Source organism: Aminobacter ciceronei (assembly GCF_014138625.1).
GTDB classification, from domain to species: Bacteria; Pseudomonadota; Alphaproteobacteria; order Rhizobiales; family Rhizobiaceae; genus Aminobacter; species Aminobacter ciceronei.
In genome coordinates this window covers 1-57,671 of record NZ_JACJHY010000024.1, presented here as the reverse complement: position 1 = coordinate 57,671, position 57,671 = coordinate 1, and the positions used below count along the sequence as shown (strand labels likewise).

Annotated in this window: 49 protein-coding genes (1 of these 49 running past the window's edge); 25 read left to right on the top strand and 24 right to left on the bottom strand. The window is 65.5% G+C overall.

The genetic code is table 11. The annotated features are described in order from the left end of the window. The 4 genes in view from HNQ95_RS22475 to thrC are tightly spaced (at most 15 nt apart) and all read right to left on the bottom strand, a layout consistent with a single transcriptional unit that may run on beyond the window. Positions 1-160 carry the start of an EAL domain-containing protein gene (locus HNQ95_RS22475; RefSeq protein WP_067964562.1) on the bottom strand. Its footprint begins 2,729 nt before the window's first position, so 160 of the gene's 2,889 nt are visible here — the first part of the coding sequence; the start codon lies at positions 158-160; its stop codon lies beyond the left edge, outside the window. Positions 161-162: 2 nt separating this feature from the next. Beyond that, positions 163-759 (bottom strand): GNAT family N-acetyltransferase, encoded by a 597-nt coding sequence (locus tag HNQ95_RS22470; protein ID WP_067964560.1) that lies wholly within the window; start codon positions 757-759, stop codon positions 163-165. A 15-nt stretch (positions 760-774) separates the two neighbouring features. Continuing rightward, positions 775-2,067, bottom strand: a complete 1,293-nt coding sequence (locus HNQ95_RS22465; protein ID WP_067964558.1) for a M16 family metallopeptidase — start codon at positions 2,065-2,067, stop codon at positions 775-777. A 14-nt stretch (positions 2,068-2,081) separates the two neighbouring features. Next, entirely contained in the window at positions 2,082-3,479 is a 1,398-nt protein-coding gene (gene thrC, locus HNQ95_RS22460; RefSeq protein ID WP_182575266.1) for a threonine synthase, read from the bottom strand. A gap of 127 nt (positions 3,480-3,606) precedes the next feature. Here thrC and HNQ95_RS22455 point away from each other — a divergent pair, with 127 nt between their 5' ends. Next, positions 3,607-4,203, top strand: a complete 597-nt coding sequence (locus HNQ95_RS22455) for a hypothetical protein (RefSeq protein ID WP_067964554.1) — start codon at positions 3,607-3,609, stop codon at positions 4,201-4,203. A 100-nt stretch (positions 4,204-4,303) separates the two neighbouring features. Here HNQ95_RS22455 and HNQ95_RS22450 read toward each other — a convergent pair whose 3' ends face one another. Continuing rightward, on the bottom strand, positions 4,304-4,999 hold the full coding sequence (locus HNQ95_RS22450) for an FMN-dependent NADH-azoreductase (protein ID WP_182575267.1): 696 nt from the start codon (positions 4,997-4,999) through the stop codon (positions 4,304-4,306). A 140-nt stretch (positions 5,000-5,139) separates the two neighbouring features. Here HNQ95_RS22450 and HNQ95_RS22445 point away from each other — a divergent pair, with 140 nt between their 5' ends. Beyond that, complete coding sequence (locus HNQ95_RS22445; protein WP_182575268.1) at positions 5,140-6,021, top strand: LysR substrate-binding domain-containing protein; 882 nt, start codon at positions 5,140-5,142, stop codon at positions 6,019-6,021. A 4-nt stretch (positions 6,022-6,025) separates the two neighbouring features. Here the strand turns inward: HNQ95_RS22445 and HNQ95_RS22440 are convergent, their stop codons facing one another. Further along, on the bottom strand, positions 6,026-6,607 hold the full coding sequence (locus HNQ95_RS22440) for a CGNR zinc finger domain-containing protein (protein WP_182575269.1): 582 nt from the start codon (positions 6,605-6,607) through the stop codon (positions 6,026-6,028). A 107-nt stretch (positions 6,608-6,714) separates the two neighbouring features. Between HNQ95_RS22440 and HNQ95_RS22435 the strand changes: the two genes are divergently transcribed. After that, the gene (locus tag HNQ95_RS22435) at positions 6,715-7,596 is read left to right on the top strand and encodes an alpha/beta fold hydrolase (RefSeq protein ID WP_312874165.1); all 882 of its coding nucleotides are present in this window, start codon (positions 6,715-6,717) and stop codon (positions 7,594-7,596) included. Here HNQ95_RS22435 and HNQ95_RS22430 read toward each other — a convergent pair. Together HNQ95_RS22430 and HNQ95_RS22425 are read right to left on the bottom strand one after the other, a co-directional pair. Beyond that, positions 7,593-8,882, bottom strand: a complete 1,290-nt coding sequence (locus HNQ95_RS22430) for a glycosyltransferase family 4 protein (RefSeq protein ID WP_182575271.1) — start codon at positions 8,880-8,882, stop codon at positions 7,593-7,595. The genes HNQ95_RS22435 and HNQ95_RS22430 overlap by 4 nt on opposite strands. Positions 8,883-8,898: 16 nt before the next feature. Continuing rightward, complete coding sequence (locus HNQ95_RS22425; RefSeq protein ID WP_182575272.1) at positions 8,899-9,588, bottom strand: HAD family hydrolase; 690 nt, start codon at positions 9,586-9,588, stop codon at positions 8,899-8,901. Positions 9,589-9,760: 172 nt separating this feature from the next. Here HNQ95_RS22425 and HNQ95_RS22420 point away from each other — a divergent pair, with 172 nt between their 5' ends. After that, positions 9,761-10,894: a site-specific DNA-methyltransferase gene (locus tag HNQ95_RS22420; RefSeq protein WP_067964541.1), complete on the top strand. Its 1,134-nt coding sequence runs from the start codon at positions 9,761-9,763 to the stop codon at positions 10,892-10,894. A gap of 148 nt (positions 10,895-11,042) precedes the next feature. Here HNQ95_RS22420 and HNQ95_RS22415 read toward each other — a convergent pair whose 3' ends face one another. After that, positions 11,043-11,654: an HAD family hydrolase gene (locus HNQ95_RS22415; protein WP_182575273.1), complete on the bottom strand. Its 612-nt coding sequence runs from the start codon at positions 11,652-11,654 to the stop codon at positions 11,043-11,045. Further along, positions 11,651-12,775: an A/G-specific adenine glycosylase gene (gene mutY / locus HNQ95_RS22410; protein WP_182575274.1), complete on the bottom strand. Its 1,125-nt coding sequence runs from the start codon at positions 12,773-12,775 to the stop codon at positions 11,651-11,653. Before mutY ends, HNQ95_RS22415 begins: the two co-directional genes overlap by 4 nt. Positions 12,776-12,831: 56 nt before the next feature. Here mutY and HNQ95_RS22405 point away from each other — a divergent pair, with 56 nt between their 5' ends. From HNQ95_RS22405 to smc, 3 genes are all read left to right on the top strand, one after another. Continuing rightward, a complete protein-coding gene (locus HNQ95_RS22405) occupies positions 12,832-13,329 on the top strand; it encodes a DUF721 domain-containing protein (protein WP_067964536.1) in 498 nt (165 codons plus the stop codon). A gap of 143 nt (positions 13,330-13,472) precedes the next feature. After that, positions 13,473-14,216 (top strand): DsbA family protein, encoded by a 744-nt coding sequence (locus tag HNQ95_RS22400; RefSeq protein WP_182575275.1) that lies wholly within the window; start codon positions 13,473-13,475, stop codon positions 14,214-14,216. 60 nt (positions 14,217-14,276) lie between these two features. After that, entirely contained in the window at positions 14,277-17,735 is a 3,459-nt protein-coding gene (smc, locus tag HNQ95_RS22395; RefSeq protein ID WP_182575276.1) for a chromosome segregation protein SMC, read from the top strand. Positions 17,736-17,873: 138 nt separating this feature from the next. Here the strand turns inward: smc and HNQ95_RS22390 are convergent, their stop codons facing one another. Further along, positions 17,874-18,635 (bottom strand): glycosyltransferase family 25 protein, encoded by a 762-nt coding sequence (locus HNQ95_RS22390; RefSeq protein WP_157097150.1) that lies wholly within the window; start codon positions 18,633-18,635, stop codon positions 17,874-17,876. Between the two features lie 191 nt (positions 18,636-18,826). Continuing rightward, positions 18,827-19,510: a TetR/AcrR family transcriptional regulator gene (locus tag HNQ95_RS22385; RefSeq protein ID WP_312870962.1), complete on the bottom strand. Its 684-nt coding sequence runs from the start codon at positions 19,508-19,510 to the stop codon at positions 18,827-18,829. Between the two features lie 17 nt (positions 19,511-19,527). Between HNQ95_RS22385 and HNQ95_RS22380 the strand changes: the two genes are divergently transcribed. From HNQ95_RS22380 to HNQ95_RS22345, 8 genes are all read left to right on the top strand, one after another. Beyond that, positions 19,528-20,712: an efflux RND transporter periplasmic adaptor subunit gene (locus HNQ95_RS22380; RefSeq protein WP_067964524.1), complete on the top strand. Its 1,185-nt coding sequence runs from the start codon at positions 19,528-19,530 to the stop codon at positions 20,710-20,712. Further along, a complete protein-coding gene (locus HNQ95_RS22375) occupies positions 20,709-23,795 on the top strand; it encodes an efflux RND transporter permease subunit (RefSeq protein WP_182575277.1) in 3,087 nt (1,028 codons plus the stop codon). Before HNQ95_RS22380 ends, HNQ95_RS22375 begins: the two co-directional genes overlap by 4 nt. 118 nt (positions 23,796-23,913) lie before the next feature. After that, on the top strand, positions 23,914-24,510 hold the full coding sequence (locus tag HNQ95_RS22370) for an ANTAR domain-containing response regulator (RefSeq protein WP_067966949.1): 597 nt from the start codon (positions 23,914-23,916) through the stop codon (positions 24,508-24,510). Continuing rightward, on the top strand, positions 24,507-25,742 hold the full coding sequence (locus HNQ95_RS22365; protein ID WP_067964520.1) for a CmpA/NrtA family ABC transporter substrate-binding protein: 1,236 nt from the start codon (positions 24,507-24,509) through the stop codon (positions 25,740-25,742). The genes HNQ95_RS22370 and HNQ95_RS22365 overlap by 4 nt, the downstream gene beginning before the upstream one ends. A gap of 394 nt (positions 25,743-26,136) precedes the next feature. Then, a complete protein-coding gene (locus HNQ95_RS22360; protein WP_182575278.1) occupies positions 26,137-27,429 on the top strand; it encodes an MFS transporter in 1,293 nt (430 codons plus the stop codon). Positions 27,430-27,449: 20 nt separating this feature from the next. Beyond that, positions 27,450-29,900 carry a nitrite reductase large subunit NirB gene (nirB, locus tag HNQ95_RS22355; RefSeq protein ID WP_182575279.1) on the top strand — a complete coding sequence of 817 codons (2,451 nt, stop codon included), beginning with the start codon at positions 27,450-27,452 and terminating at the stop codon, positions 29,898-29,900. Between the two features lie 5 nt (positions 29,901-29,905). Continuing rightward, positions 29,906-30,235 carry a nitrite reductase small subunit NirD gene (nirD, locus tag HNQ95_RS22350; RefSeq protein ID WP_067966946.1) on the top strand — a complete coding sequence of 110 codons (330 nt, stop codon included), beginning with the start codon at positions 29,906-29,908 and terminating at the stop codon, positions 30,233-30,235. A 2-nt stretch (positions 30,236-30,237) separates the two neighbouring features. Next, positions 30,238-32,910 (top strand): nitrate reductase, encoded by a 2,673-nt coding sequence (locus tag HNQ95_RS22345; protein WP_182575280.1) that lies wholly within the window; start codon positions 30,238-30,240, stop codon positions 32,908-32,910. Between the two features lie 27 nt (positions 32,911-32,937). Here HNQ95_RS22345 and HNQ95_RS22340 read toward each other — a convergent pair whose 3' ends face one another. Continuing rightward, positions 32,938-33,789: a MurR/RpiR family transcriptional regulator gene (locus HNQ95_RS22340; protein WP_067964512.1), complete on the bottom strand. Its 852-nt coding sequence runs from the start codon at positions 33,787-33,789 to the stop codon at positions 32,938-32,940. Positions 33,790-33,926: 137 nt separating this feature from the next. Between HNQ95_RS22340 and murA the strand changes: the two genes are divergently transcribed. From murA to HNQ95_RS22295, 9 genes are all read left to right on the top strand, one after another. Continuing rightward, complete coding sequence (murA, locus tag HNQ95_RS22335; protein ID WP_154385984.1) at positions 33,927-35,183, top strand: UDP-N-acetylglucosamine 1-carboxyvinyltransferase; 1,257 nt, start codon at positions 33,927-33,929, stop codon at positions 35,181-35,183. Between the two features lie 5 nt (positions 35,184-35,188). Then, positions 35,189-36,079 (top strand): glucosamine kinase nucleotide-binding domain-containing protein, encoded by an 891-nt coding sequence (locus HNQ95_RS22330; RefSeq protein WP_376769267.1) that lies wholly within the window; start codon positions 35,189-35,191, stop codon positions 36,077-36,079. Positions 36,080-36,193: 114 nt separating this feature from the next. Next, entirely contained in the window at positions 36,194-37,126 is a 933-nt protein-coding gene (murQ, locus tag HNQ95_RS22325) for an N-acetylmuramic acid 6-phosphate etherase (protein WP_182575282.1), read from the top strand. A gap of 92 nt (positions 37,127-37,218) precedes the next feature. Then, positions 37,219-38,733: an ABC transporter substrate-binding protein gene (locus tag HNQ95_RS22320; RefSeq protein ID WP_182575283.1), complete on the top strand. Its 1,515-nt coding sequence runs from the start codon at positions 37,219-37,221 to the stop codon at positions 38,731-38,733. A 170-nt stretch (positions 38,734-38,903) separates the two neighbouring features. Beyond that, complete coding sequence (locus HNQ95_RS22315; protein WP_182575284.1) at positions 38,904-39,863, top strand: ABC transporter permease; 960 nt, start codon at positions 38,904-38,906, stop codon at positions 39,861-39,863. Next, positions 39,863-40,696, top strand: coding sequence for an ABC transporter permease (locus HNQ95_RS22310; RefSeq protein ID WP_182575285.1), 834 nt, complete (start codon positions 39,863-39,865; stop codon positions 40,694-40,696). The genes HNQ95_RS22315 and HNQ95_RS22310 overlap by 1 nt, the downstream gene beginning before the upstream one ends. Positions 40,697-40,710: 14 nt before the next feature. Next, positions 40,711-42,459 carry an ABC transporter ATP-binding protein gene (locus HNQ95_RS22305; RefSeq protein ID WP_182575290.1) on the top strand — a complete coding sequence of 583 codons (1,749 nt, stop codon included), beginning with the start codon at positions 40,711-40,713 and terminating at the stop codon, positions 42,457-42,459. 11 nt (positions 42,460-42,470) lie between these two features. Further along, positions 42,471-43,484, top strand: a complete 1,014-nt coding sequence (locus HNQ95_RS22300; protein ID WP_154385981.1) for a serine hydrolase domain-containing protein — start codon at positions 42,471-42,473, stop codon at positions 43,482-43,484. 2 nt (positions 43,485-43,486) lie between these two features. Then, positions 43,487-44,605 (top strand): anhydro-N-acetylmuramic acid kinase, encoded by a 1,119-nt coding sequence (locus HNQ95_RS22295; protein WP_067964497.1) that lies wholly within the window; start codon positions 43,487-43,489, stop codon positions 44,603-44,605. Between the two features lie 33 nt (positions 44,606-44,638). On the opposite strand, the gene HNQ95_RS22290 is transcribed toward HNQ95_RS22295, so the two are convergent. From HNQ95_RS22290 to HNQ95_RS22240, 11 genes are all read right to left on the bottom strand, one after another. Beyond that, on the bottom strand, positions 44,639-45,070 hold the full coding sequence (locus HNQ95_RS22290) for a GNAT family N-acetyltransferase (RefSeq protein ID WP_067964495.1): 432 nt from the start codon (positions 45,068-45,070) through the stop codon (positions 44,639-44,641). A gap of 168 nt (positions 45,071-45,238) precedes the next feature. Further along, positions 45,239-46,360, bottom strand: a complete 1,122-nt coding sequence (locus HNQ95_RS22285; RefSeq protein ID WP_067964493.1) for a branched-chain amino acid ABC transporter substrate-binding protein — start codon at positions 46,358-46,360, stop codon at positions 45,239-45,241. Between the two features lie 134 nt (positions 46,361-46,494). Further along, positions 46,495-47,685: an acetyl-CoA C-acyltransferase gene (locus HNQ95_RS22280; protein WP_067966940.1), complete on the bottom strand. Its 1,191-nt coding sequence runs from the start codon at positions 47,683-47,685 to the stop codon at positions 46,495-46,497. A 22-nt stretch (positions 47,686-47,707) separates the two neighbouring features. Then, positions 47,708-48,475 carry a 3-hydroxyacyl-CoA dehydrogenase gene (locus HNQ95_RS22275; protein WP_067964491.1) on the bottom strand — a complete coding sequence of 256 codons (768 nt, stop codon included), beginning with the start codon at positions 48,473-48,475 and terminating at the stop codon, positions 47,708-47,710. A 72-nt stretch (positions 48,476-48,547) separates the two neighbouring features. Further along, a complete protein-coding gene (locus tag HNQ95_RS22270) occupies positions 48,548-49,633 on the bottom strand; it encodes an AraC family transcriptional regulator (protein WP_083948645.1) in 1,086 nt (361 codons plus the stop codon). 16 nt (positions 49,634-49,649) lie between these two features. Continuing rightward, positions 49,650-51,275, bottom strand: a complete 1,626-nt coding sequence (locus HNQ95_RS22265; protein ID WP_067964489.1) for an AMP-binding protein — start codon at positions 51,273-51,275, stop codon at positions 49,650-49,652. A 7-nt stretch (positions 51,276-51,282) separates the two neighbouring features. Continuing rightward, the gene (locus HNQ95_RS22260) at positions 51,283-52,032 is read right to left on the bottom strand and encodes an enoyl-CoA hydratase/isomerase family protein (RefSeq protein WP_067964488.1); all 750 of its coding nucleotides are present in this window, start codon (positions 52,030-52,032) and stop codon (positions 51,283-51,285) included. Between the two features lie 10 nt (positions 52,033-52,042). Beyond that, the gene (locus HNQ95_RS22255) at positions 52,043-53,734 is read right to left on the bottom strand and encodes a methylmalonyl-CoA mutase family protein (RefSeq protein ID WP_067964486.1); all 1,692 of its coding nucleotides are present in this window, start codon (positions 53,732-53,734) and stop codon (positions 52,043-52,045) included. Then, positions 53,731-54,729 carry a methylmalonyl Co-A mutase-associated GTPase MeaB gene (meaB, locus tag HNQ95_RS22250; RefSeq protein ID WP_067964484.1) on the bottom strand — a complete coding sequence of 333 codons (999 nt, stop codon included), beginning with the start codon at positions 54,727-54,729 and terminating at the stop codon, positions 53,731-53,733. Before meaB ends, HNQ95_RS22255 begins: the two co-directional genes overlap by 4 nt. Next, positions 54,726-55,184, bottom strand: a complete 459-nt coding sequence (locus HNQ95_RS22245) for a cobalamin B12-binding domain-containing protein (protein WP_067966937.1) — start codon at positions 55,182-55,184, stop codon at positions 54,726-54,728. The genes meaB and HNQ95_RS22245 overlap by 4 nt, the downstream gene beginning before the upstream one ends. Before the next feature lie 23 nt (positions 55,185-55,207). Then, positions 55,208-56,545 carry an aspartate aminotransferase family protein gene (locus tag HNQ95_RS22240; protein WP_067964482.1) on the bottom strand — a complete coding sequence of 446 codons (1,338 nt, stop codon included), beginning with the start codon at positions 56,543-56,545 and terminating at the stop codon, positions 55,208-55,210. A gap of 97 nt (positions 56,546-56,642) precedes the next feature. Between HNQ95_RS22240 and HNQ95_RS22235 the strand changes: the two genes are divergently transcribed. Continuing rightward, positions 56,643-57,500: a LysR family transcriptional regulator gene (locus tag HNQ95_RS22235; RefSeq protein ID WP_067964480.1), complete on the top strand. Its 858-nt coding sequence runs from the start codon at positions 56,643-56,645 to the stop codon at positions 57,498-57,500. Positions 57,501-57,671: the final 171 nt, after the last annotated feature.

The following is a 57,671-nucleotide window of genomic DNA, read 5'->3' as shown; positions in this document are numbered from 1 at the left end:
GATTCCTGTAGATCTCGACCGCGCCCGTGAGGTTGAGCGCGACGTCGTCACGGGAGATCTTGATCGGCTCCACGGCCAAGGCCTGCGACACCGCACAGACGCTCGCGACAACGGAAACGATGAGCGCAAACAACGGCGCCAGCAGGAAATGCTTCGACAAGTTCAGGCCTTCATGGTGACAGCTTGCGGGTCGTCCGCAATCAGTGCGTAGAGGTAGTGGTCATGCCATTCGCCGTTGATCCTGAGGTAGGATCGCAAAAGTCCTTCGCGCCGGAATCCGGCTTTTTCAAGCACGCGTACGGAGCGTGCGTTGTCGGGGATACAGGCAGCCTCGATCCGGTGCAACCGAAGCGTATCGAAGGCATGCCGCACGACCAGCTTGAGGGCATCGACCATCAGGCCCCGGCCGGCATATCGCTCGCCGATCCAGTAGCCGATATGCCCTGTCTGGGCGACGCCGTAGCGTATGTTGCCGAGCGTGATGCCGCCGACGAGCTTGCCGCTCGCATTTTCATAGATGAAGAAAGCAGCCGCGGTGCCCTGGATGAATTCGTCCTGGTAGCGCGCAAGGCGAATGCGCCAGGCTGAACGGTCGAGTTCGTCGGGCGCCCAGCGCGGCTCCCACGGTTCTAGGAAAGAGCGGCTTTCCCCGCGCAGCGTGACCCATTCGTGATAGTCGCGCCAGTTTGGCAGGCGCAGATTGACGCGTTCGCCTCTCAGTGCCGGGGTATCGCGGCGAAAAAGCGAGAGCGAGAACATGCGTGCAAATGCTGCTCAGACGGCGAGCTTGCGGGCGGTTGCCTGTGCGCCCGGCAGCGAGTCCAGGATTGATTCGTAAGGCGCCAGCGTGCCGACGGGACCAACCGCGGTGATGGTCGGGCGGGTCGAGAACAGCCGCGACGACAGGTCGGTCAGGCGGTCGACGGTGAGTGCGCCGAGCCGTTCCATCAGCTCTTCCTTGGCGATCGGACGGCCGAACAGCAGGAGCTGGCGCGCGATCTGCGAGGCGCGGCTGGAGCAGCTCTCGGCCGACATGATCAGGCCGGCGCGATACTGCGCGCGGGCGCGGTCCAGCTCTTCGAGCAGGATGTTCTCGCCGGTCCGCTGCAGCTCGTTGATGATGACGGGAATCAGTTCGGCGATGTCGCTCTGGCCGGTGGCGGCATGGATGCCGAAGATGCCGGTGTCGGAAAAGCCCCAATGGAAGGCATAGACCGAGTAGCAGAGGCCGCGCTTCTCGCGCACTTCCTGGAACAGTCGCGAGGACATGCCGCCGCCGAGGATCATCGACAGCACCTGCGAGGCGTAGAAGTCGCGCACATGGTAGGCGCGGCCTTCGAAGCCGAGCACGATCTGCGCGTCCATCAGGTCGCGGTCTTCGCGGAAGTCGCCGCCGACATACTGCGCATACTGCGGAATGGCGCTTTCGGCTTTGGAGCGGAAGTTGCCGAGGCGCTTTTCGACGTGGCGGACGAACTCGTCATGCTTGACGTCGCCGGCAGCGACCACGACCATCCGCTCAGCGCCGTACTGGCGGGTCATGAAGTCGTGAAGATTGGCGGAGGTGAAGGATTTCACCGTCTCCGGCGTGCCGAGGATCGAACGGCCGATGGTCTGGTGACGGAAAGCGGTTTCGGTGAAGCGATCGAAGACGATGTCGTCCGGCGTGTCGTGCGCGGCACCGATTTCCTGCAGGATGACGTGCTGCTCGCGTTCGAGCTCGTCCGGGTCGAACTCCGAATCCTGGAGAATGTCGGACAGGATGTCGACGGCCAGTGGCACGTCGTCTGACAGCACGCGGGCGTAGAAGGAGGTCGTTTCGACCGATGTGGCGGCGTTGATTTCGCCGCCGACATTTTCGATCTGCGAGGCAATCTGGAAGGCGGTCCGGTTCTTGGTGCCTTTGAAAGCCATGTGCTCGAGCAGGTGGGCCATGCCATGTTCGTCGTCACGCTCGTTGCGCGCGCCGGACTTGACCCATGTGCCGAGAGCGACTGTCTCTACGCTTGGAAGTGTTTCAGTGGCCACTGTCAGGCCGTTCGACAGACGGCTTACCTCAACACCCATGTTACGCGTACTCCCTAATCCGCCACTCGTGTGCGGCGGCTAATGTAATCTTCCACCATTTTTATCTCTGATGGAAGTACCGTGAACTTTTCCTTACGTTCCATCAGCCCCGACAGCCATTTTGGCAAAGCAGGCTCGATGCCGCTGGCTGCAAGTACGGCGGCGGGGAACTTTGCCGGGTGCGCGGTGGCGAGTACGACCATTGGCACATCGCTTTTGGGCAGGCTGGACGCGACATGCACGGCGGTCGCTGTGTGGGGGTCGAGCAGGTAGCCGCTCTTGTCGAGCGTCGCGCGGATGGTCGCTGCGGTCTCGGTCATGTCGGCGCGCCCGGCACCGAACTCGCCGCGGATCGCAGCCAGCGCCGGGGCCTCGATGGTGAATGCACCGGACTGCTTGAGGCTGGCCATGTAGCGGCGCACCACCGCTGGATCGCGGTCGGAAGCCTCGAACAGCAGGCGCTCGAAGTTGGACGAAACCTGGATGTCCATCGATGGCGAGGTGGTGGCCACCACGCCGGTCTGGCGGTACTCGCCGCTCTTCAGCGTGCGGTCGAGAATGTCGTTGTCGTTGGTGGCGATGACCAGCTGGTCGATCGGCAGTCCCATCTTCTTGGCGGCATAGCCGGCGAAGATGTCGCCGAAATTGCCGGTCGGCACGGTGAACGACACCGGCCGGTCGGGGGCGCCGAGCGAGATGGCGGAGGAGAAATAATAGACGATCTGGGCCATGATGCGGGCCCAGTTGATCGAATTCACGCCCGACAGCTGAACACGGTCGCGGAAGCCGTGGTCGTTGAACATGTCCTTCACCAGGCCCTGGCAGTCGTCGAAGTTTCCTTCGATCGACAGCGCATGCACGTTGGCGGCGTCGGAGGTGGTCATCTGGCGCTGCTGCACCGGCGAGACGCGGCCATGCGGAAACAGGATGAAGATGTCGGTGCGTTCGCGCCCGGCAAAGGCCTCGATCGCAGCGCCGCCCGTATCGCCCGAGGTTGCCCCGACGATGGTCGCGCGCTGGCCACGTTCGGCAAGCACATGGTCCATCAGCCGCGCCAGGAGCTGCATGGCGACGTCCTTGAAGGCGAGGGTGGGACCATGGAACATCTCGAGCACGAAGCTGTTGGCGCCGGTCTGGACCAGTGGGCAGACCGCTTCGTGGCGGAACGTGCCATAGGCTTCGCGAACCAGGCGCTCGAAGACATCAGGCTTGATTTCGCCACCGAGGAACGGGGTCAGCAGTTTGATCGCGAGATCAGGATAGCTCAGGCCTCGCATCGCTCGGATTTCGGCGGGGCTGAAAGTCGGCCACTGCGCCGGGAGGTAAAGGCCGCCGTCGCGTGCCAGGCCGGCAAGTACAGCATCAGAAAATCCGAGCGTGGGCGCTTCCCCACGGGTGCTCACATAGTGCATATCTATCCAATCCAAGGCTATGCGACCTGCTGCCTGTCGGCAGGACGGGAAAACTGCGCTCCGTCAGTCGCATTTTTGCCGCGCGGTTGATATAGAACGACTGCTTTGCGAGAGGGAAGTGCAGTTCATGGTGTTTCGTTTGATCGACGGCCGTTTTCTGACGGCTTTGGCGACCGCCGGCTTTATGCTCGCCGTCACAGGCTGCCAATCAGGCGGCAGCGGCGGCTTTTTTAGCCCTCCCGCCCCGAAGGATCCCAAGGTGATCGCGGCCGAAGAGGGCAAGATCCTGGCCAGCGAACTGCTTGCCTACTGCCCCAACATCACCTTGCGTGACGGCACCGCCTTCTTCAACAGCTATGCCAAGGGCGGCCAGGACGACCCGGCAAAGCTCGTCCATCAGTCGGCGATCACCGACGTCACCCGCAGCTGCACGCGCGCCGATGGCACGATGACCATCAAGGTCGGCGTTGCCGGCAAGGTCGTTGTCGGTCCTGCCGGCGGTGCCGGTACGATCACCATGCCGATCCGCGTCGCGGTGACCCGTGGCGAGGAGGTGCTTTATTCCGAGCTGCACAAGAACGCCGTGCAGGTGACCGATCCGTCGGTGGCGACACAGTGGGTGTTCACCGTGCCGAACATCAACATCCCCAATCCGACGGCGCGCGACATCGTGATCTATGTCGGCTACGACGAAGGTCCGGCGAAGAAGCCCGCCCAGCAGTAACGTCTCGGCCAGACGATCCGGAGCGCCGCGAAGCACGCAGCACCGGTTCGCATGCCAGAAGCGCCCGCGTCCAAAGGAGGACGCAGGCGCCGGCAATGCCTCAAGCGGCGTTTCGCTGCTGTCGTTCCCTGACCAGTGTCTCGACAAGCGCGTCGACCTCGGCTTCGGCCTTTTCGATCGATGCCTTTAGTCTGGCGTCGGCGAATTCGTCGAACTCGATTGCCACCGACCTGATGTCGGTGATCCCGATGTAGTTGAAGGCGGTCGCGATGCTGGCCTCGACGTGGTTGAGCGCCTCGATCCTGCCGCCCTTGCCATAGCCGTGGTCGCCGCGCGAAGACAGGATGACGAGTGTCTTGCCGGCGCCGGCGAGCAGCGGCCAGTAGGGATCGCCTAGCCGCGACCGGTCGAAGCCGAAGGTGCGGCCGACCCGCACGATGTTGTCGATCCACGCCTTGAATTGTGCCGGCGGCGCGAAATTGTACATCGGCACGCCGGCAACGATGATGTCGGCCGCAAGCAACTCGTCGATCAAGCCATCACTTTCGGCAAGCGTCTCGCTCATCCAAGGCAGGCGTTGCTCCGGCTTGGTGAACGCGGCGTGGATCCAGGCGCCTGACACCGGCTGTGGCGGCTGCTGGCCGACGTCGCGATAGACGATGTTTTCATCGCTGCCATGGGCAGTGCGCCATGCCAGCGCAAAACGCGCACCTAGGCGCCGGCTGTGCGATCCGAACGGATTCTCGGCTGAAGAATGTGGTCGAGCGCTGGCGTCGATATGCAGGATCCGGGTCATTTCAAGGGTTCCTATAAGATAGAGAAATTCATGTGAGCGCGCGCGGTGCGGTGGCGTGCCGCTCACGTTCCATATGAAAATAATGGGTGATATGGTGCCTGGCGAAATCGAATTCGTCATGCAATGGATGAGTTGAAATCATGCATCGCCAACTGCCTCCGCTTGCGACGCTGCGTGCCTTCGAGGCCGCCGCCCGTCATGCGAGCTTCAAGCAGGCCGCTTGGGAACTGGGCGTTACGCCAACCGCCATCAGCCATCAGATCAGGCTGCTGGAGCAAACTCTGGCCTTGCGGCTGTTCGATCGCCGCACGCGGCAGGTGGTGCTGACGCGTGAGGGGCGTGAGCTTTACCCGGTATTGCGCGACGGTTTCGACGCGTTCGCCGAAGCGCTCGACCGTGTCTCGGAGCGCCGCCGCAGCGTGGTCACGCTTTCGGCCACGACCTCATTCACCGCGCGCTGGCTGGTGCCACGGGTGGCGTCGTTCCGTGAGCGATATCCAACTGTCGACCTCAGCCTGCATGCGTCGGACGATCCTGTCGATTTTCGCACCGGCATCGCCGACGCTGCCGTGCGGTATGGTCGCGGGCCCTTTCCGGATCTCAGTTCGACCTGGCTGATGGCCAATCGCTTCGCGCCGGTGTGCAGTGCCCGCCTGGGCTTGAAGACGCTTGACGACATGCGCCATGTCACGCTGCTCCATTCGCGATGGAGGCACCCGAATGCCGACACGCCGACATGGCGGCGCTGGTTCGACGCGGCTGCGGTTGACGGCGTCGACGCCGATGCCGGCATCAGCTTCAACGACGACGGCCATGCCGTGCAGGCGGCGGTGGCCGGGCAGGGCGTGGCGCTGCTCAGCCTCGTGCTCGTCGCCGACGATCTTGCGTCAGGCGTTCTGGTCCAGCCGTTCGGGCCGGCGATCGACGGCTATGATTTCCACCTCGTCCATCCCAGGACGCCGCGACCGGAGGTGCGCATGCTGAGCGAGTGGCTGCTCGATGCGCTGGGTTCAGGGCATTGAACGTTCAGCTGTCCTTGTGGCGCTGGTAGTAGCGCGCGACGCGCATGCGGTTGCCGCAGCGCGCCGCAGCACACCAGCGTCGGCGACTGCTCGCCGGCAGAAACAGCATGGTGCAATCCTCGGCTTCGCATTTGCGGATGGTGCCGACGCCGGGGTCGGTCAGCACAAGTGCCACTGCTTCGGCAAGATGCGCGGCGAGATCGGCGATGACCGAGCCGGTGCGCCTTGGCGCCACCACCAGTGACGACCCCGACCATCGCAGTTCGAGATGAACCGGCGCAGCAGACAGCGTCCGGTTGAGTTCGCGCAGGCTGGCGTCTGAAGGCGCCTTGCCGTGCCTGATATTGTCGACGAGCTGGCTCGCAGTTTTGCGCACCGCGTGAATGGCGGCGAGGTCGGCTTGCGACGCCTCTGCCAGAACATTCCCGCCATATTGTGCCAGCCGCTCGCCCTGCAGCGCCACCCAGGTCCGCAACCCGTCAGGCGTTGCCAGATGGTCGATGCTGTCGGTGCCGCTGCGTGCGCGCGTGTTGATCAGGTCCAGCCCGAGCAGCTCGCCGGTGAGAGGGGGAATGTCGGCGCTCATGCTAACTCCAAAAATTGCCATTGACACATTAGGTGATTCAGCCAAGATTGCTAATGCGTAATTCTACATTGAAGGCATGTGAAATGACAATCCTGGCTTTTCCTCGCGTGGCCCATCGTTATCTCGACGTCGATGGCATCCGCGTCTTCTACCGCGAGTCGATCCCGGCCCAGGCCGGCCTTGACGCGCCGGTACTGCTGTTGCTGCACGGCTTTCCCTCGGCTTCGCACCAGTTCCGCCGACTGATCGACGCCATTGGCAACAGCTACCGGGTCATCGCGCCCGATTATCCCGGGTTTGGCCACAGCGACGCGCCGCTCCCGACAAGCGCCGGCGGCACGTTCGGCTACAGCTTCGACCGCCTCGCCGACACGATGGAAGGCTTCGTCAAGGGACTGGGGCTGGACCGCTTCGTCGCTTATCTCTTCGACTTTGGCGCGCCGGTCGGTTTTCGCCTGGCGACGCGGCATCCTGAATGGTTTGCCGGCCTGATTGTCCAGAATGGTAATGCCTATGAAGAGGGCCTGTCGGACGGTGCCCGCGACTTCATCGCCTTGCGGCCGGATCAGCCCGACGCGGAGCAGAAGATCCGAGACCTGCTGACGCTTTCAGGCACGCGCTTCCAGTACGAGACCGGTGTCGGACAGTTGGAACTGCTGGCGCCGGACGGCTGGACGCTCGACCAGCATTTCCTCGACCAGCCCGGTCGCAAGCAGCCGCAGGTCGACCTGGCGTTCGACTACCACAGCAACGTCGCGCGTTACGGCGAATGGCAGGCCTGGCTGCGGCGCCACCAGCCGCCGACGCTGGTCGTCTGGGGCAAGGACGATCCGTTCTTCCCGGAGCCGGGCGCCCATGCCTTCCTTCGCGACGTGCCGGAGGCCGAACTGCATCTGTTTCAGACCGGGCATTTCGCCCTGGAGGAGAAGCTGCCCGAAATCGTGCCGCTGATCGCCGATTTTATCGATCGGACGTGGTCCGGCAGCTAGTTGCCCTGTCGCAAGGCGAGGAGTTTTGTCAGCCTCGCCGTTGCGGCCTCCACCCCATATCTGGCGACGCAGCGGTCACGCAGGGCTGCCGTCTGCTGCCCGAAACGGGCGGGGCTCGAGGCGACCTCGTCCAGCCGCCGGACGAGGTCTGCGACGCTGCGCGGATCGAAGAAGATCGCCAGATCGCCTGCTATCTCGCGGAAGACCGGCAGGTCCGAGCAGATGACCGGCAGGCCGAACAAGGCGCCTTCGACGATGGGAATGCCGAAGCCTTCACTCAGGCTTGGAAAGACAAGGGCCGAGGCCGAGCGCAGCAGCTCGGCCTTGTGGTCATCGGTAATCTGGCCGACGAAACGGACGTTTGTGCCGGCGCGTGGAAAATTGCTGGCCGGGACGTTGCCTATGATCACCAGCTCGGCACGGTCTGCCATGCCGGCGAAGGCTTCGACCAGAAGGGCGATGTTCTTGCGCGGTTCGTTGGAGAGGATCGAGACGAATCTCGGCCGCTCTGGTTTCGGTGTGGCGCTTGCAGTCTGTGCGGCCGACTGAAGATCGGGCCGAATGACCGGCGGGAAGAGCGACGCAGGCAGTCTTGCAGCGTGGTCGGGAAAGCGGCTGTTGAATTCGTCCCTGGTTGCTGCCGAGACGAAGATCAACTCGGTCGCCTGGTCGAGAGCCGTCCTGAATTTCTGGTCGAAAGTGAACCTGTAGCGTCCCGAGAGCTCGTCGAGCGGGATGAGGTCGTGGATCACCAGCACGACCTGCGCGCCTTGGTCCGTGACCGGTTGCACGTAGTGGAAGGCGTCCATCAGCACGATGTCGAAGCCGCGTGCGTCGACAGTCGGAGGCGGCAAGTCATAGGACGCCCGCAAGGTACTGTCGCTGTAGAAGCCGGCGACGGGCATGAAGGCATCGATCCAGGCGAGGTGCGGCGCTGCCTTGTCTATCTCCGTGGGGCCCGGCGTCGCGGCAGGGACCAGCTTGCGCACCGGCAGTCGAGAGAAGACCGCAGACCGGTCACGTTGGCGCCGCGACTGGACGTATTTTACGTAGAGATGTTTCCAATGCGGCCTGTGACGGATAGCGCCATCGACCGTGCCTTCGACGAGGAAGCGGATGATCTCGTCAGGCGACGACGGGGCCGCTTGCTGCGTCTCGACGAGCAGCGTCGTTTCGACACCGAGGCGCTTGCAGCAGGCGAGCAGGCCGGCGCTGTAGTTGAGAATGCCGCGCGCCGGCGTCGGCGTCCCCACGCTCTCGCTGATCAGCAGCAGCCGCTTGCTCATTGCGCGGCCGCGTTCGTCAGGCGTGTTCCGACCACATGCTGAGTGCCCGGATCACGCCGCCAAGGTCGGTCCAGCGGCGAATCACCGTCTCGGCGCCGGCTTCGGTCAGCGCGTCGGCATGGCCGGGATAGCTGTGGGCGCCGCCGGTGAAGCCGATGACACGCATGCCGGCCGCAACGGCGCCCGAAATGCCGTGCACCGAATCCTCGATGACAAAGGTCCTGGCCGGGTCGGCGCCATAGGTCATTGCGGCGTGCAGGAAGACATCGGGCGCGGGCTTCGGCTTCTTGCTCGGCGTTTCCAGCGCCGAAAAGATGCTGCCCTTGAACAGCGGCAGGATGCGGGTGCGCTCGAGCATCATCTCGATGCGTTCGCTGGTCGAGTTGGAGCAGATGCAGCGCGGCGCGGTGACGGCGGCAACGGCCTCGTGAACGCCGTCGATGGCGCGCACGTCGGTCTTCAGCTTGCGGTCGACAAGCTCCTCGGCCTGACTGATCAGCGAGGCCTGGAAGGGGATCGCCGCCTTCTCCTCGATCTTCAGCATGATGTCCTTGAAGGTCAGGCCGGCATAACTCTCGGCGATCTCTTCGGCAGATATCTCAAAACCGGCTGCGGTCAGCAGTTCCGCTTCGACGCGGGCGGCGATGATTTCGGAATCGACGAGCACGCCGTCGCAATCGAATATCACTAGGTCTGGCTGGGTCATGGCAGTCCGGGAAGCTGGGGCGCCGTCGGGGCGCGGACGGAAAAGTTCAAGGCGCGGCAACTACACCATTCCAGCCCGATCCGCAAATTAGAACGCTCGCTTCATCAATTGTTTACGCTGATCGGTAACCATAACGGCGAGTAAATAGTAACGCGTCATCCCGGGTATCAGAATGTCAGCAGTGCGTCCTCTCGACCAGCTTTCCCGCACGCCAAAGCCGTCCGAATGGCTCGACACCATCATCAAGGGCGACTGCGTGGCGGCGCTCGACAAATTGCCGGCGAACTCCGTCGACGTCATCTTCGCCGACCCGCCCTACAACCTGCAGCTCGACGGTGACCTGCATCGTCCGGACCAGTCGAAGGTCGACGCGGTCGACGATCACTGGGACCAGTTCGAGAGCTTCGGCGCCTACGACGCCTTCACCCGCGCCTGGCTGCTTGCCGCCCGCCGCGTGCTGAAGCCCAACGGCACGATCTGGGTCATCGGCTCCTATCACAACATCTTCCGCGTCGGCGCGACGATGCAGGATCTCGGCTTCTGGATCCTCAACGACGTCGTCTGGCGCAAGACCAACCCGATGCCGAACTTCCGCGGCCGCCGTTTCCAGAACGCCCATGAGACAATGATCTGGGCTTCGCGCGACCAGAAGGGCAAGAACTACACCTTCAACTACGACGCGCTGAAGGCCTCCAACGACGACGTCCAGATGCGCTCGGACTGGCTGTTTCCGATCTGCACCGGCGGCGAGCGCCTGAAGGACGACGACGGCAACAAGCTGCATCCGACGCAGAAGCCGGAAGCGCTTCTGGCCCGCATCATGATGGCCTCGACCAAGCCGGGCGACGTGGTGCTCGATCCATTCTTCGGCTCGGGAACGACGGGTGCGGTTGCCAAGCGTCTCGGCCGCCATTTCGTCGGCATCGAGCGCGAACAGGCCTATATCGACGCCGCCAACGAGCGCATCGCCTCGGTGCGTCCGCTCGACGGCCCGTCGCTGACGGTGCTGACCGGCAAGCGCGCCGAGCCGCGTGTCGCTTTCGGCAGCCTGCTCGACATGGGCCTGCTGGCACCTGGAGCGACGCTGTACGATGCCAAGAAACGCTGGGCGGCAAAGGTCCGCGCCGACGGCACGCTGGCGATCGGCGACACCGCCGGCTCGATCCACCGCGTCGGCGCTTCAGTGCAGGGGCTCGACGCCTGCAACGGCTGGACCTTCTGGCACTATGAGCGTGCCGGCGGACTGACCCAGATCGACGAACTGCGCCGCATCGTCCGTGTCGGCATGGAAAAGGCGGGAGCCTGAAGCTTCAGCCGCGCCGGACCGTCCGGCGCGCGCAGGCATCATCGGTCGCCGGTTCTGGACCTTCAGCGACCGCGCCGCGCCTGCCATAGCAATCGAATTCCGGCAGCCAAACTAGCCAGTCCGGGTTCGCCGATCGGCCGGTTTCCAGTCACCGTCCGATCCCGAGACGCTCGAGGTCCGCCTCGAGCGTTTTCGCATTTGTGAACAGCACCGCCTGCCAGCCGGCGTCGATGGCGGCATTCACGTTCTTCTGGCTGTCGTCGATGAACAGCGAAGCCTTTGGGTCGAGGCCGAAGGTCTCGACATGCAGGTCATAGATGCGGCGGTCCGGCTTGATCAGGCCGACATCGCCTGAAACCGTCACGCCGCGCGGCGTTTCGAGGAACGGGAAACGGCCGCGCGCCTCGCGGAACGTGTCCGAGGCCCAGTTGGTCAGCATGGTGACGTCGTGGCCGGCAGCGACGAGACCCTCCATCAGCGCGACGCTGTCTTCATAGTGATGCGGCACCATGTCGTGCCAGTGCAGGCGGAAGGCGCGAATGTTCTTTTCATGCTCGGGGAAGTCGGCGATCAGCAATGCCTCGGCTTCTTCCCAGCTTCGGCCGCGGTCCTGCTCGATATTCCACTCGCTGGTGCAGACATTGTCAAAGAACCAGCGCCGCTCGACTGCATCGGGAATGATACGGCTGAAAGGGATATCTGGGTCGTAATGGATCAGAACCTTGCCGATGTCGTAGACGATGTGGCGGATCTCGCTCATGACTTTCCCTGGTGTGCTCGTTTCATTGCGCCGGGTATGGCAGCTTCGATGACCTTTTTCATGACCGTTGGCAAGGCTTCGCCATTGAGCTCGTCTGCCGCCGACCAGAAATGGCCGTCGAGCGCGGTTCGCGAGGCGACGTCGGCGCGGAACACCTCGAGGTCGAGCGAAAAATGGGTGAAGACGTGGTTGATGCTGCCGGCGCGTCGCCATTGGGCGGGAAAAGGCGCGCTGTCTGTGTCCGTCGCGCCGTCGATGCGCGAGGTCCAGCCTGTCGTTGGCACTTCGGTCATGCCGCCGAGCAAGCCCTTGCCCAAGCGCTTGCGCAGCAACACGGAGCCATCAGGCGTGACGGCGACGAAGGCAGCGCCGCGTCGCATCGGCTTGTCGGCCTTGGGCGGCTTGACCGGATAGAGCTCGGGGTCGCCATTGACGATCGCGCTGCAATCGGCGCGCAGCGGACACAACATGCAGCGCGGCCGGCGCGGCGTGCAGATGGTGGCGCCGAGATCCATCATCGCCTGGGCGAAATCTCCGGGCCGTGCGACAGCCAGCATGCGTTCGACATGGGCACGGATTTCCGGCTTGGCCTCCGGCAGCGGCGTCGAGATCGAGAACAGCCGTGTGACCACGCGCTCGACATTGCCGTCGACCACTGCCGCAGGCCGCATGAAGGCGATGGAAGCGATGGCAGCCGCCGTGTACGGCCCGATGCCGGGCAGGGCGCGCAGACCATCCTCCGTTTCAGGAAACTGGCCGCCGGGCAGGGCGGCGACAGTCTCGGCGCAGAGCTTGAGGTTGCGGGCGCGGGAGTAATATCCGAGGCCGGCCCAGGCCTTCATGACGTCTTCGGTTTCGGCTGATGCAAGTGCCGACACGTCGGGCCATTTCTCCAGGAAGGCCCTGAAATAGGGTTTCACCGCCTCGACGGTCGTCTGCTGGAGCATGATTTCCGACAGCCAGACGCGGTAGGGATCGGGTCTCAGGCCCTTGGCGAGCTCACGCGGCGGCATCCGCCAGGGCAGTTCGCGATGGTTGGCATCGTACCAGCCGAGCAGATCGGCGGCGATCCTGTTGTCGGCGGCGTCGGCATGCTTGCGGGTCGGTGCTGGGGATGCCATTGGTGGTCGGAACTGCCTTCGGCTTTACATGTCGACAAGGTTACCTGGAGAACGACATGGCAGGGAAAAGATGGACGGGCAATCCCGTTCCGGTCAGCGATCTGGCAAGCGCCATCCTCGATCCCGTCCTGCGCAAGCGCACCGGCATCTCCGTCGGGCTTGTCCAGTCCTGGGAAGAGATCGTCGGCCCACGCCTGGCCCACAACACGCGGCCCGAGAAGATCCAGTGGCCGCGGCGCATGCATGAGGATGATCCGTTCGAGCCGGCGGTGCTGATCGTCGCCTGTTCGGGGCCGGCAGCACTCCATCTCCAGCATGAAACCGGCGAGATCATCAGCAGGGTCAATTCCTTTCTCGGCTTCAACGCCATCGGACGCATCCGCATCGTGCAGAAGCCGGTGGCGAACACGGGTGCCAAGCCGCGTCCACGCCTGCGCAAGCTGACCGATGCGGAGCAGGGCAAGCTTACCGGCGCAGTAAGGCTCATCGAGGATGAAGGACTGCGAGCGTCGCTGGAAAAGCTGGGCGCGAGCATCCTGGGCAGCCGAAAGTAGAAAATGCCGGCTTTCTCGCGCTTTCGTGATTGAAACTGCGGCAAATTGCGATTGGTTTGGGGACAGCCATGCCTTAATTCGCGCCAACTATCGCTTTCACGTAACCGCACATTGCAAAATCCAACCATCGTCAGGTGATTCGTATGCTTCGTTCGATTTCTCGCAGGACCGCACTTACCGGGCTCGCAGCCGTTTCGGCCGCGGCGCTGCTCTCCGCTTGCAGCGACTCCGGCGAGCAGGCCAACGCAGCAACGCCCAAGCCTGCCGAGCCGGCGACGCCGGCTGCCACGCCGGCCGCACCCGCAACGCCTGCCCAGGCGGTGAAGGTGCCCGAGGCACAGGGCTCGGTCGACATGGCCAAGCTGCTCGAAGCCGGCACCCTGCCTGACATGCAGCTCGGCAAGGCCGATGCACCCGTCACCATCGTCGAATACGCCTCGATGACCTGCCCGCATTGCGCGCATTTCCACGAGACGACGCTGCCGGCGCTGAAGACCAAGTACATCGACACCGGCAAGGCTCGCCTGATCTATCGCGAGTTCCCCTTCGACCCGCTGGCCGAGGCCGGCTTCATGCTGGCACGCTGCTCGAAGGACAACTACTTCCCGATGGTCGACGTGCTGTTCAAGCAGCAGCAGAGCTGGGCCGGGTCGCAGAACCCCAAGGATGCGCTGCTGCAGATCTCCAAGCTCGCCGGCTTTACACAGGAGTCGTTCGAGGCCTGCTTGACTGACCAGAAGCTTCTGGACGATATCAGAGCCGTGCGCGCCCGCGGCGAGAACGATTTCAAGGTCGACTCGACGCCGACCTTCTTCATCAACGGGAAAGTCTACAAGGGGGCAATGACGATTGAGGAAATGTCGGCGGTTATCGACGGCATGCTCTGACAGGCTCATGGCACCGAGGCAACACGGCTTCGGTGCACCCTTCCGTGCGGACTGGCGCGAATGAAGTTTTCGCGCCTCCGCCTTCTCGGTTTCAAATCCTTTGTCGAGCCCGGCGAGTTCGTCATCGAACGCGGGCTGACCGGCATCGTCGGGCCGAATGGCTGCGGCAAGTCCAATCTCGTCGAAGCGTTGCGCTGGGTGATGGGCGAGAGCTCATACAAGAACATGCGCGCTTCCGGCATGGACGACGTCATCTTTTCCGGTTCCGGCACGCGCCCGGCGCGGAACACTGCCGAAGTCACGCTGTTCCTCGACAATAGCGACCGCACCGCGCCCGCTTCCTTCAACGATGCCGACGAGCTGCAGGTGTCGCGTCGTATCGAGCGCGAGGCCGGCTCCGTCTATCGCATCAACGGCAAGGAAGCCCGCGCCAAGGACGTGCAGCTGCTGTTTGCCGACCAGTCGACCGGCGCGCGCTCGCCCTCGATGGTCGGGCAGGGCCGCATCGGCGAGCTGATCCAGGCAAAGCCGCAGGCACGCCGCGCGTTGCTCGAAGAGGCCGCCGGCATTTCCGGTCTGCACACCCGCCGCCACGAAGCCGAGCTTCGCCTGCGCGCCGCCGAACAGAATCTCGAGCGCCTCGACGATGTCGTCGGCGAGCTGGAAAGCCAGATCGAAAGCCTGAAGCGGCAGGCGCGCCAGGCATCACGCTTCAAGAACCTGTCGGCCGACATTCGCAAGGCGGAAGCGACGCTGCTGCATTTGCGCTGGACGCTGGCCAAGGCGCAGGAGGGCGAAGCGCAATCGGCGCTGGCCACCGCCACCGCTGTTGTCGGTGACCGCGCCGCCTCGCAGATGGCGGCGGCCAAGGACCAGGCCGTCGGCGCCCACAAACTGCCCGAGATGCGCGACGCCGCGGCTGCTGCCGCCGCAACCTTCCAACGCCTGTCCATTGCGCGCTCGCAGCTCGAGGAAGAAGCCGGCCGCATCAATTCGCGCCAGAGCGAGCTCGACCGCCGCCTGCAGCAGCTCGATGCCGACATCGCCCGCGAACAGCGCATGATCGGCGACAATGCGGCAATCCTGGCGCGTCTCGATGCCGAGGAGAAGGCGCTCAACGACGAGAATGCCGGCGCGACCGACCGCGAGACGCATACGCGTGCCGCCTTCGAGGAGGCGATGGCGACGCTGGCGCTGACCGAGGCCGAGCTTGGCCGCCTGACCGCCGAACGCGCCGAGGCGGCTGCCGGCCGCACCCAGGCCGAACGCGCCATGCGCGACGCTGCCGAACGCCGCGACCGCTTCGCCCGCCAGCTTGCCGAACTCGACCGCGAGGCCGGCGAGATTGCGGCGCGCATTTCGGCGCTGGCCGATCCGGCGGAAAAGCAGATGCTGGCCGAGGCGGCGCAGGAAGCGCTCGAGGAAGCAGAGTTCGCGGCAACCGAGGCCGAGCGCGCCGTCACCGAGGCACGCCAGGCCGAGGCTTCGTCGCGCACGCCGCTGCAGGAAGCCAAGGCCGAGCTGGCGCGGATCGAAACCGAAGCACGCACGCTGGCCAAGATCATCAACGCAGCGTCTGGTGATCTCTTTCCGGCGGTGCTGGAGCAGATCGGCGTCGAGCGCGGCTTCGAGACAGCCCTGGGTGCTGCCCTTGGCGACGATCTCGAAGCAGCGCTCGACCGCGCAGCACCCGTACACTGGGGTGATGCCAAGCTGGCTCCGACTGACCCGAAGCTGCCCGACGGCGTGCGCAGCCTCGCCGAGGTCGTCCGCGCGCCGCATCAGTTGGCGCGCCGTCTCGCCCAGATCGGCGTCGTCGATGCCGCCGATGCGACAAGGCTGCAGCCGCTGCTTGCGCCGGGCCAGAGGCTGGTGAGCAGGCAGGGCGCGCTGTGGCGCTGGGACGGGCTGACGGCCAGCGCCGACGCGCCGACCGCAGCAGCGCAGCGTCTCGCCCAGAAGAACCGGCTCGCCGAGCTCGACGCCGAAGCCGTCCAGGCGACGCTTGTCGTGCGCGCCGCCGAAGAGGCCCTGGCGCGGGCGGAAAACGCCGTTCGCGAAAACACCGAGGCCGAACGCCAGGCGCGGCAGGCATGGCGCGACGCCCAGCACCATGTCGGTGCGGCGCGCGACGCGCTTGCCCAGGCCGAAAAGGCCGCGGGCGAACTGACCAGCCGTCGCGCGGCGCTGGATGAAGCCCGCGCGCGCGTCGCCGATGCGCATGAGGAAGCGCAGGCCGGCTATGTCGAAGCCGAGGACATGCTGGGCTCGGCGCCTGATCTTGCCGACCTGCAGGCGCGGCTCGAACAGCTGTCCGGTGCGGTGGCGCGCGATCGCTCCGCGGTTGCCGATGCACGCGCCGTGCATGACGGCCTCAACCGTGAAGCCGAGGCGAGGGGGCGCCGTCTCAGCGCGATCGCCGCCGAGCGCCAGAGCTGGGTGCTGCGCGCCGAAAGTGCCGCCGAGCAGGTCGAGGCGCTGGCTGAGCGGCGCGAGGAAGCAGCCGCCGAACGCGAGACGCTGGCCGAGGCGCCCGACGAACTCGACGCCCGCCGCCGAACCTTGATGTCGGAGCTGACGCGCGCCGAGGCCACGCGCAAGGAAGTCTCCGACCGGCTGCAGGAGGCGGAGAACAAGCAGTCCGTTCTCGACAAGGCCGCAACCGCTGCCATCCAGGGATTGGCCGAGGCGCGCGAAGCAAGAGCCCGCGCCGAGGAGCGCCTGACCGCCGCCGACGAACGTCGGCGCGAGGTCGAGGCGCGGATCCAGGAAGTGCTGGCGACGCCGCCGCATCTGGTGATCAAGCATACGGGCCTCGAAGCCGACGATCAGATGCCCGATCCCGGCGAGGTCGAGCGGACGCTGGAGCGGCTGAAGATCGAGCGCGAGCGGCTGGGCGCGGTCAATTTGCGCGCCGAAGAAGAGCAGAAGGAGCTGTCCGACCGGCTGGAGGCGATCGTCTCCGAGCGTGAGGACATCATCGAGGCGATCCGCAAGCTGCGCCAGGGCATCCAGGGCCTGAACCGCGAGGGCCGCGAGCGCCTGCTGGCCGCCTTCGATCTGGTCAACGGCCACTTCAAGCGCCTGTTCACCCATCTGTTTGGTGGCGGCACCGCCGAGTTGCAGCTGATCGAGTCGGAAGATCCGCTCGAAGCCGGTCTCGAAATTCTCGCCCGCCCGCCCGGCAAGAAGCCGCAGACGATGACGCTTTTGTCCGGCGGCGAGCAGGCGCTGACGGCGATGGCGCTGATCTTTGCGGTGTTTTTGACCAATCCGGCGCCGATCTGCGTGCTCGACGAGGTTGACGCGCCGCTGGACGACCACAATGTCGAGCGCTTCTGCAACCTGATGGACGAGATGGCGGCATCGACCGAGACGCGCTTCGTCGTCATCACCCACAATCCCATCACCATGGCGCGTATGGACCGGCTGTTCGGCGTCACCATGGCCGAGCAGGGGGTGAGCCAGCTGGTGTCGGTCGACCTGCAGGCTGCTGAATCGCTCCGCGAAGCGAGTTGATCTCCAGCGTTCGCGCAGCGAACTGCTTCAAGCGCTCGCGCAGCGAGCTGCTCCCGATCGCTTCGCGTAGCGAGCTGCTTCGACTGTTCGCGCAGCGAACTGGTCTGCGCTGGGCAAAGCGAGCTGTCCCGGAAAAGGCTACTTGAGCTTGAGGCTGTAGTGCTTGCGGTGGCGCCGGTAGTTGATCTGGCGCAGCGCGGTCTGGCCGAGCGCCTTGACCGACACAGTCCAATGCCGCCTCAGCTTGACCTCGTTGCGATCGGCCTCGATCAGGCTGCCGCCGAGTTCGGCGCTGACGTCGGTCACCAGATTGGGCTTGATCGAGAGCACGCGCAGCTTGAGTTCCCAGAAGAACTTTATGTCTTCGTCGATCTGGCGGTAGACGGTGGCCCGGCTCAGGAAACTTTCCGCGCCACGCCGCGTGATGAGGTAGCCGACCATGCCGGCAGTCGGGCTGCCATGCGAAACGATGGCGATGTCGGCGACGGCGACGGAGTCCACCACCGGCCGATCCTGGAAATCGAACAGCTTGAGGATGTCCCATTCGACAGGCGCTTGCTGCAGCGCCGCTATGCGGGCGGCAAAGGCTTCCGGCTCCAGCAGGCGGAAATCGTCCTCGAGGATGAGAGCCGTTGGCGCATCGGTGTCGAGGAAGGCGCGCATCGCCTTGCGATGGCTGGCATAGGCCGCCACTTCGGCCGGCGCCAGCGGGCGCTTGGAATGCCTGCGGTTCTGCCTGGCGTCGTAAAGCTGAATGGTTTCAGCACATTGAGGGGTGAGGCCTTCGACGAACGCGAAGGGCCACGAAAGTGCTGAAAGCTGTGCGTTCGCCGACTTGCGCCGGGGCCCAGCTTCGGCATCCACTGTCACGACAAAGGTGACCGGCAACGACGAAGTCATATAGTGGCTCACTTATATGCGTGTACCGCTAAACTACGCGCAACCATTGGGCAACATGGACACGCGTTCGAATGCAACGATATTTTGTGCGGTGGTTGAATCTCATAAACTCGGCGCAACGTATAGTAGGAAAATGGCAAATGTCGCAAAAGCAGCGCTCCGCCTGACGCGACCGCATTACCGCGACCGCCTTAAGAAGCCGCGGCTTCGCCGAGCAGGTAGGAAAGCGCCATGTTGCGCTCGTCGTCGTTCAATATGTCCATGTCGAACAGCTTCATGCTGCGCAGCCCTTCAATGACCAGAAACGCCACCATCAGCTTGGCCGTATCTGGTGTTTCCGACTTCAGGCGGTCGAGCAACTGGCGCTTGAAGTCCCTGACAGGATTGAGGAAATCGGGGTCTTCGGCAAGTGCTGCGAGCACTCCGGCCGCTGACGGCTGCTTCTGTTCGCACTCCCGCGCCGACAGTTCAATGTAGGCGGTCAGACTATTTTTGGTGGCATCGCCGTGCTTTGACGCCTCTGCCTCCAGCGCATCCTCGAAACTCTTGAGATAGTCCTGGACCAGCGCCTGCATGAGCTTGGCCTTGGTCGGGAAATTATACAGCAATCCGCCTTTCGACACGCCGGCGCGCTGGGCCACCGCGTCGAGCGACAAGTTGCCCGGGCCGACGATGTCGGCAAGCTCGCTGGCCGCGGCCAGAATCTTGTCGCGTGAACTCGGTCGATGACCAGCCATCGGCGCTACCTCCTGAAAGTTCACTTTATCGTATGTTGACAATACCGTCCAGACGGTACAGTAAGCCCGCCGCCCTTGGGTTTTCGCCAAAATGGGTCCATTGTGCACCGCAACCCATCCGGGGATATGCGGTTCCAAATCGATTGGGGTCTCCTTTGATCAAGCGTCTCATCATCGCTCTCGTTCTGCTTGTCCTTGTTTGTGGCGGTATCGTCGGCTTCAACATGTTCCGCGACAATGCGATCCAGCAGTTCTTCGCCAACATGCCGGTCGCGTCGGTGACGGTGGCGACCACCAAGGTCGAACCGGCTCCCTGGACGCCAGGCATTGAAACGATCGGCACGGTCAATGCCTCGCAGGGCGTCGACCTGACGGTCGAGCAGGCAGGCATCATCAAGGACATCAATTTCGCCGCCAACCAGCGCGTCAAGCAGGGCGACGTGCTGATCCAGCTCGACGACACCGTCCAGCAGGCGGACCTCGCCGCATCCAAGACCCAGGCCGCGCTCGACCAGCAGTCGCTCGACCGCGCCATCGAGCTGCAGCGCCGCGGCGTCGGTTCGGAAGTGGCGCTCGATGCCGCCCGTGCCACCGCCTCGACCTCGGCGTCGCAGGTGCAGAAGCTGCAGGCCGTGCTCGACCAGAAGCAACTGCGTGCCCCGTTCAATGGCACCATCGGCATTCCCAAGGTCGATGACGGCCAGTATCTCGCCCCCGGCACCATCGTTGCCACCCTGCAGGACCTCGACACCATGCGTGCCGACTTTTCCGTGCCCGAGCAGCAGCTCGCCTCGCTGAAGATGGGCCAGCCGGTCGTCTTTGGTGTGACCGCCGACGACATGGCCTTCAAGGGCGCTGTTGTCGGTATCGATCCCAAGGTCGATCCGCAAAGCCGCCTGGTTTCGGTCCGTGCCGAGATCACCAATCCTGACGGCAAGCTGAGCCCCGGCCAGTTCGTGCGCGTGCGCGTTGAGCTGCCCCGGGAAGATGGCGTGCTGGCCGTGCCGCAGACGGCGCTGACCACCAGCCTCTATGGCGACTATGTCTATGTCGTGCGTCCGGCCGAGGCCAAGCCTGTCGCCGAAGGTGCGGCCGCACCGGCTGCGGCAGCCGCCGCAGCACCGGCGGAGGCCAACGCTGAACCGGCGCTCACAGTCAGCCAGGTCTTCGTCAAGGTCGGCCGCCGTTCGGAAGGCCGCGTCGAGATCATCGAAGGCATCAAGCCTGGCGACGAACTTGTCATCGCCGGCCAGAACAGGCTGACCAACGGCACCCCCGTCAAGGTCGACAACACGGTCTCGCCGGTCACCTCGGCCGATGCCAAGGCGGCTGCAAAATGAGTTTTTCAGACATCTTCATCCGCCGCCCCGTCCTGTCGACGGTGGTCGCCCTCATGATCCTTCTCCTGGGCTTCCAGGGGCTGTTCAACCTGTCGGTGCGCCAGTACCCCAAGGTCGAGGAGACGGTGATCACCATCACAACCGTCTATCCCGGCGCCAGCGCCGACCTGATCCAGGGCTTCATCACGGCACCGATCGCCGCCGCCGTGGCGACGACCGAGAACATCGACTATGTGACCTCGCAGAGCCGGCCGTCGTCGAGCACGGTGACCGTGCAGATGGAGCTTGGCTCCAATCCCGACACGGCTCTGACCGAGGTGATGTCCAAGGTCCAGCAGGTGCGCGGGCAACTGCCGTCCGACGCCAAGGATCCGACCATCGTCAAGGGAACAGGCCAGCAGTTCGCCATCATGTATCTGGCGATGCAGAACCCGAACATGAGCTCGGAGGAACTGACCGAATACATCCAGCGCGTCATCCGTCCGCGCATGTCGACGATCGAGGGCGTTGCCGAAGTCCAGGTGCTCGGTGCCGCCAACTATTCGATGCGCGTCTGGGTCGACCCGGTGAAGCTCGCCGCGCGTGGCCTGACTGCAGCCGAAGTGCTGCAGGCCATCAACGCGTCCAACTTCCTGTCGGCGCCCGGCAAGACCAAAAACGAGTATGTCGCCTACTCGATCACCATGAAGTCGACGCTGCAGACGCCGGAATCCTTCGGCGAGCTGCCGCTCAAGTCGGACAACGGCAACGTCGTCAGGCTGCGTGACGTCGCCCATGTCGAACTGGCCGCCGAAAGCACCGACACGGTGGTCAATTTCAACGGCCAGCCCGGCACCTTCATCGGCATCTTCCCGACGCCGTCGGCCAACCCGCTGAATACGGCGGCCGCGGTCATCAACGAGCTGCCGGCAATCAGCGCCAGCCTGCCACAGGGCATGACCATCACCATGGTCTATGACTCGACCGAGACGATCAGCGCCTCGATCGAAGAGGTGTTCAAGACCATCGCCGAAGCGGTGGCCATCGTCATCGTCGTCATCCTGCTGTTCCTCGGTTCGTTCCGCTCGGTGCTGATGCCCGTGGTGACGATCCCGCTGTCGCTGATCGGCGTCTGTTTCATCCTGTTGATGATGGGCTACTCGATCAACCTTCTGTCGCTTCTGGCCATGGTGCTTGCCATCGGCCTTGTCGTCGACGACGCCATCGTGGTGGTGGAGAACATCCACCGCCACATGGAGGAGGGCATGTCGCCGATGCAGGCGGCGTTCAAGGGCATGCGCGAGATCTTCGGGCCGGTGGTCGCGATGACCATCACGCTTGCCGCGGTGTTCGCGCCGCTCGCCTTCACCGGCGGCCTGACCGGTTCGCTGTTCCGCGAATTCGCGGTGACACTTGCCGGTGCGGTCATCCTGTCAGGCTTCATCGCGGTCACCATCACGCCGATGATGTCGGCGCGCATGCTCAAGGCCGGCAACCACAGCCGCTTCGCGCAGTTCGTCGACCGTTCCTTCGAACGCATCGCCAACCGTTATGAACGCCTGGTCGCCGGCTCGCTGAAATACCGGCCGGTGACGTTGCTGATCGTCGTCGCACTCGTCGGCGTGACCGGCTTCATGTTCTTCAAGACGTCGAACGAACTGGCGCCGGAAGAGGATCAGGGAGCGCTGTTTGCGCTGGTCACGGCGCCGCGCTATGCGACGACGGAGTACACAACCCTCTATACCGACCAGATCCGCGACCTCACCAAGGACCTGCCGGAGCTCAAGACCAGCTTCTCGATCGTCGGCATGGGCGGCGCTACCAATTCGGGCTTTACCGTCTGGGTGCTGAAGGACTGGGCCGATCGCACGCGCTCGCAGAAGGAGATCCAGGCGGATATCCAGGCACGCCTATCCAAGGTCAGCGGCGTCGAGGCATTGGTGTTCGCACCGCCCTCTCTGCCGGGCGCCGGCGGCGGTCTGCCGATCTCGATGGTCATCCAGTCGACCGGCGATCCGAGCCAGGTCTTCGAGGTGGCCGAACAGATCAAGCAGAAGGCGCAGGCCTCCGGCCGCTTCATCGTCGTGCAGAACTCGCTGTCCTTCGATGCGCCGCAGGTCACGGTCACCATCGACCGCGACAGGGCGGCAGCGCTCAACCTGTCGGTGCGCGACATCGGCACGACACTGAGCCTGCTTGTCGGCGGTGGGTCGATCGCCGAATTCGACCGGGATTCCAACAGCTACGACATCATCATGCAGGTGCCGGAGGAATACCGGAACAATCCCGAGAAGCTCGGCGAGTTCTTCGTCCGCAGCGTCAACGGGCAGATGGTGCCGCTGTCGGCTGTCGTGTCGATCCAGACCAACTCCTCGCCGGCCTCGATCGACCAGTTCAACCAGCTCAACTCGGCGACGATCTCGGCACTGCCGGTGCCCGGCGTCACCACCGGCGATGGTCTGAAGGTGATTGAAGACATTGCCGGGCCATTGCTGCCGGCCGGCTTCTTCATCGACTATTCCGGCCAGTCGCGTCTGGAGAGCGAGCAGGGCAGCACCATCCTGATCGCCTTTGGCCTGGCGATCGTGGTGATCTACCTGGTGCTGGCGGCGCAGTTCGAAAGCTTCCGCGACCCCTTCATCATCATGATGTCGGTGCCGCTGTCGATCTTCGGCGCCATCGTGCCGCTCAATCTCGGGCTGGGCACGCTCAACATCTACACCCAGGTCGGTCTGATCACACTGATAGGACTGATCACCAAGCATGGCATCCTGCTGGTCGAATTCGCCAACCAGCAACGTGAGGAGCATGGGCTGTCGCGCAGCGAGGCGATCATCGCTTCGGCCAAGGTTCGCCTGCGGCCGATCCTGATGACGACGGCGGCGATGGCGCTGGGCGTGGTGCCGCTGATCATCGCTTCGGGCGCCGGTGCCGCCGCGCGCTATTCGATGGGTCTGGTGATCTTCTGCGGCGTGATCGTCGGCACGATCTTCACCTTGTTCGTGGTACCGATGTTCTACACCTTCATCTCGCGCAAGGACCTCGCCGCCCATGTCGAGGAACCCGACGCCGCGCAGATGGCGGAACCCGCCCACCATCACTGAGCGGATGATCTGAAATGAAAGAGGCCCCGGAGCGATGATCCGGGGCCTTTTGCTTTGCCACGGCCGCCACTGCATTTTTGCGTTGCACAATGACGGCCGGCGCGCAAAGAAGAAGAGCATGAAGACCGCCGCGCTCCGGGTACTCGTCATCGACGAAAACCGCATCCGCGCCTCGATCATCGAGGCGGGGCTGCGCGAGGCCGGGCATGAGGACGTCACGCTGGTCCACGATGTTTCAGGCATCGGCCGACGCATCGCCGAGATCAATCCCGACGTCATCGTCATCGATCTCGAAAACCCCAACCGCGACATGCTGGAGAACATGTTCCAGCTGTCACGAGCGGTGAAGCGGCCGATCGCCATGTTCGTCGACCGCTCCGACAGCGCCTCGATCGAGGCCGCGGTCGATGCCGGCGTCTCCGCCTATGTCGTCGACGGGCTGAAGCGCGAGCGGGTCAAGCCGATCCTCGACATGGCCGTCAGTCGCTTCAATGCGTTTTCGCGGCTGGCGCGCGAACTGGAGGAGGCGCGCAGCGAACTCGAGGACCGCAAGGTGATCGACCGCGCCAAGGGCATCCTGATGAAGTCGCGCGGCATCTCCGAAACCGAGGCCTATGCGCTGATGCGCAAGGCGGCGATGAACCAGAACCGCAAGCTGTCGGAGATCGCCCAAAGCCTCGTCACCGCTGCAGGCCTGTTGGGAGACGACGCATGAGCGAGGCCCGCTTCGAGATTTCAGCCGGTTTCCTGCCGCTGCTCGACAGCGCGCTTCTGGTCGCGGCCCGGGAGAAGGGCTTTGCCGCGGCCGAAGGCATCGAGCTCACCTTGCTGCGCGAGACCTCCTGGGCCAACATCCGCGACCGGCTCGCGGTCGGGCATTTCCAGGTCGCGCATATGCTGGCGCCGATGCCGATCGCCTGCAATCTCGGCCTGACCCCGCTGGCGGCCAACACCGTCGTGCCGATGGCGCTCGGCCTCGGCGGCAATGCGGTCACCGTGTCGAACGCGCTGTGGCACGACATGGCCGGCCATGGCGCAAGCGACGATCTTTCGCCGCGTGCCGTCGGCGAGGCGCTGCGCGCCGTCGTCGCCGCGCGTGCCCGCAGCAACGCGTCGCCGCTGCGTCTCGGCGTCGTTCATCCGCATTCCGGCCATAACTACGAACTGCGTTACTGGCTGGCTGCCTGCGGCATCGATCCCGACCGCGACGTCGAGATCGTGATCCTGCCGCCGCCGCTGATGGCCGATGCCTTGGGCTCGGGCGCGCTCGACGGCTTCTGCGCCGGCGAGCCTTGGAACACCGCCGCCGTTTTGCTCGGCCATGGCCGCATCGCCACGGTCAAGGCCAAGATCTGGCGTTCCAGCCCGGAGAAGGTGCTGGGCGCCGACGCGCGCTGGGGCGAGGCCAATGCCGAGGCGCTGTCGGCGTTGTTGCGCGCCATCCACCATGCGGCGCAGTGGTGCGCGGAACCGGCCAATCACGCCGAGCTTGCCGGCATCATGTCGGCGCCTGCCTATGTCGGGCGCCCGGCCGGATGGATGCTGCCGGCATTGTCAGGCCATCTCGGCACGGCAGTGGACAGTCTCGTCGACGTTGACGACTTCTTCGTGCCGCAGGCCAAGGCCGCGACCTTCCCGTGGAAGAGCCATGCCTTGTGGTTCTACAGCCAGATGGTGCGCTGGGGCCAGGTGGAGCATTCCGCCGCCAATGCCGCGATCGCCCGCGACACCTACCGTCCCGACCTCTACCGCACCGCGCTCAAGCCGCTGGGGGCGGCACTGCCCGGCGCCAATGCCAAGGTCGAAGGTGCGCTGCCGGTGCCGACGCCGGTCGGCTCGGCCGGCGCCAGCCTGGTGCTTGGGCCGGACGGATTCTTTGACGGCGGCCTGTTCGATCCCGACGATCTCGACGGCTACATCGCTGCCCAGCGGAACGTGGCCGGCTGATCGGTCGTCAATTTTTGTGCGCTGCACATAAATTGGGCAGGTGCCGACGTGAGTTGGCTATCGATTGATCGCCTGTAATTCGGCAGCCAATGCGGCCGATTTTACATAAGCATCTGAAAATAAAAGGGAACGCCGTGATCAGTGAAACTGGCACGGCTTGTGCATTGCAGTAGACGAGGCCACCGCATCGGCCTGAAACTCGAGATCGAGTTTCGGTGAGCACGATGCGGCAGGGCCAGACATATCGGCGTCCAATGGCGGGCGCCCCAGGCGAAGCTGCCGACCAGATGACCGCGATCCCGGATGTACGGACGCGCGACCCTGGCCGGCAGCTTTTTTGTTTTCGCGATCCAGATCAGCGCGGCGCCTCCCACGCCGCACAACGGAGCCGACAATGACCACCACCCTCCCAGCCGCCCCCAGCCAGGACAATGCTCCGGTCAGGGCGCTTGCCATCTCCACCATCGCCTTCACCGTCTGCTTTGCCGTGTGGACGATCTTTTCGATCATCGGCGTGCGCATCAAGCAGGAGCTCGGCCTCTCCGAAACCCAGTTCGGGCTGCTCATCGGCACGCCGATCCTGACCGGCTCGCTGGTGCGCATCGTGCTTGGCGTCTGGACCGACCGTTTCGGCGGGCGTCTCGTCTACACCGCGACAATGCTGGCGGCGGCCATCGCCACCTTCCTGCTCGCCTTTGCCCAGACCTACACCCAGATGCTGATCGCCGCCCTCGGCGTCGGCCTCGCCGGCGGCTCCTTCGCCGTCGGTGTCGCTTATGTCTCGCGCTTCTTTCCGGCCGGCAAGCAGGGCACGGCGCTCGGCATCTTCGGCGTCGGCAATGTCGGCGCCGCCGTTACCAAGTTCCTGGCACCCTTCGTGCTGCTTGCCGGCGGCTGGCAGGAAGTGGCGCTGATCTGGGCAACCTGCCTCGGCTTCATGGCCTTCATCTTCTGGTTCGGCAGCGAGGACGACCCCGTCATCCGCCAGCGCCGCATCCATGGCGGACAGGCAAAGAGCTTCTGGGCCGAGTTCGCGCCGCTCCGCAACGTCCAGGTCTGGCGCTTCGGCCTCTATTATTTCTTTTCCTTTGGCGCTTTCGTCGCCTTGGCTCTCTGGCTGCCGCGCTACCTGATCGGCGTCTATGGCTTCGACATCGTCACCGCCGGCATGATCGGTGCCGCCTATTCGATCCCGGCCAGCATCTTCCGCGCCTATGGCGGCATCCTCTCCGACCGCGTCGGCGCCCGCACGGTGATGTACTGGACCTTCGGCGTCTCGGCGATCGCCACGCTGATCCTGTCGCTGCCGACGGCCGATTATGTCGTGCACGGCATCAGCGGACCGATGTCCTTCCACTTCGAGGTCGGGCCGATCGCCTTCATGGTCGTCGCTTTCGTGCTCGGCTTCTTCATGAGCCTGGGCAAGGCCGCCGTCTACAAGCACATCCCGGCCTATTATCCCGACAATGTCGGCGCCGTCGGCGGCCTCGTCGGCATGATCGGCGGCCTTGGCGGCTTCATCCTGCCCATCGCCTTCGGCGCGCTCAACGACCTCACCGGCCTGTGGTCGAGCTGCTTCATGCTTTTGTTCGCCATCGTCGTGGCATCGCTGGTCTGGATGCACCTGTCGATCCGCCGGATGTCGCGCGAAAGCGCCGACGCGCCGCTGACCTTCGCTGCCCAGTGACATTGTCGAGGAGCACAGCAATGACCGAGAGACTTGTCATCATCGGCAACGGCATGGCCCCCGGGCGCATGCTGGAACATCTGCTGGAAGCAGCACCCGACCGCTACCAGGTCACCATCTTCAACGCCGAGCCGCGCGTGAACTACGACCGCATCATGCTGTCGCCGGTCCTGTCGGGCGAGAAGGTCTTCGAGGAGATCGTGATCCACGGCGACGGCTGGTACATCAAGCACGGCATCACGCTCTACAAGGGCCACAGGATCGTCGCCATCGACCGCGTGGCGAAGACCGTCACATCGGACCATGGCGTCACCGAGCCCTATGACAGGCTGGTCGTCGCCACCGGTTCGGTGCCCTTCATCATTCCGGTGCCGGGCACGGATTTGCCCGGCGTGCTGACCTACCGCGACCTCGACGACGTCAATGCCATGCTGCTTGCCGCCCAGTCACGCGCCAGGGCGGTGGTGATCGGCGGCGGACTGCTCGGCCTGGAGGCCGCGGCGGGACTGAAGGAGCAGGGCATGGATGTGACGGTGCTGCACGTCATGCCGACGCTGATGGAGCGCCAGCTCGACCCTGCCGCCGGCTATCTCCTGCAGAAGGCGGTCGAGGCGCGTGGCATCAAGGTGATGACCAAGGCCAACACCAAGGCCATCGTCGGCGATGGCAAGGTCGAGGGCGTGGAACTCGCCGACGGCACCATCATCCCGGCGACGCTGGTGGTGATGGCAGTCGGCATCCGGCCCAATGCATCGATCGCCAGGGATGCCGGCATCGACACCAATCGCGGCATTGTGGTCGACCACGGCATGCGCACATCCGATCCCGACATCCTTGCGCTCGGCGAATGCGCGGAGGTCGGCGGCCAGGTCTACGGGCTCGTCGCGCCGCTCTACGAGATGGCACGCGTCGCAGCGGCCCATCTCGCCGGCGACGAGACGGCCTGCTTCGTCCATTCCGACACGCCGACAAAGCTCAAGGTCACCGGCATCGACCTCTATTCGCTCGGCGACTTCGCCGATGGCGACGACCGCGAGGAGATCGTGCTGCGCGATGCCGCAGCCGGCATCTACAAGCGGCTGGTGCTCAAGGACAATCGTGTCATCGGCACGGTGCTCTATGGCGAAACGGGTGACGGGGCCTGGTTCAACGACCTCAAGAAGAAGCAGACCGATATTTCGGAGATGCGCGACACGCTGATCTTCGGCCAGGCCTATCAGGGGGGATCGCCGCTGGACCCTATGGCGGCCGTTGCGGCACTGGCGGATGATGCGGAAATCTGCGGCTGCAACGGCGTCTGCAAGGGCAAGATCACCGGCAGCATCGTTGCGAAGGGGCTGACCTCGCTCGACGACGTCCGCGCCCATACCAAGGCGTCCGCGTCCTGCGGCTCCTGCACCGGCCTGGTCGAGCAACTGATGTCGCTGACCCTGGGCGACAGCTACAACCCTACAGCCGTGCAGCCGATGTGCAAATGCACCGAGCTCGGCCATGACGACGTGCGCCGCCTGATCAAGGCCAAGGGCCTGAAGACCATCCCGGAGGTGATGCAGGAGCTGCAGTGGAAGACCTCCTGCGGCTGCGCCAAGTGCCGGCCGGCACTCAACTACTACCTCGTCTGCGACTGGCCCGACGAATATGCCGACGACTACCAGTCGCGTTTCATCAACGAGCGTGTCCACGCCAACATCCAGAAGGACGGTACCTATTCGGTGGTGCCGCGCATGTGGGGCGGGGTGACCAGCTCAGGCGAATTGCGCGCCATCGCCGATGTCGTCGACAAGTTCGAGATCCCGCTGGTCAAGGTGACGGGCGGCCAGCGCATCGACATGCTGGGCATCAAGAAGGAGGACCTGCCGGCGGTCTGGTCCGATCTTGGCAAGGCCGGTTTCGTCTCGGGCCACGCTTATGCCAAGGGCCTGCGCACGGTGAAGACCTGCGTCGGCTCCGACTGGTGCCGTTTCGGCACCCAGGATTCGACCGGACTCGGCATCCGCATCGAGAAGTTCATGTGGGGCTCGTGGACGCCGGCCAAGCTCAAGATGGCGGTGTCGGGCTGCCCGCGCAACTGCGCCGAGGCGACCTGCAAGGACATCGGCGTGATCTGCGTCGACAGCGGTTTCGAGATCCATTTTGCCGGTGCTGCCGGCCTCGACATCAAGGGCACCGAGGTGCTCGGCCTTGTGAAATCGGAGGACGAGGCGCTCGAGGTCATCGTCGCGCTGACGCAGATGTATCGCGAGCAGGGCCGCTATCTCGAACGCATCTACAAATGGGCCAAGCGTGTCGGCATTGCCGAGATCAGGCGCCAGATCCTCGACGATGCCGGCAAGCGCAAGGCCTATTACGAGCGTTTCGTCTTTTCCCAGAAATTCGCCCAGGTCGATCCATGGTCGGAGCGCGTCTCCGGCAAGGACAAGCACGAGTTCCGCCCGATGGCCTCGGTCGGCTATGCGGAGGCAGCGGAATGAGCGAGATGGACTGGATCGCGATCGGGACGATCGCCGACATACCGTTGCGCGGTGCGCGCTGCGTGAACACGCCCCAGGGCAAGATCGGCGTGTTCCGCACCGCCGAAGACCAGGTCTTCGCCATCGAGGACCACTGCCCGCACAAGGGCGGGCCGCTGAGCCAGGGCATCGTCCATGGTGCGGCGGTGACCTGCCCGCTGCACAACTGGGTGTTTTCGCTGGAAACCGGCAAGGCGCTCGGCGCCGACGAAGGCGCGGTCAGGACCATCCCGCTCAAGGTCGAGGACGGGCGCCTGTTCATCGCCCTCGAACTCCGTGCTTCGAAGGCAGCCTGACCATGACGGATGCACGCGAGGTGAGGACCACCTGTCCCTATTGCGGGGTGGGTTGCGGCGTGCAGGCGCGGGTCGCCGCGGACGAAACAGTGTCCGTGCGCGGCGACCCCGGCCATCCCGCCAATGCGGGCAAACTCTGTTCCAAGGGCTCCGCGCTTGGCGAAACGCTCGGCCTCGACGGGCGTGTGCTGCATCCCGAGATCGCCGGCCGCAGCACCTCCTGGGACGCGGCGCTCGATGTGGTGGCCGGGCGCTTCTCCGAGACCATCGCCCGCCACGGAGCTGACGCCGTTGCCTTCTATGTCTCGGGGCAATTGCTGACCGAGGATTATTACGTCGCCAACAAGCTGATGAAGGGGTTCATCGGCTCGGCCAATATCGACACCAATTCGCGGCTGTGCATGGCCTCCAGCGTCGCCGGCCACAAGCGCGCCTTCGGCGAAGACATTGTGCCCGGCGTCTACGCGGATTTAGAACAGGCCGACCTTGTCGTGCTTGTCGGTTCCAACACCGCCTGGTGCCATCCGATCCTCTACCAGCGCCTGCTTGCCGCGCGCGCCGAGCGCGGAACCAGGATCGTCGTCGTCGATCCGCGCCGCACGGCTACCGCCGGAGAGTGCGACCTGCACCTGCAGCTCAGGCCGGGCACCGACGTGGCGCTGTTCAACGGCCTTCTGGCGCATCTTGTGGGCAGCAGTGCCATCGACCGCGACTATGTCGCCGCCCACACATCGGGCTTCGAGGCGGCGGTCAGCCTTGCCTGCGCCGACGCGCCGACGCCGAGGCGTGTCGCCGAAACCTGCGATCTCGACAGCGCCGAGGTGTCACGCTTCTACGACTGGTTCGCGGCGACGGCGCGCACCGTCACCGTCTACAGCCAGGGCGTCAACCAGTCGGCCCATGGCACCGACAAGGTCAATGCCATCCTCAATTGCCACTTGGCGACCGGCCGCATCGGCAGGCCGGGCATGGGGCCGTTCTCGGTCACCGGCCAGCCCAATGCGATGGGCGGGCGCGAGGTTGGCGGCCTTGCCAACCAGCTTGCAGCGCATATGGGCTTCGACGATCCCCAGGCGCCTGACAGGGTCGGCCGCTTCTGGCGCACGGTTGCCATTGCCCGCAAGCCGGGCCTGAAGGCCGTCGACATGTTCGAGGCGGCAGGCGACGGCCGCATCAAGGCGCTCTGGGTGATGGGCACCAACCCCGCCGTCAGCATGCCGGATGCCGGCAAGGTGCGCGCGGCGTTGAAGGCGTGCGAATTCGTCGTCGTCTCGGATGTCACCCGCACCGACACCAGCCAGTTCGCCGACGTGCTGCTGCCTGCCGCGGCCTGGGGCGAGAAGGACGGCACGGTGACCAATTCAGAGCGCCTGATATCGCGCCAGAAATCGTTCCTGCCGATGCCTGGCGACGTCAGGCCCGACTGGTGGATCGTCTCGCAGGTCGCCCGGCGCATGGGCTTTGCCGAAGCCTTCGACCATCGGGGCCCGGCGGCGATCTTTCGCGAGCACGCGGCACTGTCCGCCTTCGAGAATGACAGCGCCCGCCTGTTCGACATTGGCGGCCTCGCCGATATCGAGGACGGCGCTTACGACACGCTTGCGCCGCTGCACTGGCCTTTTCCCCGCGGCGCCTCAGCCGGAAGCCAACGCTTGCTTGGCGACGGCCGCTTCCCCACCGTCGACGGGCGCGGGCGTTTCGTCGCCGTCCGCCAGGAAGGTGCGGCGCTGCCGGTCGACGCCGCTTTTCCACTTGTCCTCAACACCGGCCGGCTGCGCGACCAGTGGCACACTATGACCCGGACGGGCCGGGTGGCGCGCCTGATGGCCAATGCGCCGGAGCCGGTGATCGAGCTGAACGCCGCCGACGCCGCCGCACTGGGGGTCGCCGACGGCGATCTCGTCCGCATCGAAAGCCGCTATGGCGGCGGCCGGGCCAAGGTCGCTGCCAGCGCCGGCCAGCGGCGGGGCGAGGCCTTTCTGCCGATGCACTGGAGCGGGCGCTTTGCCGCCAACGCCGCCGCCGGGTCGTTGTCGGCGCCGGTCACCGATCCATTTTCCGGCCAGCCGGAACTCAAGCACGTCCCGGTGCGGATCGCGCGCGAGCCGGTCGCCTGGGCCGGCGTGCTGATGACCCGCCGCGACATCAGGCCGACCGGCTTTATCCACTGGAGCCGCGCGGCGGTGGCAGGCGGCTGGGTTTATGAACTCTCCGGCACCGAACCGCCCGAACAGGGCATCCTGCTCGCCCGCCGGCTGGTCGACGTCGTGCCGGCCGACCAACTGCTCGAATACACCGACCGGCGCAGCTCGACCTTCCGTGCTGCCGCGACCGACGCGGCGGGCCGGCTCGGCGAGGCGCTGCTGGTCGCGCCGCAAGGCCATCTGCCCGAGCGCGACTGGCTGCTGTCGCTGCTCGCTTCCGCCGAGCCGCTGTCGCCGCTCGACCGCCGCGCGCTGCTGTCGGGGCGAGCGCCGGTGCCGGTGCCGTCTGTCGGCCGCATCGTCTGCTCCTGCTTCAATGTCGGGGTCAACCAGCTCACCGCCGCGATATCGGGCGGCAGCAAAAGCCTCGACGAGATCGGCACAGCGCTGAAGGCCGGCACCAATTGCGGCTCCTGCCGGTCTGAGATCAGGACCATGCTCGAAGCGTCACGCCTGCTGGCCGCCGAGTGAAGCCGGCGAGGGGAGCAGCCGCGCCTGCTACCGCATCTTGAGTGCCGCCACCGCCGCCTCGCTGCGGTGGATATGGTCATTGGCGTCGTCCTGGCGCTGGACGAGCAGGATGAACAGCAGATCGGTCAGCGCCAGTTGCGCGTCGCGGGCGGTGATCGACGACGAGCGGACATTGTCCTCGTCGCTGACCGAATGCAGCACGACGTCTGAAATGGCGCTCAGCGGATTGTCCCTGAGCGAGGAGATGACGATGACGGTGGCGCCCCGCTCCTTGGCGAGTTCGGCGATGCGCACCGTCTCGATGCTTGTGCCCGAATGCGAGAAGGCCAGCATCACGTCGCGCGCCCCCAGCGAGGCGGCGCTGGCCAGCTGGACGTGGCTGTCGCTGTCGTGCAGGACGTTGCGGCCGAGCTTCATCAGCTTGATGGCGAAGTCGCGGGCGACCAGCGACGAGGCGCTGACGCCGGCGAGGTGGATGCGCTCGGCCCGGTCGAGCAGGTCGAGAACCCGCTCCACCGTCTGTTCGCTGTTGACCGACATCGTCTGCTGCATCGCCGCCAGCTTGCCGGCGACCAGCTTCTGCTGCACGGCGATGTAGCCGTCGGCTCGGTCGATGCTGCCATGGACCATGCCGGGCGGCGCCTGCCATTGCTGGGCCTTGGCCTCGCTGACCGCGAGCTTCAGCTGCTGGTAGCTGGGATAACCGAGCTTCTGCGCGAATTTCACCACGCTGGACTGGCTGCGGCCGGTCTGTTCGCCCAGCGCCACCGACGACAGGCGCAGCATTTCATCTGGATTGTCGACGATGAACTGGCCGATCTGCCGGTCTGCCGGCGCCATGGTGTCGAGCGTCGCAATGATTTTCGTGAGAACCGACATGAAGCTCCTCGGGGCTCTCTCATCCAGCTGACATCAAGGAATAGAATATTCCAGGCAAGGTTGACAGAGAAGAATATTGCGATCAACTCTCATGTCAGTTCTGCCGGTTCGATCGGCTGCTGAACGGATTCTTTGATATGGACAAGTTGCGTATCGTCGGCGGGCAGAGGCTGCAGGGCGCGGTCGCCATTTCAGGCGCCAAGAATGCGGCCTTGCCGCAGATCGCGGCCTCTTTGCTGAGCCCGGAACCGCTCCACCTGACAAACCTGCCTGCGGTGAGCGACGTCGAGAACATGCTCGGCGTCATCACCCAGCATGGCGCCGAAATCAGCCGCCAGGGCCGCTCCGTCCATGTCGACGCGAGCAAGGCCTCGTCGCGGGAAACCAGCTACGACACGGTGCGCAAGATGCGCGCCACGGTGCTGGTGCTGGGGCCGCTGCTTGCCCGTTTCGGCAAGGCCGAGGTGTCGCTGCCCGGCGGCTGCGCCATCGGCGCGCGGCCCGTCGACATGCACATCAAGGCGCTCGGACAATTGGGCGCCGACATCGGCATTCGCGGCGGCTCGATCGTCGCCGCCGCGCCCAAGGGGCTGACCGGCGCACGCATCGTGCTCGGCTCGCCGTCGGTGGGCGCGACCGAGACGGCGATGATGGCGGCAACCGCGGCACAGGGCGAGACCGAGATCGTCAACGCCGCCCGCGAACCCGAGGTGATGGACCTCGCCGCCTGCCTCGGCGCCATGGGCGCAAACATCGAAGGGGCGGGCACGCACCGGATCCTCGTCCAGGGCGGCACGTCCTGGCGCGCGGCCAGCCATCACACCATCCCCGACCGCATCGAGGCGGGAACCTATGCGATTGCCGCGGCGATTACAGGCGGCCAGCTCGAGCTGACCAATGCGCGACTCGAGCACATGGCGTCGGTGGTGCAGGTGCTGGAGGCGGCGGGCGTCAGCGTCTGGCCGGGCGACCGCGGGCTGATCGTCTCGCGCGACGGTCCGTTGACGCCGGTCGACGTCACCACGGAGCCATATCCGGGCTTTCCAACCGATCTCCAGGCCCAGTTCATGGCGTTGATGTGCTGCGCGCCGGGCGCGTCGCTGTTGCGCGAGACGGTGTTCGAGAACCGCTTCATGCATGTGCCCGAGCTGGTTCGCCTCGGCGCCAACATCACCTTGCAGGGCACGACGGCGCTGGTGCGCGGCGGCACACCACTGCGCGGGGCGCAGGTCATGGCCACCGATCTCCGGGCGTCGGTGTCGCTGGTGCTTGCAGCCCTGGTCGCCGAGGGCGAGAGCATCGTCAATCGCGTCTACCACCTCGACCGGGGCTATGAGAGCCTCGACCGCAAGCTCCAGATGTGCGGAGCGACAATCGAGCGGCTACCCGGATGAGTTCGGTGGCGCTCCCCCGTTTCTATCTCGGCGTCGATGGCGGCGGCACCGGTTGCCGCGCCCGCATCGTCGATGCGACAGGCGATGTGCTCGGCCAAGGGCTCTCCGGTCCGGCGACGACGCGGCTCGGCATCGACGTCGCCTGGGCCTCGATCGCCCGTGCCTATGGCGCGGCTGTCGAGGAGGCCGGCTTCGGCGCAGCCGAGCTGGCGCGCACCTTTGCCGGCATCGGCCTTGCCGGCATCGGCCGCAAGGGCGCGCTGGAGGCGCTGCAGGCGCTGGAACACCCCTTCGCCGCCATCGGCTTCACCAGCGACGGCATGGGCGCCTGCCTTGGCGCCCATTCGGGCAAGGACGGCGCCATCGTCATTGCCGGCACCGGTTCGATCGGGCTGGGTTTCGTCGAGGGACGCGACCTCAGGGTCGGCGGCTACGGTTTTCCGATCTCGGATGAGGGCAGTGGCGCCGATCTCGGCCTGAAGGCGGTGCAACTGGCGCTGCGCGCCCATGATGGCCGCCACGACCGTTCGGCCCTTCTCACCGAGGTCATGCAGCGCTTCCACAACGACCCGATGGAAGCTGTGGCCTGGATGGACCGGGCAACCGCCACCGATTACGCAGCACTTGCGCCCACCGTCATGCGCCACGCCGACCAGGGCGATGCCGCCGGGCGCCGCATCGTGCAGTCGGCGGCAGAGCAGATCGACACCATCGTGCGCACCCTGTTCGACAAGGGCGCGCCGCGCGTCACCCTGCTCGGCGGCCTGGCCAGCCCGCTGGAGCCCTGGCTTGCGCCCGACGTCCGCCGCCGCCTCAAGCCGGCGGACGGCGATGCCGTGTCGGGGGCGATCATCCTGGCCCGACAGCTCGACCGGACGCTCATTGCCAAGGAATAATCCATTCCAAAATTTATTGACAAGAGGAATATGTCATTCTAAAACGTTAATGAAAGCCTAGGAGAACCGGCTCCACAGGCTCTTGCATCTTGAGAACCGGGCAGGTGGCGACAAGTGTCAGAACAAGCCTTGATTTCGGAACTGGGGCGTTTGGTTTCCGAGGAGCGGAACCCGCGCACCATGGATATCGACCTTTTGCCGACCATCGACGTGCTCAGGAAAATCAACGACGAAGACAAGCTTGTCGCCCATGCGGTCGAGGACGTGATTCCAGAGATCGCCGCTGCCGTTGACCGCACCATCGCCGCCTTCCGCCAGGGCGGGCGCCTGATCTATATGGGCGCCGGCACCAGCGGCCGCATCGGCGTGCTCGACGCCTCGGAGTGCCCGCCGACTTTCAGCGTGCCTGCGACCATGGTGGTCGGCCTCATTGCCGGCGGCTACAGCGCGCTGCTGAAGGCCACCGAAGGGGCCGAGGACAGCCAGACCAAGGGTGCGGAGGCGCTGGCCGACATCGAGCTGACATCCAGGGACGTCGTCGTCGGGATCGCTGCAAGCGGCCGTACGCCCTATGTCATCGGCGGCCTGAACTATGCGAAGAAGGTCGGCGCCACCGCGGTGGCTTTGTCCTGCAACCCGCAGTCGGCCATCGCTGAAATCGCCGACATCGCCATTTCGCCCGTCGTCGGCCCCGAGGCGCTGACCGGTTCGACGCGGATGAAATCGGGCACGGCCGAAAAGCTGGTGCTCAACATGCTTACCACCGCCAGCATGATCGGCATCGGCAAGACCTATGAAAACCTGATGGTCGACTTGAAGGCATCCAACAAGAAGCTTGTTGCCCGCGCCGCCCGCATCGTCATGCAGGCAGCCGAATGCACGCTGGAAGAAGCGCAGACAGCGCTCGCCCAGACCGACAACGACGTGAAGCTCGCCATCCTCATCGTCATGACGGGGATGGAACCCGCCGCGGCGCGATCAGCGCTGGACGGTTCCAGAGGCTTCTTGCGGCAAGCAATCCAGGATGCGAAGCAGGCATCCCAATGATCCGGGCCACTGATCCGGGCCACTGATCCGGGCAACTGAGTGATCCGGGCGGCCATTCCGGCCGCCGGCGAAAGAGTAACAGGGAGGATGAAATGACCAGCAAATTCAGATATTTCCTTGGCGCGACGACGGCCGTGATGATCGGTCTCTCGGCGGTCGCAGGCCATGCCGATGCAGCGAACCTGCGCATGGCCTGGGCGCAGGACGCCACCGGCCTCGACCCGCACAAGCAGACCGCGTTCTCGTCGCTGCGCCTGCTCGAGCTGATCTATGAGCCGCTCGTGCGCCTCGACGCCGATCTCAAGATCATCCCCGGCATCGCGACGTCCTGGGAATTCGCAGCTGATGGCAAGCAGCTCACCTTCAAGCTCGACCCCAAGGCCAAGTTCCAGAACGGCGCCGCCGTGACCTCGGCCGACGTCAAGGCATCGTTCGAGCGTATCCTCGACGAGAAGACGGGTGCCGCCAACCGCGCCAACTATCTCTCCATCGAGACCATCGAGGCACCCGATGCCGGCACCGTCGTGTTCAAGCTGAAGCAGCCCGACGCGCCGATCCTGACCGCCATGACCGACACCAATTCGTCGATCGTCCCGGCAAGCGAGATCGCGGCCGGCACCATCGGCACGAAGGCCATCGGCTCGGGTCCGTTCAAGCTCGAGAAGTGGGATCCCAATTCCAAGGCGGCACTCGTCGCCAACAAGGACTGGGCCGGGGGTGCTACCGGCGTCGACGGCATCGAGATCAGCGTCCTGCCCGACGAAACCGCGATCCTCGCCGCCATGCGCACCGGCCAGGTCGATTTCGCCCTGCTCAACGATCCGCTGATCGCGACGCTGGTGCCCAACGAGCCCAAGCTCCAGCTCAACCGCGCGCCGCTGCTCGCCTACCATGTGCTGCAGCTCAACCCGGCGCGCAAGCCGATGAACGAGCTTGCCGTGCGCCAGGCGATCTCCTGCGCCGTCGACCGCAAGGCGGTGCTCGACACGGCATCCCTCGGCGAAGGCCAGGTGACTGGGCCGATCACTGCACCCTTCTTCGCTTCCGATCCGAATTCGCTGTTCTGCTACAAGCAGGATATCGACAAGGCCAAGAAGCTGATGGCCGATGCCGGTTTTGCCGACGGCTTCAGCGCCACGGTGATCGCCGCCACCGGCGAGCCGCCGACGGCTGCCGCCGAAGCCCAGGTGCTGCAGTCGCAGCTGGCCGAGATCGGCGTCAAGCTCGACATCAAGATGATGGAGCTCAACGTCTATGTCGACACCTGGCTGAAGGGCGACTTCGACATGGCGGTGGCGCTGAATGGCGGTCGTCCCGACCCCTACACCATGTACAATCGCTACTGGACCAAGAACGGCAACCTGCAGAAGGTTTCCAACTTCGCCGACGACACGCTCGACAAGCTGCTGCAGGACGGCCGCGCCGAGACCGATCCGGAAAAGCGCAAGGCGATCTTCGCCGAGTTCGACAAGCAGCTTGCCGAAAAGGCGCCGTGGATCTGGCTCTACACCGGCTATGGCTACACCGCCCAGCAGAAGAACGTGCAGGGCTTCGTGCCGATGCCGACCGGCTCGCTGGTCAGCCTCGGCAAGGTCACCATCCAGTAGCAACTGGCGTTTTGGGCGGCGGGCATCTCCCTGCTGCCGCCCAAAGGCGGTCGCCGTTGAGCCGATGGCGACCGCCCTTGAATCCCGACCGGCCTTGAACCCGCGACTGGCCATGGCCGGTCCAGCCCGGGAACCGCAACGGCTCCCCAACTCCAGATGGTCCTTACGCCATGAGTTACGTGATACGTCGCCTGCGGGCCTTTCCCCTGGTGCTGATCGGCGTCTCGATCATCGTCTTCATCGCCATCCGGCTGGTGCCGGGCGATTCCATCACCGCCATGCTGGGCACCGAGGCTGGGCTTCTGACGCCGCAGCAGCGGGATTCGCTGGCCGTCTATTTCGGCATCGACCAACCCTGGCCGGTCCAATACTGGCGCTGGTTCACCGGCCTGTTCAGCGGCGACCTCGGCATATCGGTGACCTATGGCAAGCCGGTGCTTTCGGTCATCCTCGAACGCTTTCCGCTGACGCTTGAACTGGCGCTTCTGGCCATGCTGATCGCGCTGTCGATCGGCGTGCCGGCCGGCGTCTTCGCCGCCACCCGCAACGAGCGTCCCGCCGATCTCGGCGTCCGCATCGCCGCCATGATCGGCCAGTCGACGCCGAGCTTCGTCGTCGGCCTGGTCATCATCTACATCCTGTCGGCCGGCTTCGGCGTGCTGCCGACGATGGGCGCCTTCACCCCGTTCTGGCAGGACCCGCTGCAGAATCTCGGCCAGATGATCCTGCCGGCGATCACGCTTGGCTGCGCCTTTGCGTCGTCGGTCACCCGCGTCACCCGTTCGGCCATGCTCGACGTGCTGAGCGACGACTATGTCCGCACCGCGCGCAGCAAGGGCGCCTCCGAGCGCAGCGTCATCTGGCGCCACGCTCTGCCCAATGCGCTGGTGCCGGTGGTGACGCTGAGCGGCATCGAATTCGGCTATCTGCTCGGCGGCGCCGTCATCGTCGAGCAGATCTATGCCTTGCCCGGCCTCGGTCGCATGGTGCTCGAAGCCATCCTGCAGCGCGACTACGCGCTGGTGCAGGGTGCGGTGCTGTTCATCGCCCTCAACTTCATGATCGTCAATCTGCTCGTCGACCTCGCTTATGCCGCGCTCGACCCCCGTATTCGCCTGGAGGGCCGTTGATGCGTGTCGTGAAGGCCATTCTTTCGCATCCGAGCGGCCGCATCGGCGGCGTCATCGTGCTGGTCTATCTGCTCGTCGCCCTGCTCGGCGCCGTCGGCCTGACCCCGCATGACCCCTTGATGCAGTACCGCATCGACCGCCTGCATGCGCCGACATCGTCCTACTGGATGGGCACCGATCTGTTCGGCCGCGACGTCATGAGCCGCCTGATGAAGGGCATCGGCCAGTCCTTCACCGTGGCGTTTTTCTCCGTAGCACTTGCCACGCTTGCCGGCACCGTGCTCGGCCTCACCGCCGCCTGGTTCGGCGGCCGCTGGGACACGGTGATGATGCGGTTCATGGACGTGCTGCTGGCTTTCCCGGCGATCCTGCTGGCGCTGCTCATCGTCACCATCGTCGGCCCCGGCACCTGGACCAGCGTTGCCGCCATCAGCATCGTCTACACCCCGATCTTCACCCGCGTGGTGCGCGGCCCGGCGCTGTCGCTGAAGGCGCGCGACTTCGTCGATGCCGCCCGCACCTTCGGCTCCAGCCGCAGCTACATCCTGACCCGGCACCTGCTGCTCAACCTGGTGGCGCCTTTGACCGTGCAGGTGACTTTGGCGCTCGCCTGGGCGCTGCTGACCGAAGCCGGCCTCAGCTTCCTCGGCCTCGGCACCCAGCCGCCGGCTTCGTCGCTCGGCCTGATGCTGAGCGACGCCCGCAACCTGATGGAGCAGGCGCCCTGGCTGCTGGCCTTCCCTGCCGTCGCCATCATGCTCTCGATCCTCGGTTTCAACCTTCTCGGCGATGCGCTGCGCGACATCCTCGACCCCAAGACGAGGAGGGCGTGACGATGGCGCCTGAAATGAAGCCGATCCTTTCGGTCCGCGACCTGCATGTCAGTTTCGGCCCGGCGGCCAGCGCCAAGGAGGTCGTCCACGGCGTCAGCTTCGACCTCGGCGTCGGCGAGGTGCTGGCGATCGTCGGCGAGAGCGGTTCGGGCAAGTCGGTGACGGCGCTGTCGACCAATCGCCTGATCGATTATGCCGGCGGCCGCATCACCAGCGGCACCATCGAATTGCTGCGCGCCGACGGCAGCGTGCTCGACGTCACCTGTGCCGGCCGGCAGGAGCTGACCGGCATCCGCGGCGCCGAGATCGGCGTCATCTTCCAGGAGCCGATGACCTCGCTCAATCCGGTGCTGACCATCGGCGCCCAGATCGAAGAATCGTTCCGTCTGCATCGCGGCCTGACCGGCGCGCAGGCGCGTGACGCTGCGCGCGAGGCGCTCGAGCGGGTGCGTATTCCCGATGCCGAACGGCGGCTCAAGGCGACGCCGAACGAGCTGTCGGGCGGCATGCTGCAGCGGGTGATGATCGCCATGGCGCTCGCCTGCAATCCGCGTCTGCTGATCGCCGACGAGCCGACCACGGCCCTCGACGTCACCGTGCAGGCGCAGATCATGGCGCTGCTGGCCGAACTCAGGCGCGAGACCGGCATGTCGATGATCTTCATCAGCCACGACATCGGCCTGGTCGCCGGCATCGCCGACCGCGTCATCGTGATGCAGGACGGCAGGGTGGTCGAACAGGGCGACCTGGGCGACATCCTCGACAAGCCGCAACATCCATATACGCAGCATCTGCTGCATGCGGTGCCGCATTTCTCCAGCGGCGTAGCGGCACGGACCGACGGCGCGCGCATGGCAGCCCCGCTGCCCAGGCCGACGCTCGAAGTCGACGACCTCGTCGTGCGGTATCCGCTGAAGGGCGGCTGGTTCAGCAAGCCGGTGGGTGCGGTGCATGCCGTCGACGGCGTCGGCTTCGACCTGCTGCCGGGCGAGACGCTGGCGATCGTCGGCGAAAGCGGTTCCGGCAAGTCGACGACCGCGCGCGCCGTGCTCGGCCTGGTTGCGCCGACGCGCGGGGCGTTTGCCGTCGAAGCCCAGGCCGCGCGCCCCGGCCAGAGCCGGCTGCCGGTGCAGATGGTGTTCCAGAACCCCTATGCCTCGCTCAACCCGCGCCTCTCCGTCGAGCAGATCCTGGCCGAGCCGGTGATCGCCACCGGCGCTTCCCCGGATAAGGCGGTTCGTGACAGGATGGCAGCATTGCTCAAGCGCGTCGGCCTGCCCGAGGACAGCCTTGCCCGCTATCCGCACCAGTTCTCCGGCGGCCAGCGCCAGCGCCTGTGCATTGCGCGTGCGCTGATGCTCAATCCGTCTGTCGTGGTGCTCGACGAGGCGGTCTCGGCGCTCGACGTTTCTGTCCAGGCGCGCGTGCTCGAGCTGCTGGTCGACCTGCAGCACGAATATGGTCTCGCTTATCTCTTCATCTCGCACGACATGGCCGTCGTCGAGCGCATCGCGCATCGTGTCGCGGTGATGTATGCCGGGCAGATCGTCGAGATCGGCGATGCCAAATCGGTGCTGTCCGACCCGCAGCACCCCTATACGAAGAAGCTCATCGAGGCCGTGCCGACTATCGACCGCCGCAAGCAGCATTTCGAGCTCGACACCCGCCAGGTGCCGTCGCTGGTGCGTCCGGTCGGCTACGAGCCGCCTGCCGCGACATGGATGCAATACGGCGCCGACCACAAGGTCCGCGCCGACGCCTGAGGGAAGCGAACATGGCCAGCCACGACATCGCCCAGCGTTTCGAGCGTGCATTCGTCCCGCTCGAACAGGCCGTCGCCGCTGGTCGGATTCCCGGCGGGGTGATGGGGGTCGTCGACAAGGACGGCCGGCGCTTCTCCCGTGCCATCGGCCATGCGCAACGCCTGCCGTCCGAGCGACCGATGCGCGAAGTGAGCTGGTTCGACCTGGCGTCCTTGACCAAGGTGATCTTTACCACGCCGCGCATCCTGGCGCTGGCCGAGGCAGGCAGCATCGACCTCGACGCGCCCCTGACGACGGTGCTGCCGGACTTGCGACAATATGATGCCGACGCCTGGGAACGGCAGGTCACCTTCCGCCAGTGCCTCGGCCACCAGACGCCGTTCCCGGCAGTCGAGCCGATCTACACCTATGGCCGCGATCCCGACCTCCTCAGGACATTTGTCCTGCAGCGCCAGTGGCGGAAGCTGGAGGCGCCTGTCTATTCCGACATCAACTTCATCCTGCTCGGCTTTGCCATGGAGCGCCTGTCGGGCACATGGATCCGCGGCATGGATGCCGGCCCGGGCTTTGCCTTTTCGGCCGATCCCGACCAGTCGGCGGCGACCGAGGACTGCACCTGGCGCCACCGGGTGCTGTCGGGCGAGGTCCATGACGACAATTGCGCAGCACTTCAGGGGGCGGGCCATGCCGGCCTGTTCGGCACGGCGGCTGCGGTGCTCGATTTCGCCCACGGCCTGCTCGACGGCAGCGGCGCCTCCGCCGACACGATCGCGCTGATGCGCACGCCGCTTTCGGACAAGCGCACGCATGGCTGGGAGCATGCTCATGCCGGCTGGTCCGGCGGCGACCGCTGCAGCGCAGCCACAATCGGCCATACCGGATTTACCGGCACCGGCCTGTGGATCGATTTCGACGCCGGCCGCGCCTGGACCCTGCTCACCAACCGCATCCACCCGACGCGTCATTTCGACAGCGGCATATCGGATCTGCGCCGCCAGGTCGGCGACATCATGACAGGAGCTTGAACATGCAACCCATCTGGTCGGTCGGGCTGATGACCGGAACCGTGCTCGACGGCAACATCGACGTCGCCCTGCTCAAGACCGACGGCGAGCGCATCGAGGCCTTCGGTCCTTACGCGCTGGTGCCTTACGAGGCGTCCGTCCGGCCGATGCTGGAGCAGGCCCAGGCCGAGGCCAGGGTCTGGAACTTCGAGGGGCCGGAGCCGGCGATCTTCGCTGCGGCCGAAGAGGCGCTGACCCGCGCCCAGTCCGCCGCCGTCCGCCAGGTCGTCGAGGGCGCCGGCATGGCGATGGCAGAGATCGGCGTCGTCGGCTTCCACGGCCAGACGGTGCTGCATCGCGGCCCGCAGAAAGGCGGCCTGCCGGGCGAGACCCGCCAGCTCGGCGATGGCCAGCTGATGCAGTCGCTGCTCGGCACCAAGGTGGTCTATGACTTCCGCACAGCCGACATCCGCGCCGGCGGGCAGGGTGCGCCGCTGGCCGCCGCCTACCACGCCGCACTGCTCGGCACGGCAGGCGCGAGCGGCGACAGCGCCATCCTCAATCTCGGCGGCGTCGGCAACGTCACCTGGTGGGACGGCAAGTCCGACCTTGTCGCCTTCGACACCGGCCCGGCCAACGCGCCGATCAACGACTTCGTCAAGGCGCGGGGGCTGGGCGAGATGGACCGCGGCGGGGCGCTCGCCGCCGCCGGCAGCGTCGACGAGGCGCGCCTCGCGCGCCTGCTCGAACACCCCTATCTCACGGCTGCCTATCCTAAGTCGCTCGACCGCTTTGACTTCACCGCTGCGATGGCCGACGGGTTGAGCAACGAGGACGGTGCTGCCACCCTGACCGCCTTCAGCGCGTCCTGTGTCGGCAAGGCGCTCGATCTTCTGCCGCAGCGGCCGACGAGGCTGTTCGTCTCGGGCGGCGGCCGCCACAACCCGACCTTCATGGCGATGCTGGGCAAGCGGGCGGGCGTCGAGGCGGTTTCCGCCGACACCATCGGCTGGCGCGGCGATGCCGTCGAAGCCGAGTGCTTCGCCTTCCTCGCCGTGCGTGTCCTGCGCGGCCTGCCGATCAGCTTCCCGAGCACGACCGGCGTGCCGCAGCCGATGACCGGCGGCCGCATCGCCGGCTGACCGGTTGCAGGCTGCCAACCGCAAGGCAGCCAGTCAGGTCGCCGGCTGGAGCGGCTTGGACAGAAAGGTCCGCGTGCGGCCTTTGGGGAAATCCGCCAGCTCGCCGAACGGCTTGTAGCCCTGGCGCTGATAGACCTTCAGCGCCGTCGGGTTGAAGGTGTCGATATAGGCCCCGTGGCAGCCGCGCCGGGTGGCCTCGTCCTCGGCGGCCTCAAGCATGCGTGCGGCCATGTTCTGGCCGCGCAGGCTGTCGTCCACCCAGAGCCACTGTATGTAGAGCCAGCCCCAGGCGGTGTAGCCCGATATGCCGGCCAGGAGTTTTTGGTGCTCGTCGCGGACGGCAACGATCAGCGCCTGCTTTTCCGCCGGGCCGACATCCCCTGAATTGAAGGTGGCGAGGCGTTCGCCGATGATGTCGAGCTCGTCGGAGGAGGGGGCATCGAGGACGGTGATGGTGCAGGTCATTGAGGGGATCCCGTGGCGGATCCTTCTAGCAGGAAAATCCTGACGCGCCGCATGTTAGGGCCGTGGCCAGCGACAAATTCCTGTGCGCGAGGCGGCACGACGCCCGACCCCTGGGGCCGGGCGCCTGCCGGTCATGAGCTGCAGTTCCCGGGACTGCTTGTCTGGGTACTACTGCTTCTGGGCATAGGTCGGCTTGCCGTCGTCGCCTCGCTTCCATTCATAGATGACGTAGTCGGGGCGGGTGATGTCGCCCTTGGCGTCGTAGCCGATGTCGCCGATCGCCGTCGTCCAGGGACCATTGGCCCGCATCGTCTCGGCGACCTTCTGGGCGTCGTCGGCCGCGCCCGTCTTGGTTATGGCGGCGGCGATGATCTGGACGGCGGCGTAGGAATACAAGGTATAGGCTTCCGGCTCGAAACCCTTGGCCCGGAAGTTCTCGACCAGACCCTTGGCTGCCGGATTCTTGCGCGGATCGGGCGAGAAGGTGTTGAGCGTGCCGACCACGGAGTCGCCGGCGATCGAGGCGAGCTCGTTCGACACCATGCCGTCGCCCGAGAACAGGATAGCCTTCAGCCCCTGGTCGGCCGACTGGCGCATGATCAGGCCGGCCTCGGTGTGCAGGCCGCCGAAATAGATCAGGCTGACGCCGGCCTGCTTCAGCTTGCCGATGAGGGCCGAGAAATCCTTGTCGCCGATATTGATGCCTTCATACAGCACCTCGTTGATGCCGTTGCCGTTGAGCACCGCCTTGGCGACGTCGACAAGGCCCTGGCCATAGGGGCTCTTGTCGTGGATCATCGCGATCTTGGCGTCCTTGAAATTGGCGGCGATGTAGTCGCCGGCGACCTTGCCCTGCTGGTCGTCGCGGCCGCAGGTGCGGAAGGTGTTCCACAGGCCGCGCTCGGTATATTGCGGATTGGTCGAAGCCGGCGAAATCTCGAGCACGCCATTTTCGGCATAGACCTCGGACGCCGGGATCGAAACGCCCGAATTGAAGTGGCCGACGACATATTTGACGCCGTCGGCGACGAATTTGTTGGCCACCGAAATGCCCTGCTTCGGATCGGAAACGTCGTCGCCGACCTGGATCCTGATCTGCTCGCCGAGCACACCGCCGGCGGCGTTGATGTCGGCGGCGGCCTGCTCGGCGCCCTTCTGGAACTGCGCCCCGAAGGCGGCGTTCGGGCCGGTGATCGGGCCGGCGACGCCGATCACGATGTCGGCCCAGGCCGTGCCGCCAAAGGCGACCAGCGCGGTCAAGGCAACTGCTGACAACAGCGATTTTTTCATCTGAAGACTCCCATTGGTATTGTGGGCGTTGGTTGATGCCTTGCCGCGATGCCCACGCTCGCTGGCAAGGCTGACCGTTCCGGACCTGCCGCCGGTGTTCCCTTGTTGAACGGCGGCCTTCTCCTTGCGGCCGTCTAGGACGTCAGTTCCACGGCCATCGCGGTCGCCTCGCCGCCGCCGATGCAGACCGAAGCGATGCCGCGCCGCAGCCCGTGCTGGCGCAGCGCCGACACGAGCGTGACGAGGATGCGCGCCCCCGAGGCGCCGATCGGATGGCCAAGCGCGCAGGCGCCGCCATGGACGTTGACCTTGTCGCGCGGCAGGTCGAGCTCGCTCATCGCGACCATCGGCACCACGGCGAAGGCCTCGTTGATCTCGAAGAGATCGACGTCCTCGATACGCCAGCTGACCGTCTCGCAGAGCTTGCGCATGGCGCCGACCGGTGCCGAGGTGAAGAGATTGGGCGCCTGGGCGTGGGTGACGTGGCCGCGAATTGTTGCGAGAGGGGTGAGGCCGGCTCTGTCCGCCGCCGAGCGGCGCATCAGCGCGAGGGCCGCGGCACCATCCGAGATCGACGAGGAGTTGGCTGCCGTCACCGTGCCGCCGTCGCGAAAGGCCGGTTTCAGCAAGGCGATCCTGTCGGGGCGGGCCTTTTGCGGCTGCTCGTCGTCGCCGACCAGCCGATCGGCCTTGCCGTCCGGTGCCGTGACCGGAACGATCTCGTCGCGAAAGCTGCCGTCGGCGATGGCCTGCCGTGCCCTGTCGAGCGACTCCAGCGCAAACGTGTCCTGAGCATCGCGCGTGAAGCCATAGGCCTCGGCGCAGTCCTCGGCGAATGTGCCCATCAGGCGCCCCTCGTCATAGGCGTCCTCGAGGCCATCGAGATACATGTGGTCGACGAGGCGATGATGCCCGATGCGGTAGCCCGAGCGTGCGCGGTCGAGCAGATAGGGGGCGTTCGACATGCTCTCCATGCCGCCGGCGACGATCGTCCTGGCCGATCCCGCGGCGATGAGGTCGTGCGCCAGCATCGCCGACATCATGCCGGAGCCGCACATCTTGTTGACGGTGGTGGCGCCTGTGGCGAGCGGCAGCCCGGCTGCAAGCGCTGCCTGGCGCGCCGGCGCCTGGCCTTGGCCGGCGGTCAGGACACAGCCCATCAGCACCTGGTCGACAAGGCCGGTGTCCAGCCCGGACCTCTCCAGGACGGCGCGGATGGCTGCCGCTCCAAGCTGCGGGGCGGTGACCTCCTTCAGGCTTCCGAGGAAGCCGCCAAGCGGCGTCCTGGCTGCCCCTGCTATGACCACCGGATCATGACTGTTCACCCAGCTCTCCTCCTGCATGTGCTCAGCGCGGCGCCATGCGCAGCGCGCCGTCGAGGCGGATAACCTCGCCATTCAGCATGGTGTTCTGGCAGATGTGCCTGACCAGCCCGGCATATTCGTCAGGGCGGCCGAGGCGCGGCGGGAACGGTACGCTGGCGCCGAGCGCGTCCCGCACCTCCTGCGGCATCGCTGCCATCATCGGCGTCTCGAATATGCCCGGCGCGATGGTGACGACGCGCACGCCGTGGCGGGCCAGTTCGCGGGCGACGGGCAAGGTCAGCGCGACGACGCCGCCCTTCGACGCGGCATAGGCGGCTTGGCCGATCTGGCCGTCGAAGGCGGCGATGGAGGCGGTGTTGATGATGATGCCGCGCTCGCCATCGGTGTCGGCTTCACCCTTGACCATGACGCTTGCGGCAAGCCGCAACATGTTGAAGGTGCCCAAGAGATTGACGGCGACGGTCCGGGCGAAGCTGTCGAGGCCATGCGGTGCGTCGCGGCCGATGACCCGTTCGCCCGGTGCGATGCCGGCGCAGTTGACCAGCCCGTGGATGCCGCCGAACATCTCCTCGGCATGTCTCACCGCGGCGAGGCCGTCGGCTTCGCTGGTGACGTCGGCGCGAAAGAAAAGCGCCTTGCCGCCGAGTTCCGCGGCCGTCTTCTCGCCGGCGGAAGCGTTGACGTCGATGGTGAGCACGCTGGCGCCCGCCTCGGCAAGCATCCGGGCGACGGCCGCGCCCAGCCCCGAGCCCGCTCCCGTTACCAGAAAGACCTTGTCCCTGATCTGCATTTTTCGGCCCGGATGCGTTGTTCTTGCCGACATGTTGCAACGAAGCCAGGTGGCCGACGATGACCGCCGCGCTCAGATTTGGTGATCGATTTTGCAATGTTTGCTGTTCGCCGCGGCCCGGGCGTAGGGCGCGAGCGGGCCGAGCGACGGGCCGTCCTCGGCCTCGGCCATGGCGCCGGCCTCGCGGCGAAACGAAGCCGGGCTCCGGCCAGTCCATTTGTGGAAGGCGCGATGAAAGGCGCTCGGTTCGGAAAAGCCGATGTCGGCGGCGACGTCGGCGACGGAGCGGCTGCCGCTCAGCAGCGCCTCCATCGCCAGCGCGCGGCGCATCTCGTCCTTGATCGAGCGATAGGTCTGGCCCTCCAGCTGCAGCCGGCGGCGCAGGGTCGGCTCCTGCATGCGCATGCCGGTGGCCAGGTTGCCGAGGCTCGGCCAGGCCGACGGAAGCATGTTGTGCAGGCGTCCGCGGATCGCCGCCGAAAGCCCTTCGTCATGGCGATAGCGCACCAATATGTTGGCCGGCGCCTGGCGCAGGAAGTCGCGCAGGGCGGCGCTGTCGCGGATGACGGGCAGCCTGAGGAAGTCGGCGTCGAAGACCAGCCGCGTCTCGGGCTGGTCGAAGCGCACCGGGGCGCCGAAGAACAGGCGATAATCGGTTCCGGTCGGCGGCGCGCTGCATTTGAAATCGACCCAGCGGATCGGCAGGCGCCGGCCTACGAGCCAGCAGTTCAGGCCATGCACGATGATCCAGAAGGTACGGTAGGCAAAGGCGGAGCGCAGCGGGCCGGCATCGCGCAGGGTGACCTCCGCCAGTCCGTCTCGGACGATCAGTTCGCCATGCGGATCGTCGAGCACGACACGCAGGAAGCGCAGGCTGCGCCGCAGCGCATGCTCGAGCGTCGTTGTCGTCAGCACCGCATGGCACAAAAGGGCAAAGCTGCCCGAGCGCATCGGCCGCGCGCCTTCGCCGAAGAACTCGTCGTCCATGGCCTCGGCCACCGCCCGCCAGAGCGCGCCATACTGCCGGGCGGAGATCGGTTCCGAGATGATGGGCGGCAGCCCCAGCTGCGCCAGCAGAGGCGCTATGGGAACGTCGTGGCGGCGCAGGCATTCGAGCGTATCGTCGACGAAACAGGGGGCGACCATCCGACGTTCCACCGCATCTGCTCCCGCGCTAACGCTCACCCCGGTCGAAAGTGGCAGGCCCCACGCCGCGCTGGCGCAAGGTGTTCCGCGCCACCTTCTCCGTCGGCGTTCGCGGCAACGGCGTGTCGGTGATCTCGATGTAGCGCGGCACCATGTGACGGGGCGCGAGGTCCCTGAAATGGTCGAGCAGGTCGGCCGCCTCCACCGTCGAGCCGGCGCGCCGCAGGGCAACGACCATGATGTCCTCTTCGGTGAATTCGGAAGGGATTCCGAAAGCAGCACTTTCCAGAATGTCGGGGTGTTTTTCGGCGACCGTCTCCAACTCATAGGCGGAGATGTTTTCGCCGCGGCGGCGGATCGCCTCGTTCAGCCGATGCTTGAAATAGAGCCAGCCATCCTTGTCCATGTAGCCGGCGTCGCCCGAGTGGTACCAGAGGTTCCGGAGCGTCTGCACCGTCTTGGCCTCTGCGCGGTAGTAGCCGGAAAACATGCTCCAGCTCTTGGTCGGGCGCGAGACGATCTCGCCTATGCTGCCGGGCGGCAGCGGCCTGTCGGCATCGTCGACGATCGCCACCTGCCAGTCCGGATGCGGCCGGCCGCAGGACCCGGGACGGGTCTCGTCCACCGTATCAAGCGTCACGAAGCTGGTTTCGGTCTGGCCGTAGCCGGTGACGAGCCGCATGTCGAAGCGGCGTTCGAAGGCCTCCCTGTCTGCTACCATCGGAATGCACTGACACACCCGGACGGGATTGTCGCGGTCGGCGTCCGATGGCTGGGCACGCATCAGGATGACGGCCATCGCGCCGAGCAGATTGGTCGCGGTTGCGCCGCTGGCGCGGAGCTGATCCCAGAACCTGGAGGCGCTGAAGCTTTCGACCAGCGTCGTTTTGGTGCCGTAGATCAGCGGCAGCAGCACGCCGAACATCTGCGCATCGGTGTGAAACAGCGGCAGCGCGGAGAAATAGCTGTCGCTGCCGGTGTAGCCGAGATTGGACGCCATCGCCGCCGCCCAGGAATAGCAATGATGGTGCGACATCAATGCCCCCTTGGCCGGGCCCGTCGTGCCGGAGGTGTAGAGGATCGCCATCGGGTCGGCGTAGTGGACGTCGACGAGGTCGAAGCCCAATTGCGGTGCCATGCAGTCGTCGAAGGCGACGATGCGGTCGATCCTGATGCCCGCCGCCCGCGCCTCGGCGGGATCCGTGCCGACGAGGATCAGCGTCCGCAGGCTGGGCAGATTGTCCTGGACCTTGGCCAGCTCGGCCAGCGCGCCGGCGTCCGCAACCAGCACCTCGGCGCCGCAATTGTTCAGGTTGTGGCAGAGCAGGTCGCCCTTCAAGCCGGGATTGGTCGGCACCTCGATCGCCCCCAGGCTCGCTGTCGCAAACCACAGCGCGACGAGTTCGAACGAGTTGGGCAACAGCATCGCCACGCGGTCCGAGCGGCCCACGCCGAGCTGGCGCAGGCCGCGCGCCAGCCGGCTCGACACCTGCAGCATCTCCTCGAAGCTTGCGCTTCGCCCGCAGACGTCGATGAACGACTTGTTGCCGAAGCGCTCGGCCTGGCGCAGCAGGATCCGCGGCAGCACCCGGCTCTCCAGCTCGTTGTCGTTCTTACCCGGTATGTAGGCGGGGGAAAAGACGCTCGATGTCATGGCGCGTTCAGAACCTTTTTGCCCGGGCCTGCGCTTCGGCGGAGAGGAAGCCGCTGACCGTGGCCCTGGTCTCGAGCGCCATGGCAGCGGCGAGCGAGGAGTGGAAACCTTCGTTGATGGCGTGCTTGATGTCGGCGACCGCCTCCTCGGGCCGCGCGGCGATCGCCAGCGCCAGCGTCCTTGCCGCCTCGAGCAGCTCGGCCTCGGCAACCAGCTTCCAGGCGATGCCGACCTCGACCGCCTTGGCCGCATCGTGGCGTTCGCCGAGGATCATCAATTCCTTGGCGATCTGCGGCCCGACCTGCTTGGTCAGAAGTGCTGTCACCCCGCCTGTCACGAACAGGCCGTAGCCGACCTCGGGGAAGAACCAGCGCGTGGTGTCGGCAAACAGCCGGAAGTCGCAATTGACCACCCATTCCAGCGCGCCGCCGACGCACCAGCCATGCACCGCGGCAATGACGATCTTGCGCGACTGCATGATCTGCAGCGTGATCTGCTGGATGGACTCGACCCAGGCCTGCGTCGCCGCTTCCGACGTGGTCTGCGCGTCGAGATCCTTGAGATCGTCGCCGGAGCAGAAGGCGCGGCCTTCGCCATGCAGGATGACGACGCGGGTGGCCGTCCTCGCTTCGGCTGCCGCCAGTGCTGCCGAAAGCTGGTTGACGAGGTCGCCATTCATGGCGTTGAGCCGTTCCGGCCGGTTCAGCCTGATCCAGCTGATGGCGCCGTCGTCCGTCGAAATGACTGCTGGTGTCATGATGGGGTCCTCATACGATCATCGGTTCGGCATAGGAGCCCCAGACTTCTCTCAGCGCGCTGCAGATCTCGCCGAGCGTCGCGCGCGCCTTCACCAGCTCGATCGTCTTGGGCAGCAGGTTGATGTCGTCTGACTGGGCCTGTTCGGCGAGCTCGGCCAGCAGCTGCTTGACCAGTCCGTTGTCCCTTTCGGTCCGCACCGCGTTGAGGCGGTCGATCTGCAGCTGGGTGCACTGGTCGTCATAGGGATGGATGTGGACCTCGGCGGAACCGCTGGTCTCGTCGACATGCCGGTTGACGCCGACCGAGACCTTTTCGCCGCTGTCGATCTTCTTGAAGGTGGCATAGGCGGAATCGGCCAGCTTCTGCTGGAACCAGCCTTCCTCGACCAGTTTGATGGCGCCGCCGCGCTCCTTGACCTCGTCCAGCACCTTCCAGATTTCGGTCTCCATGTCATGCGTCAGGCGCTCGACGAAATAGGAGCCGCCGAGCGGATCGATCACCGACGTCACGTTGATTTCGTCGCGGATGATCTGCTGCGTCCGGATCGCCAGCTTCATCGCCTCCTCGGTCGGGATGGCGAAGGCCTCGTCGAGGCCATTGGTGTGCATGCTCTGGCAGCCGCCGAGCACCGCGCCCAAAGCCTGGATCGCCGTGCGCATCAGGTTGTTGTGGTGCTCGACCTTGGTCAGGCTCATTGCCGCTGTCTGCACATGCACCCTGAGGCGCATCGATTCCGGCTTCTTGGCGTGGAACTGCTCGGACATGATCCTGGCGTAGACCCGCCGGGCCGCCCTGAACTTGCAGATTTGTTCGAAGAAATCCTGGTGGCTGATGAAGAAGAACGACAGCCGCGGCGCGAAGTCGTCTATGTCCATGCCGGCGGCGATGACCTCCTCGCAATAGGCAATGGTGAAGGCCATGATGAAGGCGATCTCCTGCAGCGCATTGCCGCCGACATCGGAGAGATGGTAGCCGCTGAGGCTGATCGGATTGAGCTTCGGCGTCGTCTTCGCGCTGTGCATGATCAGGTCGCGCAGCAGCCTGACGGCCGGCCGTACCGGGTAGATCCATTCCTTCTGGGCGACATATTCCTTGAGCGGGTCGGCCTGCAATGTGCCGGTCAGCTTGGTTAGGTCGTAGCCGCGCCTTTCCGCGACCGCGACGAACATCGCGTAGATCACCCAGGCTGAGGGGTTGATGGTCAGCGACACCGAGATCTTTTCGAGGTCGATGCCGTCGAACAGGCGGTCGACGTCGTCGACCGTGTCGATCGCCACGCCGACGCGCCCGACCTCGCCGAAGGCCATCGGATCGTCCGAATCGAGGCCCAGCAGCGTCGGCAGGTCGAAGTCGGTCGACAGCCCGGTCTGGCCGGTCTGGATCATGTATTTGTAGCGCTGGTTGGTCGCCTCGGGATTGCCGAAGCCGGCGACCTGCCGGATGGTCCAGGGGCGGCCGCGATACATCGTCGGATAGGCGCCCCGGGTGAAGGGATAGGCGCCCGGAAATCCGAGATCGCCGGCCGGGATGCCGGCGACGTCGGCGGCGGTGTAGATCCGCTTCAGCGGAATGCCGCATTCCGTCTCATAGGCCGCCTTTTCCTCGGGCCTGCTGTTCAGCGTGGCCGCGAGTTCGTTGGCTTCCCACGCGGCCTGCTTTTCCCTGATGTCCTCGATCGCCTCGGCTGAGAACAGATTCATGCCAGCACCTCATTGTCCCAACCCAGCAAAAGGCAGGCGGCGGCGGACGGATCCGTGGTCCGGCTCACCACCGCCTGAACGTGGGCCTCGAGTTCGCCTGTGTCGCGTTTGAACCTGTCCTGGAAAAGCTGCCGGGCGGTGCCCAGGATCCGCGTCCTGCCGATGCTGCGCTCGCGCTCGCGCAGCTCGCCGCTGTCCCTGAGATGGTCCCAATGCCTTGAGATGGCGTCCTTCAGCTCGTTGATCCGCTCGCCCGACAGCGAGCTGACCGGCAGAACGGGCGTCTGCCAGTCCGACCCCGGTCTTGCAGGTCCGAGGCTCATCATGCCGCGCAGGGCCGCGACCGTTGCCGATGCGTCGGGCCTGTCGCTCTTGCTGACGGCATGGATGTCGGCAATTTCGAGGATGCCGGCCTTGATCGCCTGGATGTCGTCGCCAAGTCCCGGCGCCGACAGCACCACGATGGTGTGGGCGGCAGTGACGACTTCGACCTCGTCCTGTCCGACCCCGACGGTTTCGATGATGATCGGCGAATAGCCGGCGGCATCGAGGACATCGACGGCCTGAAGCGTCGCGCGGGCCAGGCCGCCAAGATGTCCGCGCGTCGCCATGCTGCGGACGAAGGCCTGGCAGGATTGCGCCGCCTCGCTCATCCGCACCCGGTCGCCGAGGATGGCGCCGCCGGAAAACGGGCTGCTCGGATCGACGGCAACCACGCCGACCTTGTGCCCGTCTGCGGCAAAGGCCCTGATCAGGGCGGCGACCAGCGTCGACTTGCCGGCGCCGGGAACACCGGTGATGCCGAGCACATGGGCCTTGCCGCTGTGGCGGTAGATCTCGGCCAGCGCCTCGGCTGCCTCGGCATATCCTGCCTCAGCCCGGCTGATCATCCGGGCGACCGCCAGCACGCTGCCCCTGAGCACTTCCGGCACGAGGGCCGCCGAAGGCACATAGGCCGTTCGCCGGGCGGGCCGGGATGAGGCGAACGCCGTCATTTCAGGCCACGTTCGGCGATCAGCTTCCTGATCGTCGTGACGATCAGGTCGCCCCTGGCTTCCTGCGGCACGATGGCGTCGACGCCGCTGTCCGACAGAGCGGCGTAGTCATGCTCGGGAATGACGCCGCCGGCGACGACGAAAATATGCTCGGCCTGTTTTTCCCGGAGGCAACGGCCGAGTTCCTGGAACAAAGGCAGGTGCGAGCCCGACAGCAGGCTGACGCCGATGACGTCGACGTCCTCCTGGATCGCGGCAGTGACCACGTCCTTGGGCGATTTGTAGAGGCCGGTATAGACGACCTCCATGCCGGCGTCGCGCAGGATCCGGGCGACCACCTTGGCGCCCCGGTCATGGCCGTCGAGGCCGAGCTTGGCGACAAGCACCCGGATGCTGCCGGGCGCGTTGACGTCGATCTCCGCCCGGGCGGCGTCGCCCTGGCTGATGGTGTTCATGTCGGTCATGTCTGGAGTGCCTTTCACTCTGCGGCGATGCTGGAGCCGCTTGCACCAGCGGCCAGCCCGGCTTCGATCGAGTCGGAAATGATGCTGAGGCCGAGGTCGAGTTCGGCCTCCGAGATCGTCAGGGGAGGGGCGATGCGGAACACGCCGCCCATGCCGGGAAGCTTGACGATGTTCATGCTGAGGCCGCGCTTGAACGCCTCGGCCGCGATCCGCGCGCCGAGCTCATGGTCGGGTTCCCTGTCCGTGCCATTCTTGACGATCTCGACCCCGAGCATCAGGCCGCGGCCGCGCACGTCGCCGACACATTCGTAGCGTTGCTTGAACCGCGACAGGCCGTCGAACAGCCTGGCGCCGAGATGCCGGGCGCGTTCGACGAGATTCTCGTCCTCGACCACATCGAGCACGGCAAGGCCGACGGCCGCCGGCAACGGGTCGGAGACATGGGTGGTGTAGAACAGGAAGCCCTTGGCATAGGCCGCCTCCTCGATCTCCGCCGTCGTCATGACAGCCGAAAGCGGCAGGCCGGCGCCGATGGTCTTGGACAGGGTCAGTATGTCGGGGGTGACGCCGTCGCGCTGGAAGGCAAACATCGTTCCGGTGCGGCCGATGCCGGTCTGCGCCTCGTCGAGGATGAGCAGCATGCCGCGCTCGTGGCATTTCTGCCTGAGGGCGGCGAGATAACCCTCGGGCAGCTCCAGCATGCCGCCGCTCGACAGGATCGGCTCGGCGACGAAGGCCGCCAGGCTCCCCGTCGACTGGCTGTCCACCAGGGTGAAGGCGTCATCGAGCTCTGTGCGCCAGTCGAGGCTGCCGTCGGCATGCCGGAAGCGCGGGCGAAAACTGTTCGGCGCCGGTATGGCGATCGACCCGACGGCCGCAGGCCCATATCCCTTGCGGCCGGCGCTGTAGGTCGCCGAGGCGGCGACGCCGGTCATGCCGTGCCAGCTCTTGGAGAAGGCGACGATCTCGTGCTTGCCGGTGACCAGCTTGGCCATGCGGATGGCGGCTTCGTTCGATTCGGCGCCTGTCGACAGCAGAAGCGCCCTGTCGAGGCCGGGCGCCAGCCCGGCCAGGCGCTCGGCGAGCTCGACGACCGGGCGCGAGAGCATGCCGCTGAACAGATGCGCGACCTTTTCGACCTGCCGGCTGACCGTCGAGACGATCCTCGGATGGGCATGGCCGAGCAGGGCGCTCATCTGGCCGGAGGTGAAGTCGAGGATCGGCCGGTCGTTGGCGTCATAGACGAACGAGCCGGCGGCACGCTCGATGATCGCCGGCTCGAAGCTGCCGCCATAACGGATGAGGTGCTTCCTCGCCGAAGCCCAAAACGCCTGATCCCGGTTGTTCGACATGTCTCACCCCTTTTGATGATGCTCGGTCGAACGATAGGACTTGGCGTTTATGCAGTAAAATTGATAATATTAGGATTCAGATATAAGAGGATTTGATATGCAGGCGCCGCTTGACCTGAGATTGGTGACGACCTTCGTCCGCGCAGCCCAGCTGGGCACGCTAAGCGCCACCGCCGTGCAGGTCGGGCGGACCCAGTCGGCGGTGACGATGCAGATCCAGCGGCTGGAAGAGGTGCTCGGCCAGAGCCTGTTTCACCGCCGCGGCAGCGGCGTCAGCCTGACGGCCAGCGGCGCCCGTTTCCTTGCCTATGCCGAACGCATCCTCAAGCTGCAGGACGATGCGGTGTCGGCCCTTTCGGACAAGGGCCTGCACGGCTCGATCATCTTCGGCAGCCCGGAGGACTATCTGATCGCCTTCTTCCCGGCGATCCTGAAGACCTTCGGCAGTCTATATCCCGATGTCGAGATCAAGGTCGTCTCGGCGCCTACGGTCGAATTGCGCGGGCTGCTGCACCAGCGGCAGCTCGACCTGGCGTTGGTCTCGACGCCGAATGCGAGTGATTCCCCAGATGTCGTCCGCCCCGAGCCGCTGGTCTGGGTCGGCAGCCGGCCGACGCTGGAGCAGCATGATTTCGGCGACGTCATCCCGATGGCGCTGCCGGCCTCCAACGCGATGGATCACCGCGCCGCATGCGATGCCATGGCCCATGCCGGGCTGCGCTACAAGATCTCCTATGCCAGCAACAGCCTGGCCGGCCTGATCGCGGTTGCCCGCTCGGGCCTGGCAATCAGCGTCATGACCAAGGAGGCGGTGCCGTCCGACCTCCACATCCTCAACGCGCCGCTGCCGCCGCTTTCCAGCCTCGGCATGCTGATCGCCTATGGCGACACCGAACGCTCGCCGGCGGTCGAGGCTTTCGCCAATCACATCCGGCAGGTCCTGCCGACGTTGTGAGGTGAGGATGCGACTGCCGCGCGCACGAGGCTCGTCGCCAGCCTTGCGAACTGAGGGGATTTCGAGCGATTTGCGCTGAGCGACCCGAGACATAGGTGACGTTTCGTACCGGACACATGGGTAACACTTTTGGCTTTTGGCCGGAGGTGTTGATGCCGTGGAAGGAGAGTT

Coding starts and splice junctions, on each gene's coding strand:
- HNQ95_RS22235 (WP_067964480.1), top strand. CDS start 56,643: ATGCAGGCGCCGCTTGACCTGAGATTGGTGACGACCTTCGTCCGCGCA.
- HNQ95_RS22275 (WP_067964491.1), bottom strand. CDS start 48,475: ATGCAGATCAGGGACAAGGTCTTTCTGGTAACGGGAGCGGGCTCGGGG.
- HNQ95_RS22365 (WP_067964520.1), top strand. CDS start 24,507: ATGAGCGAGGCCCGCTTCGAGATTTCAGCCGGTTTCCTGCCGCTGCTC.
- HNQ95_RS22300 (WP_154385981.1), top strand. CDS start 42,471: ATGGCCAGCCACGACATCGCCCAGCGTTTCGAGCGTGCATTCGTCCCG.
- HNQ95_RS22265 (WP_067964489.1), bottom strand. CDS start 51,275: ATGACATCGAGCGTCTTTTCCCCCGCCTACATACCGGGTAAGAACGAC.
- HNQ95_RS22360 (WP_182575278.1), top strand. CDS start 26,137: ATGACCACCACCCTCCCAGCCGCCCCCAGCCAGGACAATGCTCCGGTC.
- HNQ95_RS22305 (WP_182575290.1), top strand. CDS start 40,711: ATGAAGCCGATCCTTTCGGTCCGCGACCTGCATGTCAGTTTCGGCCCG.
- meaB (WP_067964484.1), bottom strand. CDS start 54,729: ATGACGGCGTTCGCCTCATCCCGGCCCGCCCGGCGAACGGCCTATGTG.
- HNQ95_RS22470 (WP_067964560.1), bottom strand. CDS start 759: ATGTTCTCGCTCTCGCTTTTTCGCCGCGATACCCCGGCACTGAGAGGC.
- HNQ95_RS22295 (WP_067964497.1), top strand. CDS start 43,487: ATGCAACCCATCTGGTCGGTCGGGCTGATGACCGGAACCGTGCTCGAC.
- nirB (WP_182575279.1), top strand. CDS start 27,450: ATGACCGAGAGACTTGTCATCATCGGCAACGGCATGGCCCCCGGGCGC.
- HNQ95_RS22455 (WP_067964554.1), top strand. CDS start 3,607: ATGGTGTTTCGTTTGATCGACGGCCGTTTTCTGACGGCTTTGGCGACC.
- thrC (WP_182575266.1), bottom strand. CDS start 3,479: ATGCACTATGTGAGCACCCGTGGGGAAGCGCCCACGCTCGGATTTTCT.
- nirD (WP_067966946.1), top strand. CDS start 29,906: ATGGACTGGATCGCGATCGGGACGATCGCCGACATACCGTTGCGCGGT.
- HNQ95_RS22390 (WP_157097150.1), bottom strand. CDS start 18,635: ATGACTTCGTCGTTGCCGGTCACCTTTGTCGTGACAGTGGATGCCGAA.
- HNQ95_RS22285 (WP_067964493.1), bottom strand. CDS start 46,360: ATGAAAAAATCGCTGTTGTCAGCAGTTGCCTTGACCGCGCTGGTCGCC.
- HNQ95_RS22425 (WP_182575272.1), bottom strand. CDS start 9,588: ATGACCCAGCCAGACCTAGTGATATTCGATTGCGACGGCGTGCTCGTC.
- HNQ95_RS22340 (WP_067964512.1), bottom strand. CDS start 33,789: ATGTCGGTTCTCACGAAAATCATTGCGACGCTCGACACCATGGCGCCG.
- HNQ95_RS22375 (WP_182575277.1), top strand. CDS start 20,709: ATGAGTTTTTCAGACATCTTCATCCGCCGCCCCGTCCTGTCGACGGTG.
- HNQ95_RS22370 (WP_067966949.1), top strand. CDS start 23,914: ATGAAGACCGCCGCGCTCCGGGTACTCGTCATCGACGAAAACCGCATC.
- HNQ95_RS22255 (WP_067964486.1), bottom strand. CDS start 53,734: ATGAATCTGTTCTCAGCCGAGGCGATCGAGGACATCAGGGAAAAGCAG.
- HNQ95_RS22310 (WP_182575285.1), top strand. CDS start 39,863: ATGCGTGTCGTGAAGGCCATTCTTTCGCATCCGAGCGGCCGCATCGGC.
- mutY (WP_182575274.1), bottom strand. CDS start 12,775: ATGGCATCCCCAGCACCGACCCGCAAGCATGCCGACGCCGCCGACAAC.
- HNQ95_RS22445 (WP_182575268.1), top strand. CDS start 5,140: ATGCATCGCCAACTGCCTCCGCTTGCGACGCTGCGTGCCTTCGAGGCC.
- HNQ95_RS22440 (WP_182575269.1), bottom strand. CDS start 6,607: ATGAGCGCCGACATTCCCCCTCTCACCGGCGAGCTGCTCGGGCTGGAC.
- HNQ95_RS22465 (WP_067964558.1), bottom strand. CDS start 2,067: ATGGGTGTTGAGGTAAGCCGTCTGTCGAACGGCCTGACAGTGGCCACT.
- HNQ95_RS22245 (WP_067966937.1), bottom strand. CDS start 55,184: ATGAACACCATCAGCCAGGGCGACGCCGCCCGGGCGGAGATCGACGTC.
- HNQ95_RS22430 (WP_182575271.1), bottom strand. CDS start 8,882: ATGAGCAAGCGGCTGCTGCTGATCAGCGAGAGCGTGGGGACGCCGACG.
- HNQ95_RS22260 (WP_067964488.1), bottom strand. CDS start 52,032: ATGACACCAGCAGTCATTTCGACGGACGACGGCGCCATCAGCTGGATC.
- HNQ95_RS22420 (WP_067964541.1), top strand. CDS start 9,761: ATGTCAGCAGTGCGTCCTCTCGACCAGCTTTCCCGCACGCCAAAGCCG.
- HNQ95_RS22290 (WP_067964495.1), bottom strand. CDS start 45,070: ATGACCTGCACCATCACCGTCCTCGATGCCCCCTCCTCCGACGAGCTC.
- HNQ95_RS22315 (WP_182575284.1), top strand. CDS start 38,904: ATGAGTTACGTGATACGTCGCCTGCGGGCCTTTCCCCTGGTGCTGATC.
- HNQ95_RS22240 (WP_067964482.1), bottom strand. CDS start 56,545: ATGTCGAACAACCGGGATCAGGCGTTTTGGGCTTCGGCGAGGAAGCAC.
- HNQ95_RS22450 (WP_182575267.1), bottom strand. CDS start 4,999: ATGACCCGGATCCTGCATATCGACGCCAGCGCTCGACCACATTCTTCA.
- HNQ95_RS22400 (WP_182575275.1), top strand. CDS start 13,473: ATGCTTCGTTCGATTTCTCGCAGGACCGCACTTACCGGGCTCGCAGCC.
- HNQ95_RS22405 (WP_067964536.1), top strand. CDS start 12,832: ATGGCAGGGAAAAGATGGACGGGCAATCCCGTTCCGGTCAGCGATCTG.
- HNQ95_RS22345 (WP_182575280.1), top strand. CDS start 30,238: ATGACGGATGCACGCGAGGTGAGGACCACCTGTCCCTATTGCGGGGTG.
- HNQ95_RS22320 (WP_182575283.1), top strand. CDS start 37,219: ATGACCAGCAAATTCAGATATTTCCTTGGCGCGACGACGGCCGTGATG.
- smc (WP_182575276.1), top strand. CDS start 14,277: ATGAAGTTTTCGCGCCTCCGCCTTCTCGGTTTCAAATCCTTTGTCGAG.
- HNQ95_RS22415 (WP_182575273.1), bottom strand. CDS start 11,654: ATGAGCGAGATCCGCCACATCGTCTACGACATCGGCAAGGTTCTGATC.
- murA (WP_154385984.1), top strand. CDS start 33,927: ATGGACAAGTTGCGTATCGTCGGCGGGCAGAGGCTGCAGGGCGCGGTC.